Origin of the sequence: Streptomyces sp. NPDC093094 (genome assembly GCF_044754345.1) — a bacterium.
Taxonomy (GTDB): Bacteria; Actinomycetota; Actinomycetes; order Streptomycetales; family Streptomycetaceae; genus Streptomyces.
Genome location: NZ_JBIVOX010000001.1, coordinates 170,248 through 213,411, shown reverse-complemented (window position 1 = coordinate 213,411; position 43,164 = coordinate 170,248). Strand labels below are relative to the sequence as shown.

Sequence of the window (43,164 nt, the reverse complement as noted above, 5' to 3'; positions counted from 1 at the left end):
AACCGTGCCCGAGGACGTCGGCGACGTGCCCGAGGACCAGGTCGAGCAGGGCGGCGCGGCGTTCGGGCTCCGCCATCCGCAGATAGCCGGCGAGGCGGGGGTCGGCCGCCGTGCGGGTGCGGGGCGCGCTCGCGGCGCGGCGGGCGGTGCCGACGAGGCCGCGCAGCAGTTCGGCGGTGCCCGCGGGTGAGCGGCGCAGCTCGGGGATGTCCAGCTTGAGCGGCACCTGCACCGGGTCGGCCGTGGTGACGGCGGCGTCCAGCAGGGCCAGTCCCTCGGTCTCGGTGAGGGCGGGCAGTCCGGTGCGGGCAGGGCTCTGCCGGTCCGGGTCGGCGAGGACGCCCGCCATGCCGGTGTCCTGGGCCCACTGTCCCCACGCGAGGGACTTGGCGGGCAGGCCGAGGGCGTGCCGGTGCCGGGCGAGGGCGTCGAGGAAGGCGTTGGCGGCCGCGTAGTTGGCCTGGCCGGGGGCGCCGAGCACGCCCGCCGCGGAGGAGAACAGCACGAACGCGGTCAGGTCGCGGTCGCGGGTGAGGTCGTGCAGGTGCCAGGCGGCGTCGGCCTTGGGCCGCAGCACGGCGTCGAGGCGTTCGGGGGTGAGGGAGGCCAGCATGCCGTCGTCCAGGACTCCGGCGGAGTGCACCACGGCACCGACCGGGCGTCCGGCCAGCAGGTCCTCGGCGGCGGCGCGGTCGGCGAGGTCGCAGGCGACGATCTCGGCCTCGGCTCCGAGCGCGGCCAGCTCGTCCACGAGTTCTTGTGCGCCGGGCGCCTCGGGGCCGCTGCGGCTGACCAGCAGCAGCCGTCGTACGCCGTGGGTCTCGGCGAGGTGGCGGGCCACCAGCCGGCCGAGCGCTCCGGTACCGCCGGTGATCAGGACGGTGCCGCCGGTGTCCCAGGCGGGCGCGCCGGCCGCGCCGTCGAGCGGGGCGCGGGCCAGGCGCGGGACGCGGACGGTGCCCGCACGCACGGCGACGGACGGCTCGCCCAGCGCCAGCAGGCCGGGCAGCAGTGCGGGGACGTCCTGCGGCGCGTCGGTGTCGACGAGGAGGAACCTGCCGGGCTCCTCGGTCTGCGCGGTGCGCACCAGTCCGTGCACGGCGGCGGCGCCGAGGTCGGTGACGTCCTCGCCGGGCAGTCCGGCCGCGCGCTCGGTGACCACCACGAGACGGGCGCCGGGGAAGCGGGACTCGGCCAGCCAGGTGTGCACGGCGTCCAGGGCGTGCCGGGTCGCGGCACGGGCGGCGTCGGCGTCCGTACCGCCGGTCAGCCGCAGCAGGACGGCGTCCGGCGCGGGGGCGGCCTTGTCCTGGCCGTCGAGGCCGTCGAGGTCGGCGACGTGCACACCGGCGGGCGCGGACGGCAGGGCGGCGGGGACCCATTCGATGCCGAACAGTGCGCTGCCCGCGATGCCGGAGCCGGTGCGGCCGGCCGCGGCGAGCTGCTCCCCGGCGACGGGCCGCAGCATCAGCGCGCCGATCGTGGCGACGGGCTGTCCCGTCACGTCGTACAGGTCCAGGGCGACGGTCCGGCCGGAGTCGGTGCGCTCCCCGGCGGGGCGGACGCGGACCCGGACGGCGGCGGCGCCGGTGGCGTGCAGCTCCACGTCGGAGAAGGCGTAGGGCAGGGTGACGGTGCCGTCCTCGGAGCCGGTGTCCGTGTCCAGCAGGCCGATGGCGTGCAGGGCCGCGTCGGACACGGCCGGGTGCAGTGCGTAGTCCTCGGCGGTGGCCTGCGCGTTGTCGGGCAGGGCGACCTCGGCGTACACCTCGCCGTCCCGGCGCCAGCCGGCCCTCAGGCCCCGGAACAGCGGCCCGTACTGCGAGCCGTGCTCGGCCAGTTCGTCGTACATGCCGTCGAGGTCGACGGCCTCGGCACCGGCGGGCGGCCAGTCGCCGAGCGGTGCCACGGGGTGTCCGGCGCCCGCGGCGGCGAGCCGCCCGGTGGCGTGGTGGGTCCACGGCAGCTGCCCGGACTCGTCCTCGGGGCGCGAGTGGACGTCGACGCCGCGCAGGCCGTCGCCGTCGGCGGCGCCGACGGTCAGCTGGACGCGGACCGCGCCCCGGGGCGGCAGCACCAGGGGGGCGTGCAGGGACAGTTCGCGCAGGAGGGGGGTGCCGGTCTGCTCGCCGGCGTGCATCGCCAGGTCGACGAAGGCGGTCCCGGGCAGCAGGACCGTACCGCCGACGGCATGGTCGGAGAGCCAGGGGTGGGTGGCGGTGGACAGCCGGCCGGTGAGCACCACGCCGTCGGTGCCGGCGAGCACCGTGGTGGCGCCGAGCAGCGGGTGGGAGGCGGGGTCGACGCCGAGCGAGGCGGCGTCGCCCTCGGTGCGGGCCTGGAGCCAGTACCGGGTGCCGTGGAAGGCGTAGGTGGGCAGGTCCGCCGTGCCGGCGCCGCGGGCGGCGAAGTACGCCGTCCAGTCGGGTTCGACGCCGCGCACGTGCAGCTGTGCGAGGGCTGTGGTGAAGGACGTGTCCTCGGGGCGGCCGGAGCGCAGCAGGGGCACCACGGCGGGGTTGTCGCGGGCGTCGGTGAGGCAGCTCTGGGCCATGCCGGCGAGGACGTTGTCGGGGCCGAGTTCGACGAAACGGTTGGCGCCCTCGGCGCGCAGGGAGTCGACCGCGTCACGGAAGCGGACCGTCTGGAGCAGATGGCGCACCCAGTAGTCGGGGGTGCGCAGGTCCTCGTCCTCGGCCAGGCGGCCGGTGACGGTGGACACGACGGCGATCCGGGCGGGCCGGAAGTCCATCCGCTCGGCGACGGCCCGGAACTCCTCCACCATGGGCCGCATCAGCGGCGAGTGGGCGGCGTGGCTGACCCGCAGCACCTTGGTGCGCCGGCCCTGGTCGGCGCAGATGCGCTGCACGGCGGCGACCTGTTCGGCGTCGCCGGAGACCACCACGGAGTCGGGGCTGTTGACCGCCGCGATGCCGACGCCGTCGGTCAGCAGCGGCCGTACGGTCTCCTCGGTGGCGTTGACGGCGACCATGGCGCCGCCGTCGGGCAGCGCCTGCATCAGCCGGCCCCGTGCGGCGACGAGTTCGGCGGCGTCGGCGAGGGAGAGGATGCCGCTGACGTGGGCGACGGCGAGTTCGCCGGTGGAGTGTCCGGCCAGCAGGTCGGGGCGGACGCCGAGCGACTCCATCAGCCGGAACAGCGCCACCTCCACGGCGAAGAGGGCCACCTGGGCGTGACCGACCCGGTCGAGTGCCTCGGCGTCGTCGTCGATGAGGGGGCGCAGCGGCCGGTCGAGGTGCTTGTCCAGTTCGGCGCACACCTCGTCGAGGGCGGCGGCGAACACGGGGTGGGCGGCGGACAGTTCGCGGCCCATGCCGACGCGCTGGGCACCGCCGCCGGGGAAGAGGAAGGCGGTCGAGGCGGTCTCGCCGCGAACGACGCCCTGTTCGACGCCGGCGGGCCTGCCCTCGGCGAGGCCGGTCAGCGCGGCGCGCAGCTCGTCGGGGCCGGCCCCGGTGAGCGCGGCCCGGTACTCCAGGTGGGAGCGGGTGGTGGCCAGGGCGCGGCCGATGCCGAGCGGGTCGGCCCCGGGGTGCACGGCGAGGTGCTCCAGCAGCCGGGCGGCCTGCCGGCGCAGGCTGTCCTCGTCGCGTCCGGAGAGCACCCAGGGGATCCGGCCGACGGGCACGGGGGCGGCCCCGGCACCGGGGCCGGGGGCCTCGGTGGCAGCGGTGTCCGCGGGGGCGGGGGCCTCGGTGGCGGCGGTGTCCGCGGGGGCGGCCTCCGGGGCGGGGGCCTCTTCGAGGATGAGGTGGGCGTTGGTGCCGCTGAGGCCGAAGGAGGAGACGCCCGCGCGGCGCGGGGCGCCGTCGTGGGTGGTCCAGTCGACGCTCTCGGTCAGCAGGGAGATCGCGCCCTGCGACCAGTCGACGTGCCGGCTGGGGCTGTCCACGTGGAGGGTCTTCGGCAGCACGCCGTGCCGCATCGACAGCACCATTTTGATGATGCCGGCGACCCCGGCCGCGCCCTGGGTGTGTCCGAGGTTGGACTTCACCGAGCCCAGCCACTGCGGCCGGTCGGCGGGACGCTCCCTGCCGTACGTGGCGAGCAGCGCGTCGGCCTCGATGGGGTCGCCGAGTTCGGTGGAGGAGCCGTGCGCCTCGACGACGTCGATCTGGTCGGGGGTGAGGCGGGCGGCGGCCAGGGCCCGCCGGATGACGCGCTGCTGGGCGGGGCCGCTGGGGGCGGCGATGCCGTTGGTGGCACCGTCCTGGTTGACGGCGGAGCCGCGGACGACGGCCAGCACCCGGTGGCCGTTGCGGCGGGCGTCGGAGAGCTTCTCCAGCAGCAGCATGCCGGCGCCCTCGGACCAGGAGGTGCCGTCGGCGGACTCGGCGAAGGGGCGGCAGCGCCCGTCGCGGGAGAGGTTGCCGTCGAGGCTGAACTCGACGAAGGTGCGGGGGCTGGACATCACGGTGGCACCGCCGGCCAGTGCCAGGGTGCATTCACCGGCCCGCAGCGCCTGCGCCGCGAGATGCACGGTGACCAGCGAGGAGGAGCAGGCGGTGTCCACCGTCACCGAGGGGCCTTCGAGGCCGAGGGTGTAGGAGAGCCGGCCGGACATCGGGGCGGAGGAGCCGTAGCTGCCGGGGTAGTTGTGGTACATCACGCCGGTGAACACCCCGACGGGGGTGCCCTTGGCGGAGCGGGGCGGGATGCCCGCGCGTTCGAAGGCTTCCCAGGACGTCTCCAGGAGCAGCCGCTGCTGGGGGTCCATCAGGAGCGCGTCGCGGGGGGCGATGCCGAAGAAGTCGGCGTCGAAGTCGGCGGCGTCGTGGAGGAATCCGCCCTCGCGGACATAGGTGGAGCCGGGGCGCTCGCCGGTCGGGTCGTAGAGCCGTTCGAGGTCCCAGCCGCGGTCGGTGGGGAACGGGCTGATCACGTCCCTGCCCTCGGCGAGGACCTGCCACAGGTCCTCGGGCGTCCGCACGCCGCCGGGGAAACGGCAGGACATGGCGATGACGGCTATCGGTTCGCTGTTCGCCTCGCTGAGCCGCTTGTTCTGCTCACGGAGCCGATCGGCCTCTTTCAACGACGCGCGCAATGCGTCGACCAGTCGCGATTCAGACATGCTCAGGTAACCCCTACGTCGTCGACCGTAGCGGGCCGGCTCACGGCGCCCGCCGATATTCCGGGACGGAACAGAAACTCCCGTCGCCCGGGCCCGATTGCGTGAATTCCGGCGAACCCCGGGGCGGCTCCAATGGCGACACTTTACGAGCGGTGCCGCCCGGCCCGTACCCCTAGCCGGGCCCGTGCCACCCCTCAGTCCGGGGGCACCCGGCGCTTCCGGCGGCAACGGCCGATCCGCCGGTCGGCGGCCTGCGAAGGGTCGGTGCCGGGACTTTAGGGGTTACCGGGGAGCCGGTCGCGGTGACACGCTCCTATCCCCCGAAAACGACGCCGTAACTGCACTTCTGTTGTTCGCGCCGGCTTTTCGCCGGAGGCGTCCGCAGACCGTATCCGGTGATTCGGCTAGGGGTTGACGACGTGCTGCGCCCACTGAGAGTTTCATTCACCGGCCGCGGCCGTGGGGAATCAGCGGAATCATTCGATTCAGGCCCTTCGTGGTCCTGGGCGGCCCATCGGCTGCACACACGAGAAGGAAACCGATGCACAGAACAATGCGGAGGTTGCTGATCGCCGTCGCCCATGGTGACGACGAGACCCTCGGCGCCGGCGGCACGATCGCGAAGCTGGCGGACGACGGCGTGCGGATCAGCCTGTGCGTCCTCACCGACGACGACGGCTCCCGCTCCGAGAACGGTCTGGGTGCCACACCGCGCTCCTCCGCGATCGAGGCGGCGGCGAAGATCCTCGGGATCGAGCGGGTCCGCATCCACAGCTACGGTGACAACCGGCTGGACACCGTGGGACAGCTGGAGCTCAACCGGGTCTTCGAGCGTGAGGTACGGGAGTTCGAGCCGGACACGGTCTTCACCACGAGCGTGAGCGATCTGAGTCTGGATCACCAGATCGTCAGCCGGGCGGCCCGGGTGGCCGGGCGGCCCGGACGGGGCAGCGTCCGCGAGGTGCGCTGTTTCGAGGTGCGTTCGGCGACCGACTGCGGTGAGGCGTCGGGCATGCCGGCGTTCCGGCCCAACTGCTGGCAGCCGCTGGACGCCTCGCATCTGGAGCGCAAGCTGGAGGCGCTGCGGGCCTACGGCAGCGAGGTGGAGAGCTGGCCCAGCTCCCGCAGTGAGCGAGGGGTCCGCGCGCTCGCCGAGTACCGCGGTTCGCAGGTGTGCAGGGAGTACGCCGAGGCGTTCGAACTGCTGCGGTCCGTGCTCTAGGGGCCGGCGGGGCGGCCGCGCCGGGCCGCCCCTCCCCCGGCCTTTCTCCCGATCTTTTCCCTGACCCCTTTTCCTGACCCCTTCCCCGATCCTTTCCCGATCCTTTCCGGCCGGAACAGCCGAGGCCACATCACACGAGGTCGAGTGGACTATGCCGCATTCCCTTACCACCGAGAAGGCCCTGCCCGTCCCGAGCGGGCTCGGCTCCGTCGCGATCGTCGGCATGGGTTACGTGGGACTGCCGACGGCGCTGGGGCTGCACGCGGCCGGCGTACGGGTCGTGGGGATCGACCGCGACGCCGGCCGGCTGCGGGCCATCGAGGCCCGGACCGTCGATCTGATCGAGTCCGATCACCGGCAGCTCGCGCGGTCGCTGGAGCAGGACGGTTTCGAACTGACCACCGAGGCGGCCCGGATGGGCGAGGCGGACGTGGTCATCGTGTGCGTGCCGACGCCCGTCGACCGTCATCTGCTGCCCGATCTCGGGGTGCTCCAGGGCGCCTGCGACGAGGTCGTGCGGTACGCGCGGGCGGGCCAGACGCTCGTCCTGACGTCGACCAGCTTCGTCGGGACCACCACGCGGATGCTGGTCGAGCCGCTGATGGACCGGGGTTTCACCGTCGGCACCGATCTGTTCGTGGCGTCCAGCCCGGAGCGGATCGACCCCGGCAACGTGACCCACACCCAGCGCGACACCCCCCGGGTGGTGGGCGGGGTGACCGGGGAGTGCGCCGAGAGAGCGGCCCGGGTGATCGGTCTGCTGTCCAGGGTGACCCATCAGGTGGGGTCCCCGGAGGTCGCCGAGATGACCAAGCTGTACGAGAACACCTTCCGGGCCGTCAACATCGCGCTGGCCAACGAGTTCGCGGACATCTGCGCGGGTTTCTCGCTGGACCCGATGGAGGTCATCGAGGCGGCGGCCACCAAGCCGTACGGCTTCATGCCCTTCCATCCCGGGCCGGGCGTGGGCGGCCACTGCATCCCGTGCGACCCGCACTATCTGCTGTGGCAGCTGCGGGCGACCCGTACGGCCGCGCCGCTGGTCAGCCAGGCGATGACGGCGATCGCCGAGCGGCCGCTGGCGATGGTGGACCGGATGCTCGGTGTGCTGTCCGACGCGGGCAAGGGCTTCGCCGGGTCCAGCGTGCTGGTGGTCGGGGTCTCGTACAAGCCCGGGGTGCTCGACGTACGGTCGTCGTCGGCGCTGGAGATCATGGACGGTCTCACCCGGCGCGGTGCGAAGGTCGAGTACTACGACCCGCTGGTGACCCGGCTGACCCTGCCGGGCGGGGTCAGCATGGACAGCATCGTGGAGCCTGCCGAGCACGACTGGGACCTGGTGCTGATCCACACGGTGCAGCCGGGCCACGACTACTCCTGGATCGCGGACTGCCCGCTGGTGCTGGACGCGACCTACCGCTTCGTCCCCGCGGGTGCCGGTTCCTCGGCGTGAACCGCCCCCGACTGCGAAAGGATCGTTCGTGCGCTGCCTGATCACCGGGGGCGCGGGCTTCATCGGCTCGCACCTCACCGAACACCTCCTCGGCCTCGGGCACGAGGTGGTCCTCCTCGACGACGTCAGCACCGGCAGCACCGGCAATCTGGCCAAGCTCCTGGGCGACCCGCGGGTGCGGTTCGTGCGCGGCTCGGTGTGCGACACCGAGGCGCTGGAGAGCTGTATGGCCGGGGTGGACCGCATCTACCATCTGGCCGCCGCGGTGGGCGTGTTCACCATCATGGGCAGGACCCTGGAGAGCCTGCGCACCAACCTCGGCGGCACGGAGAACGTCCTGGAGGCCGCCCGCCGCCACGACGTGCCCGTGCTGGTCGCCTCGACCAGCGAGGTGTACGGCAAGAACACCACCGAGGGCCTGACCGAGGAGGCCGACCGGATCGTCGGCTCCCCGCTGAAGAACCGCTGGTCGTACGCCGAGGCGAAGGCCCTGGACGAGACGATGGCGTATCTGTACGGCGTCGAGTACGGCGTACGGACCGTGATCGTGCGGCTGTTCAACACGGTGGGACCGCGCCAGAGCGGCCGTTACGGGATGGTCATCCCCCGCTTCGTCGCGCAGGCGCTGGCCGGGGAGCCGCTGACACTGTTCGGGGACGGCCGGCAGATCCGCTGCTTCTGCCATGTCCTGGACGTGGTGCCCGCGCTGGTCGCGCTGCTGGAGGACGAGAGCGCGCACGGCACGGTCTACAACCTCGGCAGCTCGGAGCAGATCAGCATGGAGGACCTGGCCGCCAAGGTCGTCGCGGCCACCGGCTCCTCCAGCAGCGTGGTGAGGATTCCCTACGAGCAGGCGTACGGACCCGGCTTCGAGGACATGCAGCGCCGGGTGCCGAACTGCGACAAAGCCCTCGCCCAGGTGGGGTTCAAGCCCACACGCACCCTCGACGACATCGTCGAGGCGGTCGTCGCCGAGCAGCGCGAGGGCCACCCGGCTCAGGAGTAGGGGTGTGTGTGGGGTAGAAATGACCAGCCCTCGCCCGGCAGGCTGGCGGCTGTCGCTCCCGCACCCACGGAAGGGATGATCAATAACCCGGGACCAACCCCCCGCACGGACCCGGAAATCATTACCGATTCATTCTTCGCTCGCCTGATGTCACCTTATGGTCTGATACATTCAACTGGGAACAACTCTGCTCACAGGTGAGTCTATTTACGGGGGGATAGACTGTCTATGGCGACTGCCGGCAACGAGTTCCAGATGTCTCCGGACGCCGCCCGCGGTTTTCTGCGCGATCAACTCGACTGGAGCAGGCGGGGAAACGGCCGCCTGGTCATGGTCAGTGGCGGAATCGCAAGCGGAAAGAGCCATCTCCAGAACGACCTGTTCGATCATGCCGAGGAACTGGGCTGCCTCACCCTGAGCGCCACCGGAGCCCCCGATGAGCAGGGCATCGGAGCCTCGGCCATTGATCAGTTAGTGGCCAACTCGCCACATCCTTTAGGCATTCGCACAGGCGACGACCGAGCCGATCCGCAATACTTACGGGACGTCTGCGACACCCTCCTCGGCCTGGCCCGGGAAAAGTCCCTCGTGATCGGCATCGACGATCTTCACTTCGTCGACGAGACATCGCTCAGACTGCTTCTCCAGCTTCACCGCCGAATTCGCTCCACGAATCTGCTCATAGTGCTCAATCAACCGGACTGGCGACAAAGCCCCTTCACCCGGCTCAGCGCCAACTTCGCCCGCCAGCTCCGCTACTACTCGGTGCATCTGACACCGCTCTCCGAGTGCGGTGTGGAGTCCCTGCTCAAGGAGGCCCTCGACGGCGACGCCGACGACGGGGCCGCCGCCCGCATCCACGAACTCGGCGCCGGCAACCCGATGCTGGTGCGCGCGCTGATCGAGGACCACCGCACGGCCGAGCACACCGGCCAGGCCACCGTCGGCGCCGCCTACGTGCGCGCCGTGCGCGCCCTGCTGGACCGGCCCGACACCGAACCTCTGGAAGTCGCGGCCGCGCTGGCCGTGCTCGACGGTCCCGGTGTGCCCGAACACCTGGCGGACCTCACCGATGTCCACCCCCAGGGCGTCGTCCGGCTGCTCGACGCCCTGGAGCGCTGCGGGCTGCTCTCCGACGGCGACTTCCGCCACCCCCTGGCCAGGACGGCGGTGCTCGACTCCCTCGCCCCGGCCCGGCGTACCCGGCTGCACGAGGCGGCGGCCCGGATGAAGCACCGGGCCGGCTCCCCCGCCACCGAGGTGGCCCGCCATCTCGTGGCCGCCGACACACGCCCCGCGCCCTGGGCGGTGCCGGTGCTGCGGCAGGCCGCCGACCAGGCGCTGAGCGCCAACGACGGCGCCTTCGCCCGGCAGGTCCTCGGCCTCGCCCTCACGGCGGCCGCCGACCCGGACGAGGAACGGGTGATACACCAGTCCCTCGTCTGGAGCACCTGGCGGGTCAACCCCGCCCGCGCCGCCGCGCACATCCCGGCGCTGCGCGCGGCCGCCGACACCGGCACCCTCGACCACGACGGCTGCTTCGCCCTGATGCGGCACGCCCTCTGGCACGGTGACCGCGCCCTGTTCGACCAGGCCCACCGCATCGTCACCGGCTCCGCGGAACCCGTCGACCCGCGCACCGAGGCCGAACTGGGCCTCGCCCACACCTGGTACTTCGGCCCCACGACCGGACGGCGGGACGAGGACGAGCCCGCGGTCCGGCCGCGCTCCACCCCCTGGGCGGAGATCACCGACGCCCTCAAGCACGCCTGGGGCGGCGCCGGCAGCGAGGCCACCCTGGCCAGCGCGGAACGCATCCTGCAGAACTGCGGTCTGAGCAACACCTCGCTGGAGGCCCTCGCCACGGCCGTCACCGCGCTGACGGTGGGCGGCCGCGGCGGCGCCGCCGAGCAGTGGTGCGTCCGTCTGGACCGGGAGGCCCGCCGTCAGGGCGCCGTGACCTGGCAGGCCGTGCTGGAGGCACTGCGCGCCTGCATCCTGCTCCAGCGCGACGAGATCACCGAGGCGGCCGAACGTGCCCGCGCGGCACTGGAGCTGCTCGGCGAACAGGGCTGGGGCATCTCGATCGGCGACCCGCTCGCCATTCTGGTCTACGCGGATATATCCGCGGGCAACTTCAACGAGGCCGCCCGCACCCTGCGCATCCCGGTGCCGGACGCGATGTTCGACACCATGGTCGGACTGCGGTACCTGCGCGCCCGCGGCCACTTCCACCTGGCGACCCGCCGCCCGCTCGCCGCGGTGAGCGACTTCCAGCGCTGCGAACAGCTGCTGCGCGACTGGGACGACAGCGTCCTGGCCCCCATCCCGTGGCGCAGCGACCTGGCCGAGGCCCATCTCCAGCTCGGCAACACCGAGACCGCGCGCGAGCTGGCCAAGCAGCAGATCAAGCTCTCGATGGAGTCCGACCCCTACGCGTGCGGCCTCGCGCTGCGCGTCCTCGCCTACACCAGCTCGCCCAGCGACGACCACCGGCTGCTGGGCCGGGCGGCGAAGGTCTTCGAGGACGCCGGGAACCGGCTGGAGGTGAGCCGGACCCTGCGCAGCATCGCCCGGCTCCAGGAGCAGCGGCAGGGGCCGGCCGCGGGAGCCGTCCGTGACCCGCGGGCCCGGCTGCCGCGGCAGGCCGCTCTCCCCGCCCGGCCCGTCGCCGCCCCGCTGAAGCGGATCGACATCACCTACCGGCCGGACGACGAGGCCCACAAGAGCGGACAGGACGAGCCGCGCCCGGCCCACCCCGCGGTGCTGAGCGAGGCCGAGCTGCGCGTCGCCCAGCTCGCCGTGCGCGGCTACACCAACCGGGAGATCAGCAGCCGGCTGTTCGTCACCGTCAGCACGGTCGAGCAGCATCTGACACGGGCCTACCGCAAGCTCGGCATCCGGGGCCGCCAGGCCCTCGCCGACGAGCTCCGGCTGCGCCATCCCGGCTGACCCGGGCGGGCCGCGCCGCCCTGCACGTCGGCCCCGCTCCGCCGCAAGGCGGAGCGGGGCCGACGGACGACCGGGCGGTGCAGGTCACCCGGCCGCGTACGGGGAGGCCGCGGCCAGGCCGCGGACGGCGGGCAGTTCGTCGTAGAGCTTCTGGCCGGGGCAGAGCGTGGCGTAGCCGTCGCGGTGCCCGGAGACCGTGTCCAGGGTGGCGCGTTCACCGGCCTTGTAGACGCCGGTGTCCCCGGCCGCGGTGAGCGTCACCCGCGCCTGCGGGTCCACGCCGTCCAGGCCCAGCTTCCAGGCGGCGACGTCGGCGACGGCCTGCAGGGCGGCGGGCGTCGGGGTGCCGCCGTTCTCGTAGTCGCCGAGCAGGGAGATGCTGGAGGAGACGCCGTTGAAGCCGTAGGTGTGGGCGCCGCGGACCCGCTTGTCGACACCGCCGGCGCGGCCCTCGAAGACCGTGCCGCACTTGTCGACGAAGAAGTTGTAGCCGACGTCGTTCCAGCCGTTCGTCCGTACGTGGTAGACGAAGATCGCGCGGATGATCGCGGCCGAGTCGGCGCAGGTGTAGTCGTTGGTGCCCGCCGTGTGGTGGACGAAGAACGCCTCCACCTTGTTGAGGTACTCCGCGGGGTCCTTGACGAGCGACTCGTCGGCACCCCAGCCGGCCCGGCTGACGATCGCGGGCGCGGCGGGCTCCGCCGGGGCGGTGGGCGCGGCGGTCCCGGTCGGCTCGGCCGAGGCGGTCGGCTCCGTGGTCCCGGTCGGCTCCGCGGTCGCCGTCGGCTCCGTGGTCCCGGTCGGCTCGGACGAGGCCGTCGGCTCCGACGTACCGGTCGGCTCCGTGGTGCCCGTCGGCTCCGTGGTGCCCGTCGGCTCGGCCGAGGCGGTCGGCTCCGCGGTCGCCGTCGGCTCCGTGGTCCCGGTCGGCTCCGTGGTGCCCGTCGGCTCCGACGTACCGGTCGGCTCCGTGGTGCCCGTCGGCTCGGCCGAGGCGGTCGGCTCCGTGGTCCCGGTCGGCTCGGCGGTCGCCGTCGACTCCAAGGTACCGGTCGGCTCCGTGGTGCCCGTCGGCTCCGTGATGCCCGTCGGCTCGGCCGAGGCGGTCGGCTCCGTGGACACCGAAGGCTCCGTCGTGCCGGACGGCGTCTCCGTCGGGGCGGCCGTCGCCGTGGACGCCTTCCTGGCGGAACCGGTGACGCCGGCCCTGCCCCTGCCCTTGGGCGTCGTACCCGGGTCGACGAGGTCCAGCCGCAGCCCCTCGGGCACGGCGGTCTGCTCGCCGTCGGCGACGACACGCGCCTCGACCGCGTCGGAGGGGCCGGTCCACAGCGGCTCCGAGGCACCGCGGGTGTCGGCCGGGGCCGCCTCGTCGGTCTCCGGCGGCAGCACGTCGAAGTCGAGGTCGCGCCACGCGGACCACAGGCCGGTCTCGGAACTGCGGGTGCGTATCTGCGCGGTGCCGTCGAACCGCCGGGTGTGGTCGGCCCAGGAGACGCCGAGCAGGGAGAACGACTCGGTCCGGGTGCGCGGCACGGTCCGCCGGGCCGTGCCGGTCCCGCCGAACGCCATGCTCCGGGCGCTCGCCGACCGGGCCGTGTCGGCGCCGGAACCGGAGCCGGGCCCCGCCGCCGTCGCGACCGTCGCCAGTCCGGCCCCGCCGAGCGCGGCGGCCGCGACGGCCAGCCAGGTGGTGCGCGAGCGGACGAGACCGCGGCGTGCGCGGGATGGTGCGGGGCTCATGGCCCTCCCTGTCTTGGTTCGGTGTCGCTTGCTGTGGTGCGCGGGAGGGATCACCCCGCGGCGGCCCCGGCCGGAGCCCCGGCACCGGCGGCGCCCGGCAGCGTGCCCGTGCAGGTGGCACGCCCGTAGCCGCCGCTGGCGGTGGCGCTCTGCAGATGCCGGCCCCGGACGGCGACGGTACAGCGGGCCTGCCCGCCCTGCTCGCCGAGCACGATGCTGACGACGGGACTGCGGCCGAGCGGCACCGGCACGGTCCTGCGCCAGGGCAGGGCGGCCGCCTTCACGACGGTGGCCCGGCCCGACTCGCTGCGCGCCTGGTAGGTGATGTCGGCGGTGCCGGTGCCGGTCACCTCGTAGGTGACGGACGCGGTGGGCACCTGACGCTTCGGATCCTTCCGCTCTCCGTCGCCCGGCGAGAGCACTCCGAACAGCACGAGACCGCCGCACGCGGCGAGCGCCACGGCGGCCGTGACCAGCCCCGCGCGATCGGGACGGACGGACCGCGCACCGGATTCCCCGGATCCCGCCGGATTCCCGGCCTTCGGGGTGTCGGCACCCATTGAATTTCCCCCCTCGGCACCTGAATTGCCGGTGAGTCCGGCTCCGTGCGAGCCAGGACAGGCGATTTTATACCTCATGCCTCGGCCGTTCTCCAGCGAGCGGATATATCGGACACAAAGCACCTCCCATTTGGCCGTTTTGCAGGGGCTGCCCCATCAAGTGGGTGGATTGTCGCCGCACTTGACTTGGCATCAGCTGAATCATTAGACCTCCGGCCGCCACGGCGTCTGCCCTGGCCGGAGCCCTCGCAGGCCCGGACCGGGGTTAATTCCGTGGATTTCCAGGACCATTGAGGGAAAGGTTTGGCGTGAGTCCCAGATTGGGCAGGGCACTGGCGTGCCTTGTGGCAGCGGCGGTGACGAGTTCACTGTTGCCACAGGCCGCTTATGCCGCGTCCGGTTCCGACGGCGACGGCGACGGATTCGTCGACACCGTCAAGGACTGGTTCGCGGACGACGGCGAGGACCGGCAGGCGGAGCCGGTCTCGCACGACGAGGCGGGGGTCGCCGAGCGGCAGAAGCTCCCGCCGGGCAAGGCGGCGCCGAAGCCGCGGCGGGTCGGGGAACTGACCGCGCGGCGTACGGCGAACGCCCGCTACTGGCAGCTGTCGGACGGGCGGGTGCAGGCCGAGGTCTCCGCCGTGCCGACCGGCTACCGCTCGGGCACGTCGTGGCACGACATCGATGTCCGGGTGGAGAGGTCCGGCAAGCCGGGCTTCGAGTACGCCAACACCGGCAACGCGCTGCGCAGCTGGTTCGGCAAGGACTCCGGCCGCATGGTGCGGGTGCAGTCCGCCGAGGGCCACACGGTGACGCTCGGCCTGGAGGGCGCGAAGGGCGCGCTGGCCCCTGTCGCGAAGGGCGACACGGTCACCTACCGTGACGCGGTGGCCGGTGCGGATCTGTCGTACGAGGTCGGCGCGGGCCGGGTGAAGGAGAACATCACCCTGGCCGAACGCCCCTCGGGGCCGGTGAGGTTCACGTTCACCCTGGACGCCGACGGTCTCACCCCGAAGGCGGACGAGGACGGCTCGATCGCCTTCTACGGCGAGGGCACCAGTCCGGTGCTGGTGATCCCGGCGCCGTTCATGGCGGACACGAAGAAGGACGCCGGGTCCCCCTACGGCACCGCGTACAGCACCGCCGTCGAGCAGCGTCTGGCGCGCGACGGCGACGGCTGGAAGCTGACCGTCGTACCGGACGCGAAGTGGCTGGCGGCCCCCGAGCGGCAGTACCCGGTCACCGTCGACCCGACGATCCAGATCGCCCCCACGCCGGCGACGGCGCAGGACGTGATGATCTCCTCGGACGGTCCGGCGTCGAACTACGACGCCAACTGGCGTCTGTCGGTGGGCAACACCTCCACCGGGTCCTCGCGCGCGCTGCTGAAGTTCCCCCTCACCGGGGTGCCCGCGGGCACGAAGCTGGACGCGGCCGAGCTGAAGCTGTACTACGACCAGACCCACACGGCGGCCGACACCGAGGTGCCGCTGGAGGCCCACCGGGCGACACAGGCGTGGTCCGAGTCCACCGCGACCTGGAACAGCGCCAACGGGATCACCGGCGAGCTGTCCGGCACCTCGGTCCTGGTCGACGACGGCGACGCCGGCACCACCGCGGCGAGCGGCTCCTGGCCCGCCTCCGGGAACACGGCGTACACGCAGTACGCGGTGAACCAGGACTACCTGTACAACAAGGACTCGGTGGCGGGCAACACCTACACCTGGCAGCCGAACCTCCCGGAGGACGGCGACTACCAGGTCCAGGTGCACTACGTGCCTGCCGCGGACCGGGCCACGAACGCGCCCTACACGCTGACCTACAACGGCGGCACCCAGGTCTACACGGTCGACCAGAAGGCCGGTACCGGCGGCGTGTGGAAGACGCTGGGCACCCGCCCGTTCAAGGCCGGCACCGCGGGCAGGATCGTCCTCGGTGACGGTCCCGCCTCGACGACGACGGCGGTGCTCGCGGACGCGGTCCGCTTCACCAGGGGCGGCGTGGTCACCAAGCAGCCTCACGAGGCCGATGTCTGGCACTCCTTCCCCGTGACGAAGACGGTCCAGTCCTGGATCGACGGCACGAACACCAACCACGGCTTCGTCGTCAAGGCGGCGGACGAGTCGGCGAACGCGCCCAAGGGCGGCCCCCGTTACGAGGGCAGCGAGTTCGGCTACGGCGGCGAGACGGCGAACTACCCGCGGCTGGTGCTGACCTACGGCCGGCCGGGTGTGGAGCTCGACGCCCCGACGACGATCCACGACACCGGCGCGGAACTGAACTGGTCTGCCTACACCGACCCGTCGGCCTCGGCCGGTGACGACATCGTCGAGTACCAGGTCCACCGCTCGGTCTACCAGACCTTCACGCCGTCCGCGGCGACCCTGGTCGCCCCGGTGTCCAGGTCGGCGACGACGTACACGGACACCTCGGCCACACCGACGGCGGCCGACAGCGCCGACCCGTTCGGCCGGGCGTACTACTACATGGTCGCGGTCAAGACCGCCGACGGGCAGGTGACCGGCGCTCCGACGCAGCTGGTGCGTCTGCCGAAGGCGGGCCGCACCACGAAGATCGTCGAGGCCGCCCAGGACACCACCCTGTCCCAGGCGGAGTCCACGACCCCGCACGACACGATCGTCGACGGCGTCGCGCAGAAGTGGCTGACGGTGGGCAACAACTCCCCCACCTACGGCACCACCCGCGCGGCCCTGAAGTTCCCGTCCCTGGCCGGCGTCCCCGCCGGCGCGCGGGTACTGGACGCGACCATGCGTCTGTGGGGCACCCAGACCACCACCGAGAACACCGGCGCGGTCTACGAACTGCGTCCGCTGACACGGGACTTCGACGAGGCGTCCGCGACCTGGACGAAGGCGGACGCGGCCACCGCCTGGACCACGCCCGGCGGTGACGCCGGCACGACGGTCGCCGACACCGCCCCGGCGATGAGCAACGACCCGGCACGGCACGACTGGAGCGTCACCTCCCTCGTCCAGGGCTGGGTGAACACCCCCGCCTCCCAGCAGGGTGTGCTGCTCAGGACGGCCGACGAGTCGGTCAAGCAGGAACGGACGGTGTTCCTGTCCTCCGAGGCGAGCGAGAAGCGGCTGCGTCCGCGTCTGGTCGTCACCTACATCGACTCCACCACCGAGTCGACGTACTACGCGCCCAAGACCCCCGCGCGGATGACCCCGAACTCCGCGTACACCGTCGAGTTCACCCTCACCAACACCACCGCCACCGCGTGGGCGGCCGGTGAGCGCGAGCTGTCCTACACCTGGAAGCTCCCCGACGGCACGGACGTCACCAACGGCGGCAACCAGGTCGCGACGGCGGTACCGGCTCTCGCGCCGGGTCAGTCGACCGTGCTCCAGGCACAGGTGAAGACGCCGGTCAACAGCGACAACGGCAACAAGCGCACCGACTACGTCCTCGGCTGGGACGTCCGCAAGGTCTCCGACGGCAGCTGGCTGTCGGCGGGCACGGGCGGCATCCCGGGGCTGAAGCAGAACGTGGCCGTGGAGGACCCGACCTCCAACTCCCTGGGCCTGGAGAAGTTCTACTCCTACACCGGCAAGAACACCGGTGCGGGCTCGACGGTGATGAACAACCTCGCCGCCGGGAACACCGTGTGGTCGTACAACGCGTTCACCAACCCCGGACGCGGTCTGACCACCTTCGCCCGCTTCTCCTACAACTCCCTCGACACCTCCGACACCGTCCTCGGCGGCGGCTGGTCCGCCCAGCTCGCCGGACCGGTCCGGCTCGGCGCCCCGCTGGACTTCCACCCCAACCCCAGCGCCAACGCCCGCGAGGTCCGGCTGCCCGACGGTGACGGCACCACGCATGTGTTCGCCAAGCAGGAGGACGGCACCTGGAAGGCCCCCGCGGGCGTCCACTACCGGCTCACCATGAAGCCGGGCCTGGACTGCACCCCGGACAAGGACCCCGTCCCGGACGCCTGGACCCTGCTGCGCCCGGACGGCACCCGCTTCCTGTTCGGCTGCGACGGCTACCTCACCTCGGTGGTCGACAAGAACGGCAACACGCAGACGTACACCTACGAGGAACGCAGGTCGAACAACAAGCCGACCAAGTTCCTCTCCTACATCACCGACCCGGCCGGCCGGCAGTCGCTGACCGTCGACTACTGGACCAAGGCCGAGGCGTCCAGCCCGAAGATCACCGATCACGTCGAGTCGATCACGGACATCTCGGGCCGCAAGCTCACCTTCGGGTACTCCGACCAGGGGCTGCTCACCCGGCTGACCGACGGCGCGGGCTCGTCCCAGCCGAAGGTGTTCGGCTTCGCCTACGACGCCACGCAGGGCAACAAGAACGTCAAGCTGGTCACCGTCACCGACCCGCGCGGTCACGACACCCGGCTCGACTACTACGCCCCCAGCGCCGGTGACGACCCCAAGTACCACTGGTGGACCAAGAAGATCACCGACCGTCTCGGCGGCGACACCGCCTTCGCGTACGCGGCGGACGCGTCGAACACCAAGTTCGTCGACACCACCGTCACCGACGCCGAGAACAACGCGACGAAGTACGTCGCCGACGACTACGGCCGCTCCGTGCAGACGGTCAACGCCAAGTCGCAGACCACGAAGATGAGCTGGGACGCCGACAACAACGTCACGTATCTGGAGGAGGACAACGGCGCCAGGACCGCGTTCTGCTACGACCAGAGGACGGGCTTCCCGCTCTGGCAGCGCGACGCGGAGAACAACAGGTCCGGTGTGCCGGACCAGCTGACCGCCTGCGTCGCCGACACCTCCGAGTGGCCCGCGAACGCGGCGAGGTACGAGTACCAGACCCGCGCCGACGGCTACGCCGCCGACCTGTTCCGCAAGACCTCCCCCGAGGGCCGCGCCTGGCAGTTCGGCTACGACACCTTCGGCAACCTCAGGACGGTCACCGACCCCAAGGGCGTCGCGACCGCCACGGCGGGCGACTACACCACGACGTACGAGTACGGCGCCCACGGCCAGCTGAGCAAGGCGACCGACGCGAACGGCAACCCGACGACGTACGCCGAGTTCGACGCGAACGGCTACCCGAAGCGGATCACGGACGCCAAGTCGTTCTCCACGCTGTTCGACTACGACGTGCGCGGCCAGGTCCTGCACGTCACCGACGCCGGCTCCAGGACCACCACGCAGGAGTACGACACCTTCGGGCGTCCGACGACCGGCACGGCGCCGAAGGACCAGGCGGCCGGTGACTTCATCACCACACCGGCCCCCGTGTACGACGCGAACGACAACGTCACCACGTCGACCTCGCCGAACGGCGCGGTCTCCACGGCCGTCTACGACGACGCGGACCAGGTTCTCTCGGCGACCGCGCCCAAGGACACCGCCACGTCCGGCGAGCGCCGTACGGCCTACACGTACGACCGGGTCGGCAACCTGAGAACGACGACCGAGCCCAAGGGATCGCTGACGGCGTCGGACACCACCGACTACGTCACCACGAACCACTACGACGCGATCTACCAGCTCACCTCGGTGGTCAACGCCCAGCAGGAGAAGGTCTCCTACGCGTACGACGACGTCGGCAACCTGGTCACCGTCGTCGACCCGAAGAAGAACGCGACCGCCGACCCGTCCGACTACACCACCAGGACGGCCTACGACCTGAACCACCGGGTCACCACCGTCACGGACGCGAACGGCAAGTCGACCGAGCGGGTCTACGACAAGGACTCGCTGGTCACGTCGACCACGGACGCGGAGAACAACACCACCACCGTCACCTACGACGAGCGCGGCATGCAGTCCGAGGTCGAGGTCCCCCACGAGGGCACCACGACCCGCTCGACGAAGTACGGGTACGACCAGGTCGGCAACGTCACCGAGGTGATCACGCCGCGCGGTACGGCGACCGCGGACGCGGACGACTTCACCGTGCGCACCGCCTACGACGAGCTGAACCGCGTGGTGCGCAAGTACCAGCCGTACGACCCGGACGACACCCGGTTCAACAAGCCGGACGTCTACACGGAGACCGTGTACGACAAGGTGGGCCGGGTGGCGAGGACGTCGATGCCGCCGTCGGACGGCGAGACCGTCCGCAACGACACGACGTACGAGTACTTCGACAACGGCTGGGTGCGGTCGTCCACCGACCCGTGGGACATCTCCACCACCTACGAGTACAACGAGCTGGGTCTGCAGACGGCCCGCACGCTGACCTCGGCGGGCGGCTCGTCCAACCGGACGATGTCCTGGTCCTACTACCCCGACGGCAAGCTGAAGTCGAAGTCGGACGACGGTGTCCCGGTCGGCAGGTCGGTCGTCCTGGCCGACAACTCCGACACCCAGAACACGTCCGCCACCGGCACCTGGGCCACCGGGAACGCCACCGGCCAGCAGGGCTACGACCACCGCACCCACGCGGCGGGCACCGGCACCGACGCGTTCACCTGGACGCTGAACATCCCCAAGGACGGCACGTACACCGCGTACGTGAAGTACCCGCAGGTCACCGGCGCCACCACCACCGCCAGGTACACCCTCACCCACGGCACCACCACCGAGCCGGCCGTCACGAAGAACCAGACGACGGCCGCGGGCACCTGGGTCAGCCTCGGCACCTACACGCTCAAGCAGAGCGAGAGCACCGGGCTGAAGCTGGACCAGAGCAGCGGCGGTGTCGCCGTCGCCGACGCGGTCAAGCTGGTGCGCGACAACGCGGGTGAGACCGACGACGAGAAGCGGACCTTCTCGTACACCTACGACGTCAACGGCAACATGACGTCGATCGACGACACGTCACCCGGCGCGAAGATCGACGCCTACTCGGTCGCCTACACCGGGCTCAACCAGATCCAGAAGGTCACGGAGCAGCTCGCGGGCACCGAGAAGAAGGCCACGTCGTACACCTACGACGCCAACGGCCTGGTCGCCACGGTCGCCCACCCCGACCAGTTCTCCAGGTACATCTACGACCTGCGCGACCTCGTCGCCACCGTCGAGGTCGGCAGGTCCGCCACCGACACGTCGCCGAAGAGGTCGACGTACACCTACACCGACCGCGGTCTGAAGCTGAAGGAGACCAAGGCCAACGGCAACACCGTCGACTACACCTACTACCTCGACGCCGCTGTGAAGGCGACGACCGAGAAGAAGGCCAACGGCACCCTCGTCTCCTCGCACACCTACGCCTACGACGCCAACGGCAACAAGGCGCAGGACGTGGCGAAGAAGATGAACGCCGACGACACCGCGGCCTATCTGGAGTCGACGACCGAGTACGCCTACGACCCGGCCGACCGGATCGAGGAGTCGGTCAAGACCGGCAACGGCGCCGGGACGGAGACCTACGTCCACGACGACAACGCCAACGTCGTCCGGCAGACGGTCGAGGGCAAGGAGACCGTCTACGAGTACGACCGCAACCGGCTGCTGACCGCGACCACCTCGGGCGTGGCGGCGAAGTACACCTACGACCCGTTCGGCCGCATGGAATCGGTCACGGCCGCCGGCCAGGTCGTCGAGCGCAACACCTACGACGGCTTCGACCACGTCGTGAAGGCCGAGCGGATGGACGACGGCGGCGCGCTGAAGGCGACGACGTACACGTTCGACCCGCTGGACCGCACCGCCACGAAGACCGCCGACGGAAAGACCACCGACTTCTCCTACCTGGGTCTGTCGACCGAGGTCCTGGACGAGAAGGTGGCCGGCACGCTCACCAAGTCCTACCAGTACAGCCCGTGGGGCGAGCGGCTGTCGCAGATCAAGCACAACAGCGACGGCACGACCGAGGACGGCTACTACGGCTACAACAGCCACACCGACGTCGAGACGCTCACCGACGAGGACGGCGACACCAAGGCCACCTACGGCTACACCGCCTACGGCAAGGACGACGAGTCCGAGTTCACCGGCATCGACAAGCCCGACGCGGCCGACCCCGCCAAGGAGGCGTACAACCCCTACCGCTACAACGCCAAGCGCTGGGACGCCCGGTCCGGCACCTACGACATGGGCTTCCGCGACTACAGCCCGGGCCTGAACCGCTTCACCACCCGGGACATGTACAACGGCGCCCTCGCGGACATGGGCCTCGGGGTCGACCCGTACACCGGCAACCGCTACGCCTTCACCGGCGGCAACCCGACCAGCCGGGTCGAGTACGACGGCCACATGATCTGCGCCGAGATGGGTGTCTGCGGCAGCGAGGCGTTCCTCGACAACTACTACGCGGACCGCGCGGACGACAACATCACCAAGCCGGGCGAGGGCGAGTTCTACGAGAACGACACCCCGCTCGACGCGCCGGCCCAGCAGAACGAGGACGACCGTCCCTTCGACGACTCCAACTGGTTCACGCAGTGGCTGAACCAGGACTACAACCTCGGCCTGTGGGGGTACATGACGGCCGGCGCCAAGGTCATGCGCAACGCCATGCACTACGACGTCGCCTCCGACCTGCTGGAGCACTGGCTGGGCGCGTCCGGTGACGCCTACGAGATCAGCCCCAAGCAGATGATGGACGACCTGCCCGGCTTCCAGCGGCTGGTCGACGGCCACATCGCCGACGCCCGCAAGTCGGGCAGCGGGGAGTCCGCCACGGAGTGGAGCGTGGGCACGAGCGTCGCCGACTTCATGGAGCAGGGGGACAAGGGCCCCGCGGTCCAGAAGTGGTGGTACGCGCTCAACGGGTTCCAGTACCGCGTGAAGACCGCCAACGACAACAAGACGATCACCGTCGAGGTCTTCAAGCGCTACAACTGGGGCAACCCGGCGGGCGGTGCCCCGCGCGGCAACGTCGGCAAGTGGGAAGAGATCAACCAGAACGATCTGGCAAGGTTGCACACCGACGGCTATGCCCAGGACTACAACGTCTGGGGTTCCTACACCTACGAGATCGGGGGGTGACATGCGCACCGCTGCGTTCCGGCGTCCGGCGGCGGGGCTGATCCTGGGCCTGCTGCCGCTGATGGCGGTCGCCTCGTGCGGCGAGGAGCCGGCGAAACGGTTCCCCGGCGCCTTCCAGGGCGCGCACACCGATGTGAGCGCTGCCCGGGCGTTCCGTGACCACGCGATCGACCTGCCGGCGTCGGCGAAGGTCGAGGGGTACTACGCGTGGTCCGCGGACGACACGTACCCGATGGCGGCCGTGCTGCGCACGCCGTGCTCGTCCGTTCCGCGGTTCGTGGCGGGCAACGGCTTCCGCAGGACCACGTCCGTGGACGAGCACGCGGTCGCGACCGAGGTGTTCGCCGAGGGGCGCGGCTGGACGGCGAACGACACCGACGACCGGTACGTCCGCCACGAGGCGGACGACGTCACCGGCCTGGTCGTCCATGCGTCGGGCACGGAATGCGAGGTGTATCTGCACACGTGACCGTGCGGATACTCGTGGACGTGGTGGTGGTCGCGTCGGTCGTCACGGCCCTCGCGATCACCCCGCGTGTCCTGGCCCGCCGCCCCGGTCCTTCCGGGGCGGCGGGCCGCCGCGTCCTCACGCCCGCCGTGGGGCTGGCGGTGGTGACGGGCCTCGTCCACGTCAATCAGGTGCTGTTCACCGTGTACGTGCTGCGGGTGCACGACGGGGATCCGTCGTTCGTGGCGCGCTTCCTGCCCGCCGGGTGGTTCGACCTGGCGTCGGCGTCCCCCGTCCTGCGCGGCCTGGCCGGGCACTTCCCCGCACCGGATCTGCTCGCGCCGAGCGTGCTGCGCGTGCAGGCGTTCCTGGAACTTCCTTTCGTGCTGCTGGCGTTCGCGACCGTGGTGCGGTGGCTGGACGCGGGCCTGTACCGCCGGATCGCGTGCTCGGCCCTGCTGCCGTCGGCCGCCGTGTCGTACACGGCCGTGTTCTGCCTGGTCGAATGGGACCTGCGCAATCCGTACACGGTCGACGACCTGGTGATCCGTGCCGTCTCCGCCGTCGTCACCCCGCTGCTGCTCGCGCGTGCGGCGGCACGGGACCCGGGTGCCTCGCGGGTGCCGGCGTCGATGCCGGGGCTGCTGGTGTTCATCGGCTCGCTGGGGTCGCTGGCCGTGCTGGTGCTGGTCGTGTACGACACGGCCCTGCTGTACAGCCTGGGGCGGCTGGACGACCGGCTTCCCCTGGCGGTGGCGGCCGCGGTCGCCCTGACGGCGCTGCGGGCGGTGGCCGCCCGGCTGCCGGACGCGTCCGCGCCGACGCTGTCGTTCGTGGTGCATGCCCTGCGTCACTGGCTGCTGCTCTTCTTCGTGCCCGCGCTGGCGATCCGCTACGGCCTGCTGTTCGGGACGCCCCGGCTCGCTCTGGCGGCGGGCGCCCTGACGGCGGCTGCGGCCTGTGCGCGGGCGGCCCGCGAGGCGGCCGCCGGGGCCCTGCTCCGTCTCACGGCGCGCGTCGGCTGCGCGGTCCTCGCGGGAGCGGCGTGCGCCGCCGTCGCCCTGCGGCTGACCCCGCCGTCGTACGCCGAGGTCGCCCTGCTGTCGGCGATGGGTGCCTTCCTGGTCACGGGGGTCGCGGTGTGCGGCCTGCTCGACCGGGTCCGCGGCGGGTGAGCGGGGCGGACCCGGACCGGCGGCCGCACGGGGCGGGGTGTCAGCCCTCGACCAGGGTGATCTCCTGCTCCAGCACCGCGTGGAAGCGGGGCAGCGGCAGACCGCCCGAGGGGTGCAGCTCCATCACCGTGACCTCGACGTCGGCGGGACCGGCCTCGAGGGAGTCCGGCTGCGGAAGGCCGGAGTTCTCCCAGCGGTGCTCGGCCCCGTCGCACACGGCCCGGCTGCCGCCGATGCCCTGCTGCACGGACGGCCGGTCCTGGGAGAGCGCGGAACTGACGAACACCGGCCCGGTGCTGCCCGTGCAGCGGTAGGTGCCGGTCAGGGTGACCGTGCCGTCGGCGGCGATCCGGCCGGTCGGGTCGACGGTGACCGTCTCGGACGGGTCGGCCGCCACGGGGACGGCGGCCGCGGCGAGCAGCAGCGCGGCACCGGCCGCGGCGCCGAGGAGCGCGGGGAAGGAGCGGTGCATGGGGAGACCTCCTGTGTGGGGGCTCCACAGGTACCCGGCGTCCGTGCCGGAAGAGGTGACCGTCACCCCTTCGTCGGCGTGTTGACGCAGGTGCGCGCTACGGCAGCACCGCGAACCCGTCCAGCTCCACCCGGGCCGCCTCGTCCCACAGCCGTACGATCTGCACGACGGCCATCGCCGGATAGTCCCGCCCGGCGAGCCTGCGCCAGACGCGCCCCAGTTCGGCCGCGTGGGCGCGGTAGTCGGCGATGTCGGTGGTGTAGACGGTGACGCGCGCGAGGTCGGCCGGGGTGCCGCCGGCCGCGGCGAGCGCGGTGAGCAGATTCCCGAGTGCCTTCTCGAACTGCTCCGGCAGCGTCTCGCCGACGACCTTCCCGTCGCCGTCCAGGGCCGTCTGCCCGGCGAGGAACACCGTCCGGGAGCCGGTGGCGACGACGGCGTGGGAGAAGCCTGTGGGCGGCGACAGCTCGGCCGGATCGATCCGCTCGGCGCTCATACGGTGGCCCTCCCCGTGCGGTAGGTCTCCTTGGCGATGATGCCGCGCTGCACCTCACTGGCCCCCTCGTAGATCCGCGGGGCGCGGACCTCGCGGTAGAGGTGCTCCAGCAGATGGCCGCGGTGCAGGGCGCGGGTGCCGTGCAGCTGGACCGCGGCGTCGACGACGTACTGGGCGGTCTCGGTGGCGAGCAGTTTCGCCATGGCCGCGCGCCGCGGGACGTCCGGGTCGCCGCGGTCGTACGCGGCGGCCGCCGCGTACACCATCAGCCGGGCCGCCTCGGTGCGCAGGGCCATCTCGGCGATCTGGTGCGCGACCGTCTGGAGGCCGCTCAGCGGGCCGCCGAACGCCTCCCGCCGGTCGGTGTGGGCGAGGCTCGCGTCGAGGGCGGCCTGGGCCATGCCGACGGCGAAGGCACCGACGCTGGGCCGGAAGAGGGTGAGGGTGCCGAGGGCGACGCGCAGTCCGCGGCCCTCCTCGCCGAGGACGTCGTCGGCGGTGACCGGCACGGCGTCGAAGTCCAGGGCCCCGATGGGGTGCGGGGACAGCATCTCCAGCGCGGAGCCGGTGAGGCCGCGGCGGCCGGCCGGGACGAGGAAGGCGGTCACGCCCCGGGGGCCGGGCGCGGTGCGGGCGAAGACGGTGTAGAAGTCGGCCTCGGGGGCGTTGGAGATCCACCGTTTCTGCCCGGTGAGCCGCCAGCGGCCGGGGCCGTCGGGTGCGGCGGCGAGGGCGAGCGCGGCCGCGTCGGAGCCCGCGCCCGGCTCGGTGAGCGCGAAGGCGGCCACCGCGGAGCCGTCGGTCACCCGCGGGAGCCAGCGCTCGCGCTGGGCGGGTGTGCCGTGGGCGTGCACGGGGTGGGCTCCCAGGCCCTGGAGGGCGAGCGCGGTCTCCGCCGGGGTGCAGGCGTAGGCGAGGGACTCGCGCATCAGGCAGAGCTCCAGGGCTCCGGAGGTGAACAGGCGCTCCAGCAGCCCCAGGCGGCCGAGTTCGGCGATCAGTGCCCGGTCCACGTGGCCGTCCTCGCTCTTCTCGGCGAGCGGGCGCAGCCGTTCCTCCGCCAGGGCGCGCAGTTCGGCACACCAGGCGGTCTGTGCCGGTTCGAGCGAGAATGCGGTCATCACCGGTCCCCTCTTTCCAGGCTCGCCCCCGACCATATCGCGCTGTCTTGACTGCCGTCACCAACGCGATACGCTCCAGGGGCGCTGCCCACCCGAGCCGTGCGCGAGCCCACACCCAGGGGGCGAACCGCCATGAACGAGTCGGCCCATCTCGACACCTTCGCGCGCGACCATCTCCCGCCGCGCGAGCAGTGGCCCCAGCTCCGCTTCGACCTGCCGGAGCTGCGGTACCCCGAACGACTCAACTGCGCCGCCGAACTGCTGCACGGACCGCCCGGCGAACACCCGGTCTTCCACACCCCGGACGAGACCTGGACCTACGGCGAGCTGCGCGCCCGGGTCGACCGCATCGCCCACGTCCTCACCGGCGTGCTGGGCGTCGTCCCCGGCAACCGGGTGCTCCTGCGCGGCCCGACCACACCCTGGCTGGCGGCCTGCTGGCTGGCGGTGCTGAAGGCCGGCGCGGTCGCGGTCACGGTGCTGGCGCAGCAGCGGCCGCACGAGCTGCGCACCCTGTGCGAGATCGCCCGGGTGGAGCACGCCCTGTGCGACATCCGGGCGGTGGACGACCTCGTCAAGGCGGAGGCGCCGGGGCTGCGGATCACCACGTACGGCGGTGACGGCCCGGACGACCTGCTGCGGCGGCCGGCGCCGGACACCCCGTACCCGGCGGTGGCGACCGCGGCGGACGACGTGGCGCTGATCGCGTTCACCTCGGGCACCACGGGCCGTCCGAAAGGGTGCATGCACTTCCACCGCGACGTGCTGGCGACGGCGGACACCTTCTCGCGGCATGTGCTCCAGCCGCGCCGGGACGACGTCTTCGCGGGCAGTCCCCCGCTCGGCTTCACCTTCGGCCTCGGCGGTCTCGTCGTCTTCCCGATGCGCGCCGGTGCGAGTGCGCTGCTGCTCGAACAGGCCGGCCCCCGCCGGCTGCTGCCCGCCGTCGCCGAGCACGGGGTGACCGTGCTGTTCACCGCGCCGACCGCCTACCGGGCGATGCTCGCCGAGGCCGACGGCCACGACCTCGGCTCCCTGCGCAGATGCGTCTCCGCCGGCGAGAACCTCCCGGCGGCCACCTGGCACGCCTGGCACGAGCGGACCGGTCTGAGGATCATCAACGGCATCGGCGCCACCGAGCTGCTGCACATCTTCATCTCCGCCGCCGACGACGACGCCCGCCCCGGCCTCACCGGAGTGCCCGTCCCCGGCTGGCAGGCACGCGTGCAGGACGAGACCGGCACGCCCGTGCCCGACGGCACACCCGGACTGCTCGCCGTGCGCGGCCCGGTCGGCTGCCGCTATCTCGCCGACCCGCGCCAGAGCGTGTACGTGCGCGACGGCTGGAACGTCACCGGCGACACCTACGTCCGCGAGCCCGACGGGTACTTCCGCTACGTCGCCCGCGCCGACGACATGATCATCTCGGCCGGGTACAACATCGCCGGCCCCGAGGTCGAGGACGCGCTGCTGCGCCACCCCGACGTCGTCGAGGCGGCGGTGGTGGGCCGGCCGGACGAGGACCGGGGCCAGGTCGTGGTGGCCTTCGCGGTGCTGCGCGAGGGCGCCGCCCGGGACCCGGAGGCGCTGCGGGCCTTCGTCAGGCAGGAGCTCGCGCCGTACAAGTGTCCGCGCGAGATCCGGTTCCTGGACGGCCTGCCGCGCACGGCCACCGGCAAGCTCCAGCGCTTCCGGCTGCGCACCGGGGGCGACCGGCAGTGACGCCGACGACCTAAGATGATCAACGTGTCCGACCAGCATGCTCCGCGGTCTCTGATCGTCACGCTCTACGGCGCGTACGGCCGCCTCCTGCCCGGCCCGGTGCCCGTCGCCGAGCTGATCCGGCTGCTCGCCGCGGTGGGCGTGGACGCGCCCTCCGTACGCTCGTCGGTGTCCCGGCTCAAACGCCGCGGTCTGCTCGTGCCGGCCCGCACCGGCCGGGGCGCGGCGGGCTACGAACTCTCCCCCGAGGCGAGACAGCTGCTCGACGACGGCGACCGCCGCGTCTACGCCACCGCGCCGCCCGGGGACGAGGGCTGGGTCCTCGCGGTGTTCTCGGTGCCGGAGTCGGAACGGCAGAAGCGGCACGTGCTGCGCTCGCGCCTGGCCGGACTGGGCTTCGGCACCGCCGCGCCCGGCGTGTGGATCGCCCCCGCCCGGCTGTACGAGGAGACCCGGCACACCCTTCAGCGGCTGCGCCTCGACCCCTACGTCGACTTCTTCCGCGGTGAGCACCTCGGGTTCGCGGCGACCGCGGAGTCCGTGGCCCGCTGGTGGGACCTGGCGGCGATCGCCAAGGAGCACGAGGCGTTCCTGGACCGCCACGCCCCGGTCCTGCACGCCTGGGAGCAGCGCCCGGACACCCCGCCCGGCGAGGCGTACCGCGACTACCTCCTCGCGCTGGACTCCTGGCGCCATCTGCCGTACACCGATCCGGGGCTGCCCGCGCATCTGCTGCCCGCCGACTGGCCGGGCGGCCGCTCGGCGGCCGTGTTCCACGGCCTGCACACCCGGCTGCGCGACGCGGGCGCGGAGTTCGCCGGGGTGTCCTGACCGCTGAGGGGTGTCATCGCCCCAGGCTCAGGCGGGGCCTGGGCGCGTCCGTGCGGCCGGTGTTGGGGCGGCGGCTGCCCGCGCGGTAGGGCGCGGGCCAGACGGCGCCGGGGCCCTCGTAGCCCTGCTCGGCGGCGGCGTGCAGCGTCCAGTGCGGGTCGTACAGATGCGGCCGGGCGAGCGCGCACAGGTCCGTACGGCCCGCGAGGACCAGGGAGTTGACGTCGTCCCAGGAGGAGATCGCGCCCACGGCGATCACCGGGACGCCGGCCTCGTGACGGATCCGGTCGGCGAACGGCGTCTGGTACGAGCGCCCGAACTCCGGCCGTTCGTCGGCGACGACCTGCCCCGTCGAGACGTCGATGGCGTCGGCGCCGTGCGCCGCGAAGGCCCGCGCGATCCGCACCGCGTCCTCGGCGGTGTTGCCGCCCTCGGCCCAGTCGGTGGCCGAGATGCGGACGGTCAGGGGTTTCTCCTCGGGCCACACCTCGCGCACGGCGTCGAAGACCTCCAGCGGGAAGCGCAGCCGCCGCTCCTCGGAGCCGCCGTAGGCGTCGGTGCGCAGATTGGTCAGCGGGGAGAGGAAGCCGGACAGCAGATAGCCGTGCGCGCAGTGCAGTTCGAGCAGGTCGAACCCGGCTCGGGCGGCCCGCCGGGCCGCGGCCGTGAACTGCTCGCGGATGTCCGCCATGCGGGAGCGCGTCAGTTCGCGCGGGGTCTGGCTGCCGGCCCTGTAGGGCAGCGGGGACGCGGCCGTGAGCGGCCAGTTGCCGTCGAGCAGCGGCTCGTCCAGGCCCTCCCACATCCGCCGGGTCGAGCCCTTGCGTCCGGAGTGGCCGAGCTGGACGCCGATCGCGGTGCCGGGCGCCTGCGCGTGCACGAACCCCACGATCCGCCGCCACGCCTCGGCCTGCCGGGCGTCGTACAGGCCCGCGCAGCCCGGGGTGATCCGGCCCTCCTCGCTCACGCACACCATCTCGGTCATCACCAGCCCTGCGCCGCCGAGCGCCCGTGCGCCCAGGTGCACGAGGTGGAAGTCGCCGGGCACGCCGTCCTCGGCGGAGTACATGTCCATGGGCGAGACGACGACCCGGTTGCGCAGGGTCAGACCGCGCAGCCGGAACGGGGTGAACATCGGTGGTGTGCCCGGTGCGCAGCCGAACTCCCGTTCCACGGCCTCGGTGAAGTGCGCGTCGCGCAGCCGCAGGTTGTCGTGGGTCACGCGGCGGCTGCGGGTGAGCAGGTTGAACGCGAACTGGCGGGGCGGCTGGTCCAGGTAGAGGGCGAGGTCCTCGAACCACGCGAGGCTGGCCCGGGCGGCCCGCTGGGTGGAGGCGACGACGGGCCGGCGTTCCTCCTCGTAGGCCGCGAGCGCGCTCGCGGTGTCGGGCCGTTCCCGGAGACAGGCGGCCAGGGCGAGGGCGTCCTCCACGGCGAGCTTGGTACCGGAGCCGATGGAGAAGTGGGCGGTGTGGGCGGCGTCGCCGAGCAGGACGAGGTTCTCGTGCGACCAGCGGTCGTTCACGACCGTGCGGAAGACCGTCCAGGCGGAGTTGTTCGAGCGCAGGGGCCTGCCGCCGAGGGCCTCGGAGAAGATCTTGGCGCACCGCTCGACGGACGCGGCCGGGTCCCCCTCGTCGAAGCCGGCCGCGTGCCAGACCTCCTCGCGCATCTCGATGATCACCGTGGAGGCGTCGTCGGCGTACGGGTAGCCGTGGAGCTGCATCACGCCGTGTTCCGTCTCGGCGATCTCGAACCGGAAGGCGTCGAAGGCGAAGTCGGCGGCGAGCCAGATGTAGCGGCAGCGGTGGCGCTCGACGACGGGCCGGAAGACGGAGGCACATGCCTCGCGGACGGTGCTGTGGACACCGTCGGCAGCGACGACGAGGTCGTACCCGGCCATGAGCCGGGCGGGGTCCGGTGCCGGGGTCCGGAAGTTCAGCTCGACGCCGAGTTCCGCGCATCTCTCGTGCAGGATGCCCAGCAGGCGCCGGCGGCCGAGGGCGGCGAAGCCGTGTCCGCCGGAGGTGTGACGGGTGCCCCGGTGGACGATGTCGATGTCGTCCCAGCGGGTGAAGTGTTCCTTCATGGCGGCGAAGACCTGGGGGTCTGCGTGTTCGATCCCGCCGAGGGTCTCGTCGGACAGGACCACACCGAAGCCGAAGGTGTCGTCGGGGGCGTTGCGTTCCCAGAGGGTGACCTCGCGGCCGGGGTCGAGACGCTTCAGCAGCGCGGCCGCGTAGAGACCGCCGGGGCCGCCTCCGACGATCGCGACCCGGGTCACCGTCCGCTCCATTTCGGCGGGCGCTTCTCGGTGAACGCCGCGTGGAACTCCGCGTAGTCCTCGCCGTTCATCAGAAGGGCCTGGGTGGCGGCGTCCATCTCGACGGCCGCGGCCAGCGGCATGTCGAGTTCCGCCGTCAGCAGCGCCTTCGTCCGGGCGTACGCCAGGGCCGGTCCGGCCGCCAGCCGGCGGGCCAGGGCCGCGGCCGCCTCGTCGGCGCGGCCCTCGTCCGTCAGCTCGCTGATCAGGCCGATGCGTTCGGCCTCGGGGGCGCGGACCTGGTCGCCGAGCATCAGCAGGCGGGTCGCATGACCGAGGCCGATCACCCTCGGGAGCAGGTAGGCGGCGCCCATGTCGCCGCCGGACAGGCCCACGCGGGTGAAGAGGAAGGCGAAGCGGGCCGAGGGGTCGGCCACCCTGAAGTCCGCCGCGAGGGCCAGCACCGCGCCGGCGCCGGCCGCCACACCGTGCACCGCGGCGATCACGGGGAAGGGGGTCTCCCGGATCGCGCGCACCACCTGGCCGGTCATCCGGTTGAAGTCCAGGAGCTGGGCGGTGTCCATGGACAGGGTGGCGCCGATGATCTCGTCGACGTCCCCGCCCGAGCAGAAGCCGCGTCCCTCACCGGCCAGCACCAGGGCCCGTACGGCCTGCTCCCGGGACAGTTCGGCGAGCAGATCGCGCAGGTCGGCGTAGGCGCCGAAGGTGAGCGCGTTGATCTTGGCCGGGCGGGCGAGGGTGACGGTGGCGACGCCGTCGGTGATGTCGAGGCGCAGATGGCGCCAGTCGGCGGTGCGGGTGGCGGAGCCGGTGAAGGGACTCATGACGTGCGGCCTCCTCGGGCGGGCACAGCCTCACTGAGCTCTGTCCTCCGACGCTATCACCGATTCGTGACTTCCGTCACGAGTGCGCGATAAACCGGGGCGGGGCGAACCCGCCGGGGCCTCTTCCGTCACCGCCGTCACCGGACGCCCCCGGCTCTTCGACAGGGAGGTAACAGGCTGCGCGGACGGGGGATCCGGGCCGCGGACGGGGGTAGGTCGCCGGCAGCGGGGCCGACGGTCCCGTGCGGTGCCCGCCGTGCGACTCCACCGAGGGCGCCGTACCATTCCTAAGGTTGAAAGCAGGACCGCCTGATGTTCGCTTCGGGAAGACCTGCGCCATGAACGGACTCGCCTTGCACGAACGCCCCTCCGCCTCGGCCTCCTGGCGCATCGCGCTGCCGCACTCCACCGCGGCCGTGCCCGTGGCCCGTGCGCTGGTCCGTACGGCGCTGGCCGAGCTGGAGCACGGCGCGGACTGCGACACCGCGGAGCTGCTGACCGCGGAGCTGGTCGCGAACGCCGTGGAGCACACCTCCGGCGCGGCCCCGATACACCTGGTCGTGGAGCTGCTGCCGAACGGCTGCCAGGTCGAGGTGCACGACCCCGACCCGTCCCCGCCCGGCGATCTCGCGCACGCCGCCGACGTCGTACCGGACCCGTGGCAGGAGCACGGGCGCGGGCTGCTGCTGATCCGCGCCCTCAGTTCGTCCTGCGGGCACCGCCCCACCGGGTCCGGCAAGGCGGTGTGGTTCAGACTGCCTGTGGTACCGCCTCAGCGGTGTCGTCCGCCGCTGTGACCCGGGCCGGCGCGGACAGCCGCGAGTTCCTGCGGCCGTAGGCGAGGTACACCAGCAGTCCGGCCGCGAGGAACACGGCGAACTGGACCCAGGTGCGCCATCCGGTCTCGTACATCAGGTACAGGCAGAAGCCGACGCCGAGCAGCGGGAGCACCGGGAACAGCGGCACCCGGAAGGTGCGCGGCAGCTGCGGTTCGCGGCGGCGCAGGGCGATCACCGCGATGTTGACGACGGCCATGATCGCGAGCGTGCCGATGGTGCACAGGTTCATCACGGCGTCCAGGGAGGCGAAGGCCGCCGGGACCGCGAAGACGACCGCGACGATCAGGGTGCCGGCCACCGGCGTGGCGGTGCGCGGCGAGACCTTCTCGAAGACGCCCGGGACGAGACCGTCGCGGGACATCGACAGCAGGATGCGGGTCTGGCCGTACATCACGGCGAGCACCACCGAGGCGATGGCCACGACCGCGCCGAAGGCGACGATCGCGCCGCCGACCGTGGAGCCGGTGACCTGGTTGACGACGTACGACAGCGCGGCGGGACGGCCGCCGACCTCGTCGGCGCCGACGGCCCCGATCGCGGCGAGCGCGACGGCGCAGTACAGCACGGTGACCACGCCCATGCAGACCAGGATCGCGACGGGCACGTCCCGGCGCGGGTTCTTGGCCTCCTCGCCGGTGGTGGTGATCGCGTCGAAGCCGATGTAGGAGAAGAAGGCGGCCGTGGTGCCGGCGCCGATGCCGCCGAGCCCGGCCGGGGTGAAGGGGGTCAGGTTGCCGTCCTCGAAGGCGCTGTAGCCGATGGCGCAGAACGCGAGCAGGACGGCGAGCTTGAGGACGGCCATGGCGGCGGTCGCCCGGGCGCTCTCCCGCACCCCGCGCACCAGCAGCACGCACGCCATCGCGATGACCAGCACCGCCGGGACGTTCACGACGCCGCCCTCGCCGGGTCCGGCGGACAGCGCGGCGGGCAGCTGCACCCCGAGGACGCTGTCGAGCAGCTCGTTGACGTACTGGCTCCAGCCGACCGCGACGGCCGAGATCGAGATGCCGTACTCCAGCAGCAGGCACCAGCCGATGAGGAAGGCGGTGGTCTCGCCGAGGCTGGCGTAGGCGAAGGAGTACGAGGAGCCGGAGACCGGGATCGCGCCGGCCAGCTCGGCGAACGCGAGCGCGGTGAACACGCAGGTGATCGCGGCGAGGACGAAGGAGACGACGACCGCGGGTCCGGCCTGGGCGACGGAGTCGGACAGGCCGACGAAGATGCCGGTGCCGACGATCGCGCCGACGCCGAAGCAGATCAGCTGGAAGAGGCCCATCGTGCGACGGAGGCCGTGACCCTCGCGGTCGGCGCCGGATTCGGCGACCAGAAGGGCGGGGGACTTGATGCGGGGCATGCGGGTGGTGCTCGATTCTGGGGACGGAGTGCGCCCGGGTGGAGCGCGCGGCGGCCTCGGAAGGGGTGGCTCCGAGCCGCCGGACAGCATAAGGCCCGATCGGACCCCGGCCGGGCCGCTCCGCGTCGGAGGCGGAGGGCCGGAGCCGGGCGGGCCTGGGCGGACCTGTCCGGACCTGGCCGGACCTGGGGCGGGCCTGGGCGGACCTGTCCGGACCTGGGGCGGACCTGGGCGGGCCTGGGCGGGCCTGGACGGGCCTGGGCCGGGCCTGGGCGGACCTGTCCGGACCTGGGGCGGACCTGGGGCGGGTCCGGCCCCGGGCCTGGACGGGCCTGGGCCGGGCCGGGCGGGCCGGGCGGGCCGGGCGGGCCGGGCGGGCCGGGGCGGGCCGGGGCGGGCCGGGCGGGCCGGGCGGGCCGGGGCGGGCCTAGGCGGGCCGGGGCGGGCCTAGGCGGGCCGGGGCGGGCCTAGGCGGGCCGGGGCGGGCCGGGGCGGGCCTAGGCGGGCCGGGCCAGGGTCGCCACGAGGACGGCCTTGATGGTGTGCAGCCGGTTCTCCGCCTCGTCGAAGACGACCGAGTGGGCGGACTCGAAGACCTCGTCGGTGACCTCCAGGGAGTCCAGACCGTGGCTCTCGAAGATCTCCTGGCCGACCTTGGTGCCCAGGTCGTGGAAGGCCGGCAGACAGTGCAGGAACTTCACGTCCGGGTTGCCGGTGGCGCGCAGCACGTCCATCGTCACGGCGTACGGGGAGAGGGCGGCGATCCGCTCGTCCCAGACCTCCTTGGGCTCGCCCATGGAGACCCAGACGTCGGTGACCACGAAGTCGGCGCCGCGCACGCCCTCCGCGATCTCCTCGGTGAGGGTGATGCGGGCGCCGCTGGTCACGGCCAGCTCACGGGCGGTGTCGACGATCTCCTGGGCGGGCCAGTACGACTTCGGCGCGACGATCCGTACGTCCATGCCGAGCAGGGCACCGGTGACCAGGTAGGAGTTGCCCATGTTGAAGCGGGCGTCGCCGAGGTAGGCGAAGGCGATCCGCGTGAGCGGCTTGGCGCAGTGCTCGGTCATGGTGAGCACGTCGGCGAGCATCTGGGTGGGGTGCCAGTCGTCGGTGAGCCCGTTGTAGACGGGCACACCGGCGTGGACGGCCAGCTCCTCGACCTTGGCCTGGCTGTCGCCGCGGTACTGGATGGCGTCGAACATCCGGCCGAGCACCCGGGCGGTGTCCTTCACCGACTCCTTGTGCCCGATCTGCGATCCGGCGGGGTCGAGGTAGGTGGTGGAGGCCCCCTGGTCGGCGGCGGCGACCTCGAACGCGCAGCGGGTGCGCGTCGAGGTCTTCTCGAAGACCAGCGCGATGTTCCTGCCGGTCAGCAGCCGCTGCTCGGTCCCTGCGCGCTTGGCGGCCTTCAGCTCCGCGGCCAGCTCGACCAGAGCGCGGAACTCCTCCGCGGTGAGGTCCAGCTCCTTGAGGAAGTGGCGGCCGGCGAGGGCGGTCGGGACAGTCGCCATGGGGGCGCTCCAGGGATACGGGACAGCGGACAGAGACCGTGGAAGTCTATACGAAGACCAGAATTTCTATACGGCGTCTCGCTCCACGGGACAGCTCATGCAGCGCGGCCCTCCCCTGCCCCGCCCCAGCTCGCTGCCGGGGATCTCGATGACCTCGATGCCCTGCTTCCTCAGATGCGTGTTGGTGGTGGAGTTGCGCTCGTAGGCGACGACCACGCCCGGCTCCACGGCGAGCACGTTGCAGCCGTCGTCCCACTGTTCCCGCTCGGCCGCGTGCACGTCCTGGGTGGCGGTCAGCACCCGGATCTCGTTCAGCCCGAGCGCGGCGGCGATCGCGCGGTGCATGTGCTCCGGCGGATGGTCGGTGACCTTCAGCTCCTTGTCGCCCGCACCCGGTTCGATCGTGTAGGAGCGGAGCATGCCGAGGCCCGCGTACTGGGTGAAGACATCGCCGTCGACCATGGTCATCACCGTGTCGAGATGCATCAGCGCACGCCGCTTGGGCATGTCCAGCGCCACGATCGTCCGGGCCGACCCCGCGGCGAACAGCTTGTGCGCGAGCATCTCGACGGCCTGCGGGGTGGTGCGCTCGCTCATGCCGATGAGGACGGCCCCGTTGCCGATGACCAGGACGTCACCGCCCTCGATGGTGGACGGGTAGTCGGCCTGCCCCTCCGACCAGAGGTGGAACGACTCGCCGCGGAAGAGCGGATGGTGCCGGTAGATCGCCTCGAAGTGGACGGTCTCGCGCTGCCGGGCCGGCCAGCGCATCGCGTTGATGGCGACGCCGTCGTAGATCCAGGCGGAGGTGTCCCTGGTGAACAGGTGGTTGGGCAGCGGCCGCAGCAGGAAGTCGTCGAGGTCCATGACGTGGAAGCGCACGGAGGTCGGCTCCGCCTCGGCCTCCAGGAACTCCCGTTTGGTCATGCCGCCGACCAGCGCCTCGGCCAGCTGCCGCGCGGGCAGCGACTCGAACGCGGCCCGCAGATGGTCGGTGGCCAGCGGGCCGTACTCCTTCTCGTCGAAGACGCGGTCCAGGACGAGCGCACGGGCCTGCGGGATCTCCAGGGCCTCGGCGAGCAGATCCCCGAACAGGTGCACGGCGACCCCGCGGTCGCGCAGCACGTCGGCGAACCCGTCGTGCTCGGCGCGCGCCCGGCGCACCCAGAGCACGTCGTCGAAGAGCAGGGCGTCCTTGTTGCTGGGGGTGAGCCTTTTGAGCTCGAGGTCGGGCCGGTGAAGGATGACGCGGCGCAGCCGCCCGGCCTCGGAGTCGACTTGGAATCCCATGCCTCCATCCTGACCATCGCCGACCGGCTTCACCCCCTTCTCGCCCGTTTCCGCTCACACCTGTTTTCGTCCTCTTGACGATAAACAGAGTCTCCGTTTATCGTCGTGCTGACGAAAAAAGCGAGGGGGTCCCATGGCCGACATCACCCGGCGCCTCGGCATGCGCCATCTGCGGGGCGCGCCCACGGCGCACATCCGCCATCACCGCTCGGGCCGGCTGGTGCACGACGGACCGGGGCTGAGCTTCTGGTTCCGGCCGCTGACCGCGACCCTGTCCGAGATCCCGGTCGACGACCGCGAGCTGGCGATGACCTTCCACGCCCGCACCTCCGACTTCCAGGACGTCGCCGTCCAGGCCACCGTCACCTTCCGGATCGCCGACCCCGCCCTGGCCGCCACGCGCCTGGACTTCTCCGTCGACCCGGACACCGGTGTCTGGCGGGGCACGCCGCTGGAGCAGCTGGGCACCCTGCTCACGGAGACCGCCCAGCAGCACGCGCTGGACGTCCTGGCCCGTACACCGCTGGCGGCCGCGCTGGCCGACGGCGTCAGCACGGTCCGCGAACGCCTCGCGGCGGGCCTCGCCGCCGAACCCCGGCTGCCGGCCACCGGCATCGAGATCGTCGCCGTCCGCGTCATGGCCCTGCGCCCGGAACCCGAGGTGGAGCGCGCCCTGCGCACCCCGGCCCGGGAGCAGATCCAGCAGGAGGCCGACCGGGCGACCTACGAACGCCGGGCCGTCGCCGTCGAGCGCGAACGTGCCATCGCCGAGAACGAGCTCGCCAGCAAGATCGAACTCGCCCGCCGCGAGGAGCAGCTGGTCGAGCAGCGCGGCACCAACGCCCGCCGCGAGGCCGAGGAGAACGCGGCCGCGGACGCCGTACGGGCGCGGGCCGAGGCCGCCCGGACCGTGCAGCTGGCCGAGGCGGAGGCGGAGCGCTCCCTGAGGCTCGCCGACGCGGAGGCGGCGCGCTCGGTGAAGCTCGCCGAGGCGGAGGCGGAGAAGTCGGTGCGGCTGGCCGAGGCCGAGGCCGCACGGTCGGGCAAGCTCGCCGAGGCGGAGGCACAGCGCTCGCTCAGGCTCGCCGACGCGGAGGCCGAGCGGGCCGTACGGCTCGCCCGCGCCGAGGCCGCGGCCGCGCGCGAGACCGGCGAGGCACGGGCCCAGGCCCAGGCCGCCTGGCTGCGGGCGCACGCGGACGCGGGGGTGGACGGCACGGCGACCCTCCAGGCCCTCACCGCCGCCCGGCTCGCCGAGAACCTGCCGCACATCGAGAGCGTCACGGTCAGCCCGGACGTCCTGACCGGACTGCTGGCCCGGCTGGGCGCCCAGGAGCGTCCGTGAGCCTCGCGCCCCGGGCCGTGCTGGTCCACCGCACCACCGAGTACGAGGAGCTGGTGGCCCGGCACGGCACCCATGGACAGGCCGCCTTCTTCCTCGCCTCCCGGGGCCGTGACATCGAGGAGGTGGCCGAACGGCACCGCAGGACGCAGCGGGCCCTGGCCCGGGTGACCGCGGCGATCCCGCTGGTCTGGCGTCAGGCCCGGGTGGAACGGCGGGACCTGGACCGCTTCCTGTTCGCCCCCGAGGACGTGGTGGTCGTCGTCGGCCAGGACGGGCTCGTCGCGAACGCCGCCAAGTACCTCTCCGGGCAGCCCGTGATCGGCATCGACGCCGACCCCGGCCGCAACCCCGGCGTCCTCGTCCGCCACCGCCCCGAGGACACCGCCGGCCTGCTCACGGGAACCCCGTCCACGGCGGAACTCACCATGGTCGAGGCGGTGTCCGACGACACCCAGCGGCTGCTCGCCCTGAACGAGATCTATCTCGGCGCGCCCGGTCACCAGACCGCCCGCTACCGCCTTGACCTGGAGGACGGCGGGGGTGCCGTCGAGGCCCAGGCGTCCTCCGGGGTGCTCGTCGGCACCGGCACCGGCGCGACCGGCTGGCTGCGGTCGGTGTGGCTGGAACGGGGCGGCCGGCTGCCGCTGCCGGCCCCCACCGACGACCGGCTGCTGTGGTTCGTGCGCGAGGCATGGCCCTCCCCCGCCACCGGGACCTCCCTGGTGGCGGGGGAACTCCCCGCGCCGCACCGGCTCCGGATCACCGTCGAGTCCGAACGCCTGATCGCGTTCGGCGACGGCATGGAGTCCGACGCCCTGGAACTGACCTGGGGCCAGACGGTCACCCTGCGGGTGTGCGCCGAGAAGCTGCGCCTGGTCGGCTGAGCCGGGTCACAGCCGCGGGTCCACCGGCTCCGACTCCAGGGCCAGCACCCCGAACACCGCCTCGTGCACCCGCCACAGCGGCTCGCCCCCGGCGAGGCGGTCCAGGGCCTCCAGACCCAGCGCGTACTCACGGATCGCGAGGGAGCGTTTGTGGCCCAGGAAACGCTGCCGCAGCCGGGCCAGGTTGTCGGGGCGGGTGTACTCCGGGCCGTAGATGATCCGCAGGTACTCCCGGCCCCGGCACTTGATGCCGGGCTGCACCAGCCGCCCCTTGCCGTCCCGCACGAGGGCGTCGACCGGCTTGACCACCATGCCCTCGCCGCCGCGCCCGGTCATCTCCAGCCACCAGTCCACGCCCGCCCGCACCGACTCGGGGTCTCCGGTGTCGACATGGAGCCGGCGGGTGGTCTGGAGCAGACCGCTGTTGTCGTGCTCCACCAGCCGGTCCAGCAGGGCGAGCTGCTCGTCGTGCGACACCCCCGCGAGGCTGCGGCCCTGGACCGCCAGGATCTGGAACGGTGCCAGCCGGACGCCCTCCAGGCCGTCGGTGGTCCAGCAGTAGCGGCGGTACGCGGCCGTGAACGCGGCCGCGTCCGAGGCACGCCCCCGCTGCCGCTCCAGCAGCCCGGCCACGTCCACCCCGCGGGCGGCCGCGCCCTCCAGCGCGGCCAGCGCGCCCGGCAGGACGGCGCCCGAGGCGGCGCCCACCGCCGCGTACTGCGACCGCAGCAGCGACGACGCCTTCAGCGACCAGGGCATCAGCTCGGCGTCCAGCAGCAGCCAGTCCGTGCCGAGTTCGTCCCACAGACCGGCCTCGCCGGCCGCGGTCCGCACCCGGTCGAGGACCTCCTCGGTCATCCGCTCGTCGTCCAGGAACGGCCGGCCGGTACGGGTGTAGAGGGAGCCCGTCGGACCGTCGACGCCGAACCGCCTGCGGGCCGCGTCCGCGTCCCGGCACACCAGTGCCACGGCCCGCGAACCCATGTGCTTCTCCTCGCACACGACCCGTCCGACGCCGTCCTCCGCGTAGGCGGCGAAAGCCTCCGCCGGGTGCTCCAGGTAGCCGTCGACCCTGCTCGTGGCCGTCGGCGCCATGGTCGGCGGAAGGTACGGCAGCAGCCGCGGGTCGACGGCGAACCGGCTCATGACCTCCAGTGCCGCGGCCGCGTTCTCCTCACGGATCGTGACCCGCCCCTGGTGCCGGGTCTCGACGACCCGCCGTCCGTGCACGTCCGCCAGGTCCAGCGGCCGCCCGTCGTGCCCGCCGGGCGCCTCCGACCGCAGCGGCCTGGCCGGCTCGTACCAGACCTTCTGCGCCGGTACGTCGACCAGCTCGCGCTCCGGCCAGCGCAGCGCGGTCAGCTTGCCGCCGAACACGGCTCCGGTGTCCAGGCAGATGGTGTTGTTCAGCCAGGTGGCCTCCGGGACCGGGGTGTGGCCGTAGACCACGGCCGCGCGGCCCCGGTAGTCCTCCGCCCAGGGGTAGCGCACCGGCAGCCCGAACTCGTCCGTCTCACCGGTCGTCTCGCCGTACAGCGCGTGCGAGCGCACCCGGCCCGAGGTGCGGCCGTGGTACTTCTCCGGTAGACCGGCGTGGCAGACGACGAGCCGCCCGCCGTCGAGGACGTAGTGGCTGACCAGCCCGTCGATGAACTGCCGTACCTCGGCCCTGAACTCCTCGCTCTCGCCCTCCATCTGCGCGACGGTCTCGGCGAGTCCGTGGGTGTGCTGGACCTTGCGGCCCTTGAGGTGACGTCCGTACTTGTTCTCGTGGTTGCCCGGCACGCACAGCGCGTCGCCCGACTTCACCATCGCCATCACACGGCGCAGCACGCCCGGGCTGTCCGGGCCGCGGTCGACGAGGTCGCCGACGAACACGGCCGTACGGCCCTCGGGGTGGCTTCCGTCGGCGTAGCCCAGCTCGGCCAGCAGCGACTCCAGCTCGGCGGAGCAGCCGTGGATGTCGCCGATGATGTCGAACGGGCCGGTGAGGTGGGTCAGGTCGTTGAAGCGCTTCTCGGTGACGACGGTGGCTGCGTCGACCTCCTCCACGCCCCGCAGGACGTGGACCTTGCGGAACCCCTCGCGCTCCAGGCCCCGCAGGGAGCGCCGGAGTTCACGGATGTGCCGCTGGACGACCCGGCGCGGCATGTCGGCCCGGTCGGCGCGGCCCGCGTTGCGTTCGGCGCACACCTCCTCCGGCACGTCGAGCACGATCGCGACGGGCAGCACGTCGTACTGCCGTGCCAGGGCGATCAGCTGCTTGCGGGCGTCCGGCTGGACGCTGGTGGCGTCCACGACCGTGCGGCGGCCGGCCGCCAGGCGCTTGCCCGCGATGTAGTGCAGGACGTCGAAGGCGTCCTTGGTGGCGCTCTGGTCGTTCTCGTCGTCGGAGACCAGACCCCGGCAGAAGTCGGAGGAGATCACCTCGGTCGGCTTGAAGTGGCGCCGGGCGAAGGTGGACTTGCCCGAGCCGGAGGCACCGACGAGGACGACGAGGGAGAGGTCGGTGACGGGCAGGGTGCGCCCCTGGCGGGACACGGTCGTCTCGGTCATGCGGCCTTGGCCTCCTTGTCGGCGTTGTCGGCATTGCCCGTGCTGCCCGTGCTGCCCGTGCTGCCCGTGCTGCCCGTGCTGCCCGTGCTGCCCGTGAGTGTGAACACGGCCATCTGGGTGGGCGGCCCGACCTCGGGGTCGTCGGGTCCGACGGGGACGAACTCCACCGTGTACCCGTGCCGTCCGGCCACGGCGGCGGCCCAGCCGCGGAACTCCTCACGGGTCCACTCGAAGCGGTGGTCGCCGTGCCGGACGTGTCCGGCCGGGAGGGACTCCCAGCGGACGTTGTACTCGACGTTCGGGGTGGTCACGAGCACGGTCCCGGGCCGGGCCGCGCCGAACACCGCGTACTCCAGGGCGGGCAGCCGTGGCAGGTCCAGGTGCTCGATCACCTCGCTGAGCACGGCGGCGTCGTAGCCCTTGAGCCGGCGGTCGGTGTAGGCGAGCGAGCCCTGGAGGAGTCTGACGCGCGCGGCCTGGCGCTCGCCCATGCGGTCCAGCTTCAGCCGGCGCGCGGCGATCGTCAGCGCCCGCACGGACACGTCCAGACCGACGATGTCGGTGAACCGCACGTCCTTCAGCAGCGCCTGCACCAACTGGCCCTGTCCGCAGCCGAGGTCGAGCACGCGGGTGGCGCCGCAGGCGCGCAGGGCGGAGAGGATCGCGTCGCGCCGCTGCACGGCGAGCGGCGCCGGCCTCTCCTCGCCGTCCTCGGTGTCCGCCTCGACGGCGTTGTCGATGTCCTCGACCTCGCTGTCGTCGGTCTCCGCCAGCCGGACCAGCTCCAGGCGCTCCAGCGCCTGCCGGGTCAGCGACCAGCGGCGCGACAGATAGCGGCTGGTGATCAGCTTCTGCTCGGGGTGCCCGGGCAGCCAGCCCTCACCGGCCCGCAGCAGCTTGTCGACCTCGTCCGGGGCGACCCAGTAGTGCTTGGCGTCGTCCAGGACCGGCAGCAGGACATAGAGGTGGCGCAGCGCCTCGGCGAGGGTGAGCGTGTCCGAGGCCAGGGTGAGGCGCACGTACCGCGAGTCACCCCACTGCGGGAACTGCTCGTCCAGCGGCACCGGTTCGGCCGCCACGCTCCAGC

Annotated in this window: 25 protein-coding genes (1 of these 25 only partly in view); 12 read left to right on the top strand and 13 right to left on the bottom strand. The window is 72.4% G+C overall.

Annotation, left to right across the window (positions count from 1 at the left end; all coding sequences use genetic code 11):
- Positions 1-5,092: type I polyketide synthase (locus tag ACIQGV_RS00795; protein ID WP_402488509.1), on the bottom strand; the 5,092-nt coding region annotated here is incomplete at its 3' end.
- Positions 5,093-5,633: 541 nt separating this feature from the next.
- Here ACIQGV_RS00795 and ACIQGV_RS00790 point away from each other — a divergent pair.
- The 4 genes from ACIQGV_RS00790 (at position 5,634) to ACIQGV_RS00775 (ending at position 11,725) form a co-directional block, all read left to right on the top strand.
- Positions 5,634-6,314, top strand: coding sequence for a PIG-L deacetylase family protein (locus tag ACIQGV_RS00790; RefSeq protein WP_402488507.1), 681 nt, complete (start codon positions 5,634-5,636; stop codon positions 6,312-6,314).
- Positions 6,315-6,465: 151 nt separating this feature from the next.
- The gene (locus tag ACIQGV_RS00785; protein ID WP_402488505.1) at positions 6,466-7,767 is read left to right on the top strand and encodes a nucleotide sugar dehydrogenase; all 1,302 of its coding nucleotides are present in this window, start codon (positions 6,466-6,468) and stop codon (positions 7,765-7,767) included.
- Positions 7,768-7,795: 28 nt separating this feature from the next.
- Positions 7,796-8,773, top strand: coding sequence for an NAD-dependent epimerase/dehydratase family protein (locus ACIQGV_RS00780; RefSeq protein ID WP_402488502.1), 978 nt, complete (start codon positions 7,796-7,798; stop codon positions 8,771-8,773).
- A 228-nt stretch (positions 8,774-9,001) separates the two neighbouring features.
- Positions 9,002-11,725 carry a LuxR C-terminal-related transcriptional regulator gene (locus ACIQGV_RS00775; protein ID WP_402488499.1) on the top strand — a complete coding sequence of 908 codons (2,724 nt, stop codon included), beginning with the start codon at positions 9,002-9,004 and terminating at the stop codon, positions 11,723-11,725.
- 84 nt (positions 11,726-11,809) lie between these two features.
- Here the strand turns inward: ACIQGV_RS00775 and ACIQGV_RS00770 are convergent, their stop codons facing one another.
- Both ACIQGV_RS00770 and ACIQGV_RS00765 read right to left on the bottom strand, forming a co-directional pair.
- Complete coding sequence (locus ACIQGV_RS00770) at positions 11,810-13,468, bottom strand: peptidoglycan recognition protein (protein WP_402488497.1); 1,659 nt, start codon at positions 13,466-13,468, stop codon at positions 11,810-11,812.
- Between the two features lie 50 nt (positions 13,469-13,518).
- Positions 13,519-14,028 (bottom strand): hypothetical protein, encoded by a 510-nt coding sequence (locus ACIQGV_RS00765; protein WP_402488495.1) that lies wholly within the window; start codon positions 14,026-14,028, stop codon positions 13,519-13,521.
- 371 nt (positions 14,029-14,399) lie between these two features.
- Between ACIQGV_RS00765 and ACIQGV_RS00760 the strand changes: the two genes are divergently transcribed.
- Genes ACIQGV_RS00760 through ACIQGV_RS00750 form a run of 3 tightly spaced genes read left to right on the top strand, consistent with a single transcriptional unit; the run spans position 14,400 to position 24,545 of the window.
- Positions 14,400-22,922, top strand: a complete 8,523-nt coding sequence (locus ACIQGV_RS00760; protein ID WP_402488492.1) for a DNRLRE domain-containing protein — start codon at positions 14,400-14,402, stop codon at positions 22,920-22,922.
- Position 22,923: 1 nt separating this feature from the next.
- Positions 22,924-23,391 carry a hypothetical protein gene (locus ACIQGV_RS00755; RefSeq protein WP_402488490.1) on the top strand — a complete coding sequence of 156 codons (468 nt, stop codon included), beginning with the start codon at positions 22,924-22,926 and terminating at the stop codon, positions 23,389-23,391.
- Positions 23,388-24,545 carry a hypothetical protein gene (locus ACIQGV_RS00750; protein WP_402488487.1) on the top strand — a complete coding sequence of 386 codons (1,158 nt, stop codon included), beginning with the start codon at positions 23,388-23,390 and terminating at the stop codon, positions 24,543-24,545. Before ACIQGV_RS00755 ends, ACIQGV_RS00750 begins: the two co-directional genes overlap by 4 nt.
- 40 nt (positions 24,546-24,585) lie before the next feature.
- On the opposite strand, the gene ACIQGV_RS00745 is transcribed toward ACIQGV_RS00750, so the two are convergent.
- The 3 genes from ACIQGV_RS00745 to ACIQGV_RS00735 form a co-directional block, all read right to left on the bottom strand.
- On the bottom strand, positions 24,586-25,017 hold the full coding sequence (locus ACIQGV_RS00745) for a DUF6299 family protein (RefSeq protein ID WP_402488485.1): 432 nt from the start codon (positions 25,015-25,017) through the stop codon (positions 24,586-24,588).
- A gap of 97 nt (positions 25,018-25,114) precedes the next feature.
- Entirely contained in the window at positions 25,115-25,513 is a 399-nt protein-coding gene (locus tag ACIQGV_RS00740; protein ID WP_402488483.1) for a RidA family protein, read from the bottom strand.
- Positions 25,510-26,634 carry an acyl-CoA dehydrogenase family protein gene (locus ACIQGV_RS00735; protein ID WP_402488480.1) on the bottom strand — a complete coding sequence of 375 codons (1,125 nt, stop codon included), beginning with the start codon at positions 26,632-26,634 and terminating at the stop codon, positions 25,510-25,512. Before ACIQGV_RS00735 ends, ACIQGV_RS00740 begins: the two co-directional genes overlap by 4 nt.
- A gap of 51 nt (positions 26,635-26,685) precedes the next feature.
- Between ACIQGV_RS00735 and ACIQGV_RS00730 the strand changes: the two genes are divergently transcribed.
- Together ACIQGV_RS00730 and ACIQGV_RS00725 are read left to right on the top strand one after the other, a co-directional pair.
- Positions 26,686-28,356: an AMP-binding protein gene (locus ACIQGV_RS00730; protein ID WP_402489448.1), complete on the top strand. Its 1,671-nt coding sequence runs from the start codon at positions 26,686-26,688 to the stop codon at positions 28,354-28,356.
- A 15-nt stretch (positions 28,357-28,371) separates the two neighbouring features.
- Positions 28,372-29,187, top strand: coding sequence for a PaaX family transcriptional regulator C-terminal domain-containing protein (locus tag ACIQGV_RS00725; protein WP_402488477.1), 816 nt, complete (start codon positions 28,372-28,374; stop codon positions 29,185-29,187).
- A 13-nt stretch (positions 29,188-29,200) separates the two neighbouring features.
- Here ACIQGV_RS00725 and ACIQGV_RS00720 read toward each other — a convergent pair whose 3' ends face one another.
- A complete protein-coding gene (locus tag ACIQGV_RS00720) occupies positions 29,201-31,483 on the bottom strand; it encodes a bifunctional salicylyl-CoA 5-hydroxylase/oxidoreductase (protein ID WP_402488474.1) in 2,283 nt (760 codons plus the stop codon).
- Positions 31,468-32,295: an enoyl-CoA hydratase family protein gene (locus ACIQGV_RS00715; RefSeq protein ID WP_402488472.1), complete on the bottom strand. Its 828-nt coding sequence runs from the start codon at positions 32,293-32,295 to the stop codon at positions 31,468-31,470. The genes ACIQGV_RS00720 and ACIQGV_RS00715 overlap by 16 nt, the downstream gene beginning before the upstream one ends.
- Before the next feature lie 338 nt (positions 32,296-32,633).
- Between ACIQGV_RS00715 and ACIQGV_RS00710 the strand changes: the two genes are divergently transcribed.
- On the top strand, positions 32,634-33,092 hold the full coding sequence (locus ACIQGV_RS00710; RefSeq protein WP_402488470.1) for an ATP-binding protein: 459 nt from the start codon (positions 32,634-32,636) through the stop codon (positions 33,090-33,092).
- Here the strand turns inward: ACIQGV_RS00710 and ACIQGV_RS00705 are convergent.
- The 3 genes from ACIQGV_RS00705 to ACIQGV_RS00695 all read right to left on the bottom strand — a co-directional run bounded on the left by ACIQGV_RS00705 (position 33,046) and on the right by ACIQGV_RS00695 (position 37,292).
- Positions 33,046-34,488: an amino acid permease gene (locus ACIQGV_RS00705; protein ID WP_402488467.1), complete on the bottom strand. Its 1,443-nt coding sequence runs from the start codon at positions 34,486-34,488 to the stop codon at positions 33,046-33,048. The two genes, ACIQGV_RS00710 and ACIQGV_RS00705, sit on opposite strands and share 47 nt — an antisense overlap.
- 497 nt (positions 34,489-34,985) lie before the next feature.
- Positions 34,986-36,002: an ornithine carbamoyltransferase gene (argF, locus tag ACIQGV_RS00700; protein WP_402488465.1), complete on the bottom strand. Its 1,017-nt coding sequence runs from the start codon at positions 36,000-36,002 to the stop codon at positions 34,986-34,988.
- Between the two features lie 66 nt (positions 36,003-36,068).
- Entirely contained in the window at positions 36,069-37,292 is a 1,224-nt protein-coding gene (locus ACIQGV_RS00695; RefSeq protein WP_402488463.1) for an arginine deiminase, read from the bottom strand.
- A gap of 133 nt (positions 37,293-37,425) precedes the next feature.
- On the opposite strand from ACIQGV_RS00695, the gene ACIQGV_RS00690 reads away from it, so the two are divergent.
- Positions 37,426-38,637, top strand: a complete 1,212-nt coding sequence (locus tag ACIQGV_RS00690) for an SPFH domain-containing protein (protein WP_402488461.1) — start codon at positions 37,426-37,428, stop codon at positions 38,635-38,637.
- Positions 38,634-39,521 (top strand): hypothetical protein, encoded by an 888-nt coding sequence (locus ACIQGV_RS00685; RefSeq protein WP_402488459.1) that lies wholly within the window; start codon positions 38,634-38,636, stop codon positions 39,519-39,521. The genes ACIQGV_RS00690 and ACIQGV_RS00685 overlap by 4 nt, the downstream gene beginning before the upstream one ends.
- A 6-nt stretch (positions 39,522-39,527) precedes the next feature.
- On the opposite strand, the gene ACIQGV_RS00680 is transcribed toward ACIQGV_RS00685, so the two are convergent.
- Together ACIQGV_RS00680 and ACIQGV_RS00675 are read right to left on the bottom strand one after the other, a co-directional pair.
- Entirely contained in the window at positions 39,528-42,077 is a 2,550-nt protein-coding gene (locus ACIQGV_RS00680) for a polynucleotide kinase-phosphatase (protein WP_402488456.1), read from the bottom strand.
- Positions 42,074-43,164: the 3' portion of a 3' terminal RNA ribose 2'-O-methyltransferase Hen1 gene (locus ACIQGV_RS00675; protein ID WP_402488454.1), read on the bottom strand. 439 nt of this gene lie beyond the right edge of the window; only the last 1,091 of its 1,530 coding nucleotides appear in the window; its start codon lies off the right edge, out of view; its stop codon occupies positions 42,074-42,076. Before ACIQGV_RS00675 ends, ACIQGV_RS00680 begins: the two co-directional genes overlap by 4 nt.

Coding starts and splice junctions, on each gene's coding strand:
- ACIQGV_RS00790 (WP_402488507.1), top strand. CDS start 5,634: ATGCACAGAACAATGCGGAGGTTGCTGATCGCCGTCGCCCATGGTGAC.
- ACIQGV_RS00785 (WP_402488505.1), top strand. CDS start 6,466: ATGCCGCATTCCCTTACCACCGAGAAGGCCCTGCCCGTCCCGAGCGGG.
- ACIQGV_RS00775 (WP_402488499.1), top strand. CDS start 9,002: ATGGCGACTGCCGGCAACGAGTTCCAGATGTCTCCGGACGCCGCCCGC.
- ACIQGV_RS00770 (WP_402488497.1), bottom strand. CDS start 13,468: ATGAGCCCCGCACCATCCCGCGCACGCCGCGGTCTCGTCCGCTCGCGC.
- ACIQGV_RS00765 (WP_402488495.1), bottom strand. CDS start 14,028: ATGGGTGCCGACACCCCGAAGGCCGGGAATCCGGCGGGATCCGGGGAA.
- ACIQGV_RS00755 (WP_402488490.1), top strand. CDS start 22,924: ATGCGCACCGCTGCGTTCCGGCGTCCGGCGGCGGGGCTGATCCTGGGC.
- ACIQGV_RS00745 (WP_402488485.1), bottom strand. CDS start 25,017: ATGCACCGCTCCTTCCCCGCGCTCCTCGGCGCCGCGGCCGGTGCCGCG.
- ACIQGV_RS00740 (WP_402488483.1), bottom strand. CDS start 25,513: ATGAGCGCCGAGCGGATCGATCCGGCCGAGCTGTCGCCGCCCACAGGC.
- ACIQGV_RS00735 (WP_402488480.1), bottom strand. CDS start 26,634: ATGACCGCATTCTCGCTCGAACCGGCACAGACCGCCTGGTGTGCCGAA.
- ACIQGV_RS00725 (WP_402488477.1), top strand. CDS start 28,372: ATGATCAACGTGTCCGACCAGCATGCTCCGCGGTCTCTGATCGTCACG.
- ACIQGV_RS00720 (WP_402488474.1), bottom strand. CDS start 31,483: ATGGAGCGGACGGTGACCCGGGTCGCGATCGTCGGAGGCGGCCCCGGC.
- ACIQGV_RS00715 (WP_402488472.1), bottom strand. CDS start 32,295: ATGAGTCCCTTCACCGGCTCCGCCACCCGCACCGCCGACTGGCGCCAT.
- ACIQGV_RS00710 (WP_402488470.1), top strand. CDS start 32,634: ATGAACGGACTCGCCTTGCACGAACGCCCCTCCGCCTCGGCCTCCTGG.
- ACIQGV_RS00705 (WP_402488467.1), bottom strand. CDS start 34,488: ATGCCCCGCATCAAGTCCCCCGCCCTTCTGGTCGCCGAATCCGGCGCC.
- argF (WP_402488465.1), bottom strand. CDS start 36,002: ATGGCGACTGTCCCGACCGCCCTCGCCGGCCGCCACTTCCTCAAGGAG.
- ACIQGV_RS00695 (WP_402488463.1), bottom strand. CDS start 37,292: ATGGGATTCCAAGTCGACTCCGAGGCCGGGCGGCTGCGCCGCGTCATC.
- ACIQGV_RS00690 (WP_402488461.1), top strand. CDS start 37,426: ATGGCCGACATCACCCGGCGCCTCGGCATGCGCCATCTGCGGGGCGCG.
- ACIQGV_RS00680 (WP_402488456.1), bottom strand. CDS start 42,077: ATGACCGAGACGACCGTGTCCCGCCAGGGGCGCACCCTGCCCGTCACC.